Below are 56,156 nucleotides of genomic sequence, written 5' to 3' on the forward strand. Positions count from 1 at the left end.
GGCGGGACCGCCGTCCGGCCCGAGCCACTCGGCCGTGCGGCCGTCGGCGGTCCGGCCCGTCGGGAAGTCCCACGCCGCCACCCGGCCGTTCACGCCCTGGCGGGCCTGGAAGCCGGTGCGGTAGCCGCCCGCGGACACCAGCCAGAGGATGCGCGCGGCGCCGTCACCGCCCACCGCGAGGCCGCCTGTGCCGGCGTCGCCCCAGCGCACGGGCAGGCCGGGCAGCAGGCGTCCGGTGGGATCGAGCCCGAGCAGGTGGCCGCCGGTGGAATTGAACCAGACGTCCGGCGCGCCCTCGCCCGTGCCGTCGGCGACCACCAGGGGTCCGGCGATGCGGGTCGAGTCGGCCAGGGGGTACAGATCGGCGAAGCGCACGGGGAAGCCCCGCAGCGGCACGCCGTCCTCCTTGAAGCCGTAGATGCGGGTGGCCGTCGCCACGAGCATGTCGTGGCGGCCGTCGCCGTCCACGTCGGCCACCGCCGGCGCGCACACCACCTCCCCGTCGAGGGCGAGGGAGGCCGGGCGGGTCGTGACCGCCATCTGCGGCGTGAGCAGCGCCCGGGCGAGTTCGCCCTCGGGTCCGAACACGGCCAGGTCGACGTCGCCGTCGTCGGTCGGCCGGGCCGCCGCCCAGGCGGGCGCCGCCGCCGGCACGACGCGGTACGGCTGCTCGTCGTGATCGGGCAGCAGGCCGGTGTCGTCGAGGCGGACGGTGAACCAGCTCGCGTCGCCCAGCAGCACGGCCTGGTCGGCCCGGCCCTCGCCGAAGGGAAGCACCACCAGGTGCCCGCGCCGGATCCCTGGGCCCGCACCCAAGCCCTGGGGCGCGCCGACGGGGCTGCCGTCGGTCACCGCCAGCAGGCGCAGGCTGTCCGGCGGCGTGGCCACGAGCAGGCGCGGGGCGCCGTCGGCGGCGCGCACCACGCGGGGAGCGCAGGTCAGGGAATCGGCCAGGTCGACCGACCACAGCAGGCTCGGCGCGGCGCCGGCGGGCAGGTGCGTCGCCCCCACCTGGCCGTCGCGCAGGCCCCAGAGGAGGATCTTGCCGTCCGTCGGGTGGTCGACCACCGCCGGCGGTCCGGCCAGCGGCGCGCTCAGGGACTGGAAGGCGCCCGGGGGCAGTCCGGCCGGCTCGGCCCAGCGCCGGGTGGCGTCGGGGCGCAGACCGAAGAGCATGGTCGCGTAGCGGTCGCCCTCCCACGAGTCGCGCGGACGGTCGGCCACGATGAGCACCTGCTCGCCGCCGAGGTCGAGGGGCGTGACCGAGGCGGGGTCAAGGGCCCGCGGGCCCTGGGTGCCCCCGCCGATCAGGGCGTACAGGGTGTCGACGGGCGCGGCCTCCCAGGGGAAGCCGTCGCGCACCGGCGCCAGCGAGGCGTTGAACTTCATGACCGAGGCCGTGCGCGGCACCCGCCGCGTCATGTTGCTCAGGCGCAGGCCCGAGAGGCTGCGGTCGAAGTTGCGGCTGCTGGGGAAGTTCTCCACGTACAGGTCGTGGTAGCCGGTCTCGTTGCCGAAGATGTCCAGGCCGCCGAACGGGTCGCGATCCGAGCCGAACCAGCCGAGCACGTAGGCGTCGAGCACGCCGATGTCCTGGATGCCGTCGGCTTCCACCAGGCGCAGGCCGTCGCCGTAGATGTTGATGGTGTTGGTCTCGAGCTCGGCCGCGATGCGCTCGGCGTTGACGTGCCACACGAGCAGGCCGCCCGCGGGCATGAAGTAGTCGTACCAGCCGGTGTTCTGCCAGCCGTTCGACGTCAGTCCCCCCAGCCACTGGATCACGCCGGTGGGGATGTCCCGCTCGAACCGGATCTCGGAGAAGGGCGACGGCTCGTCGCCCCAGTGGACCCAGCGGTTCTCGATCAGGAAGTATTCGCGCGGCGACAGCCCCGCGCGGTAGGCCTGCGGATAGGCCGTGTCGAAATCGCCCGAGCCCGCGTCGTAGAGCGGATACTGCGCCCGCGGCACGCCCACCGCCGGCAGCAGGTAGTCGCCCGTCGAGGACACGGGGGTGCCGATCTCGTCGATCTCCAGCCAGCCCAGGTACTCCTTGCACCACGCCGAGAGCGACGGCGGCAGCACGCCGGTGGCCACCACCGTCTCGATGGAGGTGACGGTGTCGCCGGGGGCGACGACCTCCTCCACCTCGACACCGATGGTTACGGGCAGGTTGGTGCCCGAGTCCATCAGGTCCCAGATGCCCACGGTCGGCGTGCCGATCTCGGTGTTGTACACGTCGGGCAGGCCGAGGGCGTGCCCGAACTCGTGGTAGAAGGCGGCCGCGATGCTGCCCGGATAGCCGTCCTGGTTGGTGGTCTCCGGAATGATCGAGCACTCGCTCAGCCGGCCCTGGTTGCCCGCGGGGTTCATGCCGCCGAGGTCGACCGGCTCGCCGAGCTGCACGAAGAAGGTCGGGATGTCGTTGGGCGAATCGCCGTTGATGTCCGACTGCCAGTCGCTGCCCGCGTGCACGAAGATCACGTAGGTGAAGGGCGACTCGTCGTCGTAGTCGGCCAGGCCGTTGCCGAAGCCGTCGGCGATGAGTCCGTCGTCGGCGGTGGTGATGCAGTCCTGCACCAGGCGCTCGAGATTGGCCAGGGTCCAGAATCCGCCGGAGCCCGGCCCGTAGTCGGCCACGTCGCTGAGTCTGTAGGCGTCCCGGTCGCCCGCGGGCAGCACGGTGCCCTCGATGTGCAGCCGCCCGCCGGACATGTAGCGGTAGTACTCGGAGAGCCCGGCCATGTGGGCCTCGAAGTAGGCCTTGTCGTGCGGCGGCGGATCGATCTCGAGCACGCCGGGATTCTCCAGCGGCGCGTACATGAAGTCGCCGTCCGGGCTGATGGTCGTCAGGCCCGGGTTGCGGTTCTCGTCGAAGGCGATCCGCACCAGGAGCACCCGCAGGGTGTCGGTGCCCGCGGCCTTGTCCGCGGCGAGGGCATCGGGGCCGAACAGGGCCGGCCCGAGGCCGCGCTTGGCCAGCCGTTCCCGGCTCAGGCCCGACACGTGTCCGGGCCCCACCAGTTCGTGGACGGCGTGCCAGCGTCGGCTGTACTCGCCCTGCCGATGCAGTTCGCGCGCGATGAGTTCCTCGCCGCCCGGCTGCCGCCGCACCGCGTCCCAGTCCGGGCGCACGACCTTCAGTTCGCCGGTGCCGGCCGCGCCGGACACCAGCGGCAGCAGCGCCGCGACCAGGCCCGCCGCCAGGGCGAGGGCGCCGGCGCGCACACTCCGTCCACCCGCCCGGACCCGCCCGAGACCGCGGTCTCGGGAGCGGGCCGGGTTCCTCACTTTAGCCGCAGGCTGCAAAGCCGTGCTCCTTAATCAGGGGATGTCCGCGAAACGACTAGAACCGGTAGGCCAGCGAGAGCCGGCTCACGCGGGGCAGGCCCTCGGCCTGGGGCACCTGCGCGAAGTCGAAGGTGATGGCCTGGCCGACCCAGCGCTCCATGTCGACGCCGAAACCGAAGGTCGTGTCGTTGATCTCGCCGTAGTCGGCGCTCTTGTAGCCGAAGCGCACGAAGAGCGAGCGCAGGTAGTTCCACTCGACGCCGAAGCCGTACTCGGCCTGGTCGGTCTCCAGACCGAAGCCGTAGTCGTTGCCCTTCCACTTGTACAGCGGCACCAGGTAGTCGCTCACGAAGAGCAGGCCCATGTACTCGCTGTGGTACATGCTGAAGGCCCAGCCCAGGGTGACCTTGCGCGGCATGGGGTCGGACTGGTCGCTGTCCACGTGGACGATGTCCGGACCGATGTTCGCCACCGCGAGGCCGATGTTGGAGCGGATCGAGGGCACCTTCCAGAGCAGGCCCAGGTCGACGCCGAAGCTGTCGCCCGAACCGGAGCCCTGCGAGTCCTGGAGCACGTTGGTCGGCGCCAGGTGGTCGCGGAAGTACTTGGCCCCGATGCCCACGCCGAGGTTGCGGCTCAGGCGCACGCCGTAGGTGGCGCTGAAGGCGAACATGTACGAGCGGAAGGTCTCGCCCACCTGCTCGTTCTCGTCGACGGCGACCTGCTCGCCCATGTCCAGGTAGTTCATGGAGAAGCCGAGCGCGCCGTGCTGGCCCATGGGCGTGGCGTAGCCGCCCCAGTACAGGCCGATGTCGTCGGCGAGGCCCTCGGCCAGGCTCGACTGCATGATGTGCACGTCGTGCTCCTTGGGACGCTGCGGCAGGAAGCCCAACCCGCCCGGATTCCACCAGACCGCGGTCACGTCCTGGGACAGGGCCGTGCCGGCCTCGCCGAGGGCGTTGTAGCGGGCCCCGATGGGGAAGCTCAGGTTGATGGCGCCGGCGCCCGAACCCGCGAAGGCCGCGCCGGCCATCCCCACCAGCATGATGCCCGTGACAGTCGCGATGATCATCCTCTTCATTCCATAACCTCCGGTCGGGTGAACACCCCGGGGCCGAGGCAGCCCCGTGGCGGCGGTGCTACCGCATGATGACGAGTTTCCCCGTCTTTCGAATTTCCCTGTCGTCGGCCGTGGCCCCGTTGCCCCGCAGGACGAAGAGGTACGTGCCGTTGGCGATCTCGTCGCCGGCATGGTCCCGCCCGTCCCACTCGAGGATCTGGGGCCCGGCGCCGAGAGCGGCCTTGATCGTGCGCAGGCGGCTGCCCGCCAGCGAATAGATGTCCCATTGCACCGCCATCGGATCGCTCAACTCGAACAGTAATCGGCAGTAACCCGGTGTCGGATTAGGAAAAAGGGTCACCGCGTGGATGTCCGTGACACCCTCCGGGACCACCTCGAAGCTCACCGTGTCGCTGCCGGCGTTGCCGAGGGCGTCGTTGGCGTACAGGGCCGCGGTGTGGCGCCCGGCGGCCACGTCGGCCGGCAGCGGGAAGACGAGGCGGCCGGTGGTGTAGCTCTCCGGATCGTAGCGGAACGTCGACGTCACGTCGGTCTGCAGGCCCGAGCCGTCCAGCTCGAGCAGCAGGGAGTTGGCCGGCGTCGTGCCCAGCATGGCGATGCCGCTGGTGTCGGCAAGGACGGCCACGAGCTCGTCGCCCGGCCGCACGCGGTAGCGGTTGTCGGCGAAGGCCAGCGTGATCTCGGGTCCGACCACGTCGTCGACGTCGCCGGTGGCCGACGGCACGGCGGGCACCCGGGCCACGGCCGCGTGGGCGCCGTCGGGCGTCTCGAGGATCATGCGCACGCGGCCCTCGGCCCCGTAGCGCAGCTGCACCGGCACCTTGAACGGCACGCGCAGGTCGCCCGAGCCCATGGTTCCCGTGCCCACGAAGACCGGCGCACCCATGTGGCGGAAGGTCGTGTTCGACGAGGCCGTCAGGGGGTACACCTTGTCCCAGACCGACTCCTCCACGCGCAGGTCGTAGGCGTCGCCCAGCCCGAGCAGCGTCTTGCCGTCGGCTGCGAGCACCGCCGTCAGCCGGCCGCCCGCCCGCAGGGTGTCCAGGCTCGCGGGCGCGAAGGCGAGGTCGTCGACCGGGTGGGGCATCACCATCGCCGGGTCGCCGAAGAAGTTGTAGCGCTGGCTGTTGTGACGGATGCGCTCGCTCAGGCGCCCCTCCTGCAGCAGCTCGTTCTTGCCGCGCCGCAGCGCCTCGGACACCGAGACGGTCGGGTCGACCCGCCGCGACGGGTAGAGGTTGGCGAAGAAGGCGTCGGTGATGAGGTTGTTCTGGTACGAGAAGCTCACCTGGCTGGCGCAGATGCTCGCGATGGCGCCGCCGGTGTCGTACTGCAGGAACTGCTCGGCCATGGAGCGCCGCGAGGGGCTGTCGTAGATGCCCACGTCGCAGCTGAAGGCCACGAAGACCGGCCGGCGCATGCCGTTGCCCAGGTTCGGGATGTCACGCGACTGGAAGATCTGCTCGTCGGCCAGGTTGTCCTCGGCCCCGTGCCCCACGTAGTAGTAGATGGTCGTGCCGCGCCCGATGTCGGCCGAGATGTCGGCCCGCAGGGCCGGCTTGACCCGCGAGCCCGGCGGGAACGCGTAGTCGACGCCGTAGCGCTTGGTCACGTCGACGCTCAGGGGCAGCAGGTCGCGCTCGAGATGGTCGGCCTGGATCGTGTGGACCGACTCGCCGAACTGGGGGTCGTCCGATCCCGGCCGGAAGTTGTCGTCCGACGCGAGCATCACGGCGTTGCGCCACAGCCCCGGCTCCGGCTCGCCGGTGAAGGCGATGGCCCGGTCGACCATGGCGTTGGCCTCGTCGACGGTAATGGCCGGCAGGCGGCCGATGGCCAGGTCCGGCAGGTCGACCGCCGGCAGGTCCGGATCGCCCCGGTCGATCGGGTCGTCGAAGGAGACCAGGCCGTCGTCGGTCGGGTACGGCAGCACGATCGTCTCGGCCTGGGGCCAGACCGGGAAGAACGTGCGCAGCTGGGTGGGCACGAGGTCGTATAGGTCGACCAGCGGCGTGCGGCCGCGGTAGTTGCGGTAGTCGCGGCTCGCGTTGCCCACCACGCACACGTACTGTAGGCGCAGCCCGCCCTGCTCGTACACCGACTGCAGGTAGTTGCGGATGGCCATGGGATCCTTCTGGCCGCCCGCGAAATTGTCGTAGATCTCGGTGGTGGTGACGACCATCGCGGCCGGCGACGCCACGCCCGGCAGGGCGCCGTCGCGGAAGGCGGCCAGCCGCTGGGCCGGCAGCAGGAACGGCGCCGGCGCCACGACGATGTAGTCGACGTCGGTGCTGCGCGCGCGCAGGTCGACGGGCGTCGTGCGCGTGCCCGTGAGGGGCGACAGCAGGTCGCCCGGGCGGCTGGCCACGAAGAGCCGGTCGGTGTCCGGATCGCGCAGCAGGCCGTAGGTGGTGACGTCGCCGGCGCCCGCCTGCCCGGTCAGCACGGCGGCGGCGGCCGGATCGCTCACGTCCCACAGCAGCGGGGTCTCGCCCGCGGCCCCCTGCAGGGCCAGGTTCACCTCGGTGCCGGGCGCCGGCACCTCGTCGCCCCAGTGGCCGAAAGCGAGCTGCCCCGCCGCGGCGGTCAGGTCCAGGGGCGCCCAGTAGAGCAGGTCGAGGCTGTCGAAGCCGAGGGGTCGTCCGCCCTCGGAGCTGTTGGTGAGGGTCATCTCGTTGCCGCTGGCCTGCAGCGCGGTGCTCTCGCCGAAGAGGCGCACCTGCACCGAGTCGTCCTGGGCGTACTTGCCCACGCTGAGCAGGGCCGCCGCGGCCGTGTCGTCGTTCAGGTGGGCCGTGGCGATGGTCAGCTGGCTGAACGAGCGGTTGTCGTAGTAGAAACCGCGGACCTCGACCTGGAAGCGCGCCGGCCGGCCGGCCACCGGGGGCCGGATGGCGAAGGGCGTGATGCGCGCCGTGAAGACCGCGTTGTCCCAGAGCCAGTTGTCGCGCACGACACCGCTGGCCACGAAGATCTCTTCCTCGAAGTGGGCCCGCACCCGGACCTCGTCCTGGGCGGCGCCGGCGCCCGGCGTCGCGGCGATGGGCGTCGCGCGGCGGGGCGTGCCCGGCAGGGGCGTCGGCGTGGCGTCGTCGGCCCAGGTCAGCCAGTAGACGGCCTGGGCTTCGTAGGGATGGTCGTAGTGGTCGAGCCGGGCGGCGCCGGCCTCGAAGCGATCGCGCCAGGCGCTGGTCGCCACGCCGTAGAAGCGCAGCTCGTCGTCCAGGTTCCACTCGCCGTCGCCCCCGTCGCGCACCTCGATCGCCACTTCGTTCAGGCCGATCCGGTCGAGCTCGAGGGAGTCGGGATACTCGGGCAGGAGCTCGAGGGCCAGGCCGCCGCCCCGGTACAGGCGCAGCTTGGTGGGGTCGACCTGGGCCACCGGCACGCCATAGCCCGACAGGTCCTGGCCGGTGATCCGGTACAGGCCGGTCTCGTCGAGGGCGAGCTTCACCCAGTTGCCCGTGCGGGCGAAGAGGTTCTCGAACTGGGCCTTGTCGGCCGCGGCGGCGCGGGCCGCCAGCGAGGCGCCCAGGAACAGCTCGCGGTGCAGATCCGGGTTGACGATTCCCGCGGGCGTGCCCGCGAGGGCGGCCGGCCGCTCGTCGCCGTCGCGGGCGGCGCGGGCCCGTTCCAGGTGGCGGCGCGGTGCTCCTGCGGCCGGATGCTCGATGGCGATGACCACCGAACGCAGGATGCCGCCGTCGACGGCCAGGGGCACTTCGGTGCCGGTGACCGGCACGCCGCGCGCGATGGCCGGCGCGTCGAAGCGCACGAGGTCGGCGGCCGCGGCCGCGGCATCGCCCTGCGGCGCCTTCCACCACTGCACGTCTTCGACCCGCCACGAAACCGCCTCGCGGGTCGGCACGGCCAGGACGAAGGTCGCCGCCGGCGGCAACGGCTCGGCCGCCACGGCGCCGGGCGCGGCGGTGGGGATCAGGTGATCGGTGGTGCGGCCGGGCCCCGCCCAGTGCACCTGGCGCGGGTCGACCGCGGACCAGTCGTCCGGCGCGACGAGGACGGGACTCGTGACCCGCACCACCGTGCGCTCGGCGCCGCTGGCGAGCACGGTGATCTCGGGCCGGCCCATGCGGGGTGCGTCGGCGGCCGGCGTGGCGGCCGCGGCGGTGCCCGGCGAGAAGAGCCCGAGGGCCACGAAGCAGCCCACGAAGATGGCCACCTGCCACACGAGGGAGCGCGGCCCGAGGGCGCGGCCGTGGGGCAGCAAACCGGTGTGGGTCGGGAAGACGAACCGGTGGCGACCGATGAGGCCCAGCTTCTGGAAGAGGTTCTCGAGATCGGGCAGCATGCCGCACAGCCCGCCGACCACGGCGGGCCAGCTGGCCCAGGGCAGGGTGAGCAGGACCAGCAGGCCGAGCACGCCGCCCCCCAGTTCGAGCCGCCAATCCGGGTGGTCGTAGTGCGGAATGACGTCCAGGACGGCATGGCTGGCGAGACCCGCCGCCGCCCCGAGATAGACGTTGCCCGTGACTCCGCCCGCCAGGGCGCCGGCCGCGAAATGGGTGAACAGGCACATGCAGGAATCCCCCTAGCGATCGTCCGCGGCAGGCGCCGCAGCGTCGGTCCCGCCGATCTTCTCGGCCTCGTCCGGCAACATGATCGGGATGTTGCCCTCGACGCGGTAACGCACCCCGCAGGCCCCGCAGGTCAGCCAGGCGTGGCCGGCGTCGGGTGTGACGGGCCCGCGGCAGGTGGGGCAGGCCAGGATGTCGAGCAGTTTCTGATCCAGCATCGGCAATCTCCATTGGTGGCGGTCGGTGAGCCCGCCCGGGGGCATGAGGGAAGGCGGCCCACGGTGGCCGGCCGCCCGGTCAGACTAGCGCAAAACCGGCCCGTTGCCACTTCCCAATCGCCTGTTTTTTCACGGGGATGCCACCCAGCATGACGGCCCCGAGCAGCGGACGCACGTCGGCGACGGCGGCCGGTCGGGCCGGAGAGGAAAGGCCGGGTTGTCGAAAAGGTTGGCATCAGGAGAATACAACAATTCGCCCCTGGGGTCAACCCCCGGTGGCGAGCGCGGACGAAGCTAGGCTCCGGATTCCTCGAAGACGCCCATGTCGAGGAACTTCTGCAGCCGCTTGTCCAGCAGTTCCTGGCGCGAGAGCTTGTCCAGGGCCGCGAGGGAATCGAGGATGACCCCCTTGACCGCCAGGCTGATGGCCTTGTGGTCGCGGTGGGCCCCGCCGAGGGGTTCGGCCACGATGGAGTCGATGACGCCGAGCTGGTGCGCGTCGGCGGCGGTCAGCTTCATGGCCTTGGCCGCCTCCTTGCTCTTGGCGCCGTCGCGCCAGAGGATCGCGGCGCAGCCCTCCGGACTGATGACCGAGTAGATGGAATTCTCGAGCATGTGCACCTGGTCGCCCACGCCCAGGGCCAGCGCGCCGCCGCTGCCGCCCTCGCCGGTGACGATGCACACGATGGGCACCGGCAGGTCGGCCATCTCGCGCAGGTTGCGGGCGATGGCCTCGGCCTGGCCGCGCTCCTCCGCCCCCACGCCCGGGTAGGCGCCCGGCGTGTCGATGAAAGTCACGACGGGACGTTCGAAGCGGGCCGCCATCTCCATCAGGCGCAGCGCCTTGCGGTATCCCTCGGGGTGGGCCATGCCGAAGTTGCGCCGGATGTTGCTCTTGGTGTCGCGGCCCTTCTGGTGGCCGATGAGCATGACCTGGCGCTCGCCGATGGTGGCCATGCCGCCGACGATGGCCTCGTCGTCCCGGAACATGCGGTCGCCGTGGAGTTCGACGAAGTCCGGGCAGATGTAGTGGATGTAGTCGTTGGTGGTCGGCCGACGCGGATGGCGGGCCAACTGCACGCGCTGCCACGGCTCGAGCTTGGCGAAGATCTCCTTGCCCAGCTTGCGGCTCTTGGCGCGCAGGCGCTCGACCTCGTCCTTGACGTCCATGCCGCGGACGGCGGCGGAGTCCTGGAGCGTCTGGATGCGCTCCTCGAGTTCGACGATGGGCAGCTCGAAATCGAGCCACAGGGCCTTGTTCTTCCAGTCCATGCTTCCACCGATCGACGCCGGCGCCTCGGGCGGCCGGCAGCAAAAAAGAGGCCGGCGGTCCGGCCCGTCTGGTTCGCGTCAGGAGCCTAGATTTAGGCACCTGCCGGGACGGGTGTCAAGCCCAACACGCGCCCCGGCCAGCGCCTCGTCCCTAGTGGAACAGGGCCTTGACGCCGCCCCATGTCTGGCCCTCCACGGCGACCACCGGGGTGCACGTGTTCCAGGCCACCCGGAAGGACGTGTCGCGCTGGGAGCTGGTAAAGGCCGAGGTCTCGTCCCCGAGGGTCAGTTGGCCGGCGACGACGTCTCCGCTCGTGCCCACCCAGAGGTACCCGTCCGCCTCGGCTCCCACCCGCACCGACAGCGGGCCGGCCGCGAGTCCGAGGGTCAGGGGAGCGAAGTCGAAGGTGACCCACTGGAGGGCGAATCCCGCCGCGAGCGGGGCGGTCACCGAGGCGATGGGGAAATCGTTCCCGTCCAGCAGGGTGCAGCGCAGCAGGTCTCCGGTCCCCAGCGGCGCAACGCCGGCCAACGGGAAGAGGTCGGCTTTGACCAGGAAGGCCGCCGACTCGAAATGCCCGTCGCTCGTGGTGGTGAAGGTCTGACCGACCCAGGCCCGGCGGCCGTCGGGGCGCAGCCCCACGTACTCGATGTCCGGTGCGGATTCGTTCTGCAGGGTCTGCTCGCACTGGCCCCTGGCGACCTCCGCCCCCGTCAGACCCCATCCCGCCAACAGCAGCAGCCCGATGATCTTCGCGCGCATCGTCATGCCCGTCCCCCTTGGTTTCGTGTTGTCCGGTCCGGGTTCAAGTTACGGCACGGCCGGCGCCCGGACAATCGCCCGCGGCCTCACCCCCCGTGCCGGTACACGTTCAACCCCTTGACGTTGACGAATTCCAGGAGGCCCCAGCGCCCCAGCTCGCGGCCCAGCCCGCTGTTCTTCACGCCCCCGAAGGGCATGCGCGGATCGGACTTGGTGATGCTGTTGACGAAGACGGTGCCCGACTCCACCTGGCGGGCCACCCGCTCGCCGCGGTCGACATCGGCGGTCCAGACGCTGCCGCCGAGGCCGAACTCGCTGGCGTTGGCCAGGGCGATGGCCGCCGCCTCGTCCGGCACGGCGATGACCGGGGCGATGGGACCGAAGACCTCCTCGTCCACGATGCGCATGCCCGGTCGGCAACCGGACACGACCGTCGGCGGGAAGAAGCAGCCCGGGCCCGGCAGGGCCTCGCCCCCGCACAGCACCCGCGCCCCGGCGGCCACCGACTGCGCGAGCTGGTCCGCCAGCTCGGCGACCGCGCGCCGGTCGACGACGGCGCCCACGTCGGTGGCCGGGTCGGTGGGGTCGCCCACCTTCAGCGCCCCCATGCGGGCGGCGAAGCGGGCGGCGAACGCCTCGGCCACGCTCTCGACCACGATGAAGCGCTTGCTCGCGATGCAGCTCTGCCCCGCGGTGAGCATGCGCCCGGTCACGGCGCCCGCCACGGTGAAGTCCAGGTCGGCGTCCTCGAGCACGATGAACGGATCGCTGCCGCCCAGCTCGAGCACGACCTTCTTCAGGTGCCCGCCGGCCTCGCGGCCCACGTGCCGCCCCACGTCGGTGCTCCCGGTCAGGGACACGCCCTGGATGCGGTCGTCGGCGATGAGGGCCGCGACCGTCGCGTAGTCGGGCACGACCGTGCGGAACACGTTGGGCGGGAAGCCGGCCAGGGCGAAGGCCTTCTCGATGGCGAAGGCGCAGCCGGTGACGTTGCTGGCGTGCTTCAGCAGGCTCGTGTTGCCGGCGAGCAGGCCCGGCACGCCGAAGCGGAGCGCCTGCCAGAAGGGGTAGTTCCAGGGCATGATCGAGAACACGACGCCCAGGGGCTGGTGGGTGACGGTGTGGCGCAGGCCGTCGGCCGCCACCGTCTCGTCGGCCAGCCACTCGGGCGCGTTGGCGGCGTACACCTCGGCCATCCAGGCGCACTTCTCGACCTCGGCGCGGGCCTCCTTCAGGGTCTTGCCCATCTCGGCGGTGATCAGGGCGCCCCACTCGCCGGCGTGGTCGCGCAGCACCTCGGCCAGGGCCACGAAGTGGGGCGCGCGTTCGGCCACGGTCAACCGGCGCCAGGCGAGGAACGCCTCGTGGACGTCGGCCGCGACGGCGAAGACCTCGTCGCGGGACATGCGGTCCCAGGTGGCGACGACCTCGCCCGTGGCCGGATTCACCGATTGCAGCGCCATGGTTCTTCCCCTCCCGTCAGCAGGTCGTCCCCGCGCGCGGAACGGCCCTAGCCCTGTCCGAAGAAGCGCCGCTGGGGCGCCCGTATGGCCGCGGGCAGCACGGCCCGCACCCTCAATTCGCTCGTGCCCGGCAGGGCGCGCAGGCGGCGCAGGCTCTCCAGCGTGAGCGCGATGCGCCGACTCTCGGACTGCAGCAGCCAGCGGCGCCCGTCCCGCTCGACTTCCGCCACCAACGGCACCGGCTGGGCCAGGGTGGGCTCGGGCGCGAGATCCGGATCGTCGCCGCCCGGACCGTCGGCCAGGAAGGCCGGATGCCCCGGGTCGGGCTCCCCGACCTCGTCGCCGTCATCGTCGTCGGCCGCCGCCGTCGCGGCCGCCGCCTCGGCGTCCGCCTCGCGCCGGGCCGCCGCCGCCAGGGCCGCATCCGGCAGCATGGCTGCCTGGGCCACCGTCAGGCCGGCCGGCGCCGACGCGGCGGCATGCTCGGCTTCCGGCTCGGGCAGACGCAGGGGGCGCATGGGCGACGGCACGCCGAATTCCGCGAAGAGGGCCCCCAGCTGTTCGAGCCCGGCGCGGCCGGCCTGGTCGAGGTCGACGCGCAGGTAGAGGTCGCGCGTCCACAGGCCGAGCACCTCGTCGATGCGCGTGATGCGGTCGACCACGACCTCGCGCGAGTCGTCGCTGCGCACCTGCACGCGCCCGCCCACGACCACGACCGAGTCCGACTCGATGAGCTCGCGCGTCTGCTCGTACTGCTTGGCGTAGATCGTCAGGGGTACGACGCCGGTGCGGTCCTCGAAGTTGGCCCGGGCGTAGACGCGCTTGTGGCGGTCGCGGTGCTTGGTGTGGCTCGTGATGACCCCGACCAGGTCGACCCACGTGCCCTCGCCGCGGCGATGGCAGGCCGCGCACTCCTCGACGGGCAGGCTGTCGACCACCTCGCGGTACTCCTCGAACGGATGGCCCGAGAGGAAGAAGCCCACCGCCGCCCGCTCCTTGCTCAGTTCGACCAGGGGGTCGAACGGTTCGCAGGGATCGAGGGTCGGCTTGAGCAGGCCGCCGCCACCCCCGCCGCCGCCGAATAGGCTGGCCTGCCCCCCGGCCCGGTCGCGGGCGGCCTTCTGGCCGAAGGCGATGGCCTTGTCGAGGTTCTGCAGGAGCTGGTTGCGGTGCCCCGGCAGGCGATCCATGGCCCCGGCGTTGACCAGGCCCTCGAGCACCTTGCGGTTCACCTTGTGCAGGTCGACGTGCTCGGCCAGGTCGAACAGGTCGGTGAAGTCGCGGCCGAGGTCCTCGCGGCAGGCCGCGATGATGTCGATGGCCCCGGAGCCGACGCCCTTGACCGCCCCCATGCCGAAGACGATCTCGCCGTCGCGCACGCCGAACTCGGCGCGCGGGTGGTTGATGTCCGGCGGGCAGATGCGGATGCCGAGGGCCTTCACCTCGTCGATGAGCTGCGTGATGCGCTCGCTCTTGCGCATCTCGGTGCTCATGGTCGCGGCCATGAACTCGGCCGGATGGTGGGCCTTGAGCCACGCGGTCTGGATCGAGAGCAGGGCGTACGCCGCCGAGTGGCTCTTGTTGAAGCCGTACTGGGCGAAGAACTCCATCTCCTCGTACACCTCGCGCGCGACGGACTCGTCGTAGCCGCGTTCGCGCGCGCCCTCGAGGAACTGGACCTTCAGCTCCGCCATGATGTCGATCTTCTTCTTGCCCATGGCCTTGCGGAGCGTGTCGGCCTGGCCCATGGTGAAGCCGCCCATGGTCGATGCGATCTGCATCACCTGCTCCTGGTACAGGATCACCCCGTAGGTGTCCTTCAGGATGGGCTCGAGCGACGGGTGCTTGTACTCGACCTTCTTGCGGCCGTGCTTGCACTCCACGTACACCTTGTCCATGTCGGCGCCCAGGGGCCCCGGCCGGTACAGGGCGCAGATGGCCGTGATGTCGTCGTAGCAGGTGGGCGCCATCTTGCGCACCAGTTCCTGCATGCCGCTGCTTTCGAGCTGGAAGATGCCGACGGTGCGGCCCTGCTGCAGCAGGCGATAGGTCTCGGCGTCGTCGGTGGGGATCTCCTCCGCCTTCAGCACCTCGCCCGTGGTCTCGGCGATGAGCTTGAGCGCCTTGTCGATGACGGTCAGGGTGCGCAGGCCGAGGAAGTCCATCTTCAGCAGGCCGAGCTTCTCGCTCATGACCATGTCGAACTGGACGGTGATGTCGCCCTTGGTGCTCTTGTACAGGGGCGCGTGCTCGATGAGCGGGCTGGGCGTGATCAGCACGCCGGCGGCGTGGATGCCGGTGTTGCGGTTGAAGCCCTCGAGCACCCGCGCGTTGCGCATGAGCATGGCGTGCTCGGGGCTCTCCTTCTCCACGTCCTTCAGGCCCGGCGCCTCGGCGATGGCCTTCTCCAGGGTGATGCCCACCTCCTCGGGCACGAGTTTGGAGATGCGGTCGCTGTCGGCGAAGCTGAACTCGAGTACGCGGGCGACGTCCTTGATCACCGCACGGGCCGCCATGGTGCCGAAGGTGATGATCTGGCTGACGTTCTCGCGGCCGTACTTGCGCGCCACGTACTCGATGATCTCGCCGCGCTTCTCGTAGCAGAAGTCGACGTCGATGTCCGGCATCGAGATGCGTTCGGGATTGAGGAAGCGCTCGAACAGGAGCTGATGCCGGATCGGATCGATGTCGGTGATGCCCATGCAGTAGCACACGAGCGAACCCGCCGCCGAGCCGCGTCCCGGGCCCACCGGGATGTTCATGCGCCGGGCGGCGTCGATGAAGTCCCACACGATCAGGAAGTAGCCGGCGTAGCCCGTCTGCTCGATGATGCCCAGCTCGTAGGTCAGGCGTTCCTCGAGCTCCGGGGTGATGGCGCCGTAGCGCCGCTCGAGCCCCGCGCGCGCCAGATGGGCCACGTAGGCGTCGGGCGTGGCGAAGCCCGCGGGCAGGGGGAACTCGGGCAGCAACAGCTTGTCGAGCTCCATCTCGAAGTCGATCATGTCGGCCACGCGCAGGGTGTTCTCCACCGCCTCGGGCCAGTCCTGGAAGAGCTTCAGCATCTCCTCGGTCGACTTGAAGTACACCTCGGGCGTGTTGCTGCGCCAGCGGTTCGGGTCGTTGAAGGTCTTGCCCGTCTGCAGGGCCATCAGGATGTCGTGGGCCTCGTGGTGCGACCGCTCGAGGAAGTGGCAGTCGTTGGTGGCGATGATGCGGCAGCCGGTGGCCTCGGCCACCTGCGGCATGAGCTGCCGGATGCGCGCCTCCTCCTCGATGCCGTGGTTCTGGATCTCGAGGAAGTAGTTGTCGCGGCCGAGGATGTCCCGGTAGGCGCTGGCGGCCTCGATGGCCGCCTTCACGTTGCCCGAGCGCAGATGGAAGTTGGGCTCGCCGCTCATGCAGGCGGTCAGGCCGACGATGCCCTCGCTGTGCTGCGCGAGCAGCTCGCGGTCGATGCGCGGCCGGTAGTAGAAGCCCTCGAGGAAGCCGAGCGAGCTGAGCCGGACCAGGTTGGCGTAGCCCGTGGCGTTGCGCGCGAGCAGCACCATGTGGTAGCTGCGGTTGCTCTTGTCGGCGGTGCGGCAGTGCCGGTCGGCGGTGACGTAGGCCTCCATGCCGATGATCGGCTTGATGCCCTCCTTGCGGCAGTTCAGGTAGAACTCGACCGCCCCGAACATGTTGCCGTGGTCGGTGAGGGCCAGGGCCGGCTGCCCGTACTCGGCCGCGCGCCGGGCCATGTCCCTGGTCTTCATGGCGCCGTCGAGCAGCGAGAAGTCCGAGTGGTTGTGCAGGTGCACGAAGTTGGTGGGGGCGGCAGCGGGCATGGTCGTCGTTCGGTGTCCGTGGTTGCAGGTCCGGGGTCGGGCCGCCGGGCGGCGGCCGGAGTCGGTACAATAGCAGGTTCGCCGCGCCCTCTCAACCGGGGGCCGGGCAGCGGCCCGGCGCCGGCGCCGTCATTCGGTCAGAATCACCCGGATCTCGGCTTCGGCGCGGTGTCCGGCCCGGTCCGCGACGCCGATCTCCAGCCGGTGCGGGCCGGCCGGAAGGTCGTCCGGGAAGGCCACGAGCAGACGGTCCCGCGGCGGGTCCGGCTCGACGATCAGCGGCCGGCCGTCCAGCCGCACGTCGAGGGTCGCCAGGTCGAGTCCTTCGCCGCGGTCGAACACGGGCACGGGCAGCACCTGCCAGCGCGGCCCCGTCACGCCGGGCACGCCCGTCGGCGCGGCGGGCTCCACGGACACCAGGTCGGGTCCGGGCGCGAAACGCGGCGGCGCCACGTCGGCGAACGCCGCGTAGAGTCCCGGCGACCCGATGCGCACCCGGGCCTCGGGTTCGTCGGCGCGGGGCCAGGTCTCGACGAAGTCCCACTCGCGGCCGTCCCAGCGGTAGAGGCCGCGCGAGGCGGACCCGGCCACCGCCGGCGTCCCGTCCTCGCCGGTCACCGGATCACCGCCCGCCGGCAGCGCGGCCCGCGGCAGGGTCACCGGCAGCGACGCCTCGATGGGCCACGCCGCCGCCACGAACTCCCGGGCCGAACCGAGCGCCGCCAGGCCCTGGTCGGCCGCGGCCAGCCGCTGCAGGCTGTCCAGCTCCGCGGGCTGGGCGTAGACGACCAGCGGCGCCTGCACCGGGTCGCCGTCGCCCGGCCGGAACTCCAGCCGCCGCAGACCGGGCACCGCCGCGAAGACGGCCGGCTCCGGCGTGTCGAAGAAGGGGGTCACGCGGATGGCCGCGCTCGAGTCGGGCGTCGCGATGCGCAGCGCGTCGGGCACGGCCCGCCAGGCGGGCTCCGCCCCGCCGGTCCCGTCTCCGGCGCCGGCATCGGCGCCCACGACCAGGTCGAACTCCAGTTCCGTCGCGTTCCCCGCCGCATCGACCGCACGCAGCCGCACCCGGTGCGCCCCCGCGGCCAGCCCCTCGCCCTGGGGTCCCAGGAACCAGAGCTGTCCGCTGCGCCCCCGCAGGTCGTTGGCCGGATGCCGGTGCAGCCAGCGCTCGCGCACGCCGGGCACGTCGACCCACTCCAGGCGCTGCCGCGCGTTCTCCCCGAAATCGAAGCCTTCGTTGCGGCACGCGTACACCACCTGCTCGTCGACCCGCAGTTCGATCAGCGACGGCTCCAGCCGATGGGCCCGGACGTCGGCCTGCTCGACGATGCGCGCGCTCAGGGCCACCGGACCGGCGACCCGCAGGGCAGGCTGGACCCCGGTCAGGCCGTCGGCGCCTTCCAGGAGGCGGACCGCCGACGCGCCCTCCAGCCGGGCCGCGTCCGTCACCGGCCAGGCCCGCACGGCGACGATGCGCGGGGCGATCGTGTCCGGCACGGCGAAGCCCACCAGCTGGGGGTCGACCGGCCGGTTGTCGGCGTCGCGCACCTCGAAATGGAGGTGCGGCCCGCCGGTGCCGCTCTGGCCCGTCAGGCCCAGCACGTCGCCGCGGCGCACCCGGATCTCGTCGCGGCGGAACTCGAGCCGGACCCGGTACTGGCCGCTGCGGGCCCGCCGCGCCTCGACCCGGCCGCGCAGCTCGTCGTTGAAGCGCTCGAGATGGGCGTACACGTAGGTGCGGCCCGAATCGCCGCGCAGGTAGACCGCGCGGCCGTACGCCGTCGGGGTCGCCCGCACGCGGACGATCCACCCGTCCTCCACGGCCCGGGCCGGAAATCCCGTGACCGTCTGGGTCTTGAGGTCGAGACCCGCGTGGAAGCGACCGGGGCGGTACTCCATGAAGTTGCTGGTGAGGTAGCGCGTGGGCAGATCCAGGGGCCAGCGCGGGTCCGGCGACGGCGTCGGCTCGGCGGCGCGCGCGGCGGTCGGCAGGGCCAGAAGGAGAACGAGGGCCAGCAGGGGGCCGGGCTGCCCGGGGCGACGGATGCGGATCATGGGCTCAACTCCGTTTGCGGGGTGCGATTCCGTGCCGCCAAACTACAGGCACAATCGGACGGCGACAAGCGGCGGGTTTGGGTGTACGCTGTGGGGGAGGATGGAACCTCGCAGCTCCCACAAGGAATGTCCCGCCTGGGCCGGAGCCCTCCCCCCCGACCTCGCGGGCGAACCACCGGAGGGCGTCCATGGCTGAAAACACGGCCCACTGGATCGACGACATCGACGGACTGAATCTCCCCCCCAGGCGCACCTTCCTTCTCGACACGAACGTGCTCATCCACGACGCCGACTGCCTGAAGGCCTTCGAGGACAACAACCTCGTCCTGACCGTCGACGTCCTGGAAGAGCTCGACCGCTTCAAGCGCGGCAACGACGAGAAGGGCCGCAACGCCCGCCGCGTGATCCGGACCATCGACTCGCTGCGCGACGGGCAGCCCCTGAGCCAGGGCGTGCCCTTGCCCGGGGGCGGCCAGCTCTTCATCCTCGTCAAGAACTTCAACGAGTTCCTGCCCAAGGGCATGGACCGCACCATCACCGACAACCGCATCCTCGGCGCGGCCTGCGCCATGGTCAAGGCGGGCGTCGAGACGGTCTTCGTCACCAAGGACATCAACGCCCGCGTCAAGGCCGACGCCCTCGGCATCAAGGCCGAGGACTACCTGAACCGCGTGGTCAACTTCGACGAGCTCTACACCGGCTGGAGCGAACACGACGTCGACGACGGCCAGATCAACGACTTCTACAACGGCCTGCCCCTGGCCCTCGAGGCCGCCCTCTGCCCCAACGAGGGCGTGCTGCTCAAGGCCCGCGGCAACCCCAAGCACACGGCCCGCGGCATCTTCCGCGCCGAGAGCAATCTGGTCGAGCCGCTCAAGTTCGGCGACAGCCACCCCTGGGGCCTGACCGCCCGCAACCTGCAGCAGCATTTCGCCCTCGAACTGCTCATGCGGCCGGACGTGCGGCTTGTAACCATGCTCGGCCAGGCGGGCACGGGCAAGACCCTGCTGGCCCTGGCCGTCGGCCTGCAGATGGTGGCCGAGGAGAAGCGCTACCGGCGCATCATGGTCTCGCGGCCGATCATGCCCCTGGGCAACGACATCGGCTACCTGCCGGGCACGAAGGACGAGAAGCTGACCAGTTGGATGCAGCCCGTCACCGACAACCTGCAGTTCCTGGTCGACCCCAAGCTCGAGCACAGCGGCGACAAGGTGCAGTACCTGTACGACACGGGCGTGGTCGAGGCCGAGGCCGTGACCTACATCCGCGGCCGCAGCCTGCCCAAGGTCTTCATCATCATCGACGAGGCCCAGAACCTCACGCCCCACGAGGTCAAGACGGTGGTCAGCCGGGCGGGCGAGGACGCCAAGGTGGTGCTCACCGGCGACGCCTACCAGATCGACAACCCGTACCTCGACTCGTCGTCCAACGGCCTGACGTACGTGGTCGAGCGGTTCAAGAACCACCCGATCCACGGCCACATCACCCTGGCCAAGAGCGAACGCTCGGAGCTGGCGAGCCTGGCCGCCGAGCTGCTCTAGCCGTCCAGCCCCGCAACGCGGGAGCCCGGCGCTGCGGCGCCGGGCTCCTTTTTTTTCCGGAGGCTTGCCGCCCCGCCGCCGCCGCGCGTCCGCGTCGGCGCTCAGCCCCCCGCCTTCTCCGTCTCCTCGGCCCGGCGCTGACCTTCCTCCAGGAGGAATTGGCGCAGCTGGCCGAGCAGGCAGGCGTTGGCCCGCTTCACGGCCCTGGTCAGGTGCTCGTTGACGAGTTGCTGGTCCTCCCGCGCCGTCGGCGTCAGGTACTTGTTCTCGTCGACTTCGCCGAGGCACGCCTTCTGCCAGACGATGTCGCCGTCGTTGTCGCGCAGGGTCAGCCGCACGTCGACCTCGGCGATGTTGCGCGTCGGCACCGGGATGGCCGCGATGGCCACCGCGCCGAGGACCGCGGCCAGCTTGGCGCGGTCACTGCCGTCCTCGCCGAGAGCGACGCCGGCGCCCGCCCCGATGGCCCCGGTGAGCAGGAACGCCGCCGGGGAGCGCTCGAGCCGACAGGCCATGGAGAACAGATCGGCCGAGAGCGTGTACTCGGCCTGGGCCCGCAGGGGCACGAGCTCGAGCATGTGGGTCTGGGCCAGGTCCTTGGCCAGGGCTTCGCCGTACACCTGGGTCGCCGGCACCTCCCACGCCTCGTCCTTGGGATAGACGATGGTGAAGAAATGCCCCTGGCCCTGGCGCTGCTCGGGGGGCCGCATGTCCGTCACGGCGTCGATGTACACCGCCGGCATCTTCAGGTTGCGGAGCTGGAAGTCGAGGGCTTCGTCGGGATAGACGAACACGATCTTGTCGGCGCCGCCGCACGCGCCGAGGCCCAGCAGGACCGGCAGGAGCAGGACCGCCGGCAACAGGCGGCGCGAGACGGAGGAAGAGGCTCGGTGCATGGCTTCTCCGGGTCGGGGTTGGCCGGGGCCCCCGCGGGACCCGCATGGTCTCAATCTAGGGTCTGGCCCGGCGCGGGGCCAGCCCGCTCACGCCGGATCGTCGGCGCGCCGCCCCAGCCGCAGCACCAGGACCGTCACGACGAGGGCCCCGAGTCCGAGCGAGATCCAGGGCGACACGCCGTAGCCCACGGGCAGGTACCCCACCAGGGCGGCGACGGCCGCGATGCTCAGGGCGTACGGGAGCTGCGTGCGCACGTGGTCCACGTGGTCGGAGCCCGTGGCCAGGGACGACAGGATCGTCGTGTCGGAAATGGGCGAGCAGTGGTCCCCGAAGACGGCGCCGGCCAGGACGGCGCTCACCGAGGCCAGGTGGATGTGGGTCGCCGTGACCGGGTCGAGCCCGGCGTCCACCGGCAGCTGCAGGCCCAGCTGGTAGACGATCGGCATCAGGATGCCCATGGTGCCCCAGCTGGTGCCGGTGGCGAAGCTCACCGCCGCCGCCAGCACGAACACCAGGATCGGCAGCAGCCGCGCCGAGAGCCCGCCGCGCGCCGCCTCGATCAGGAAGTCGGCCGTCCCCAGGGCGTCGCACACCGCGCTCAGCGACCACGCCAGCAGCAGGATCGCGATGGCCACGACCATGGACTTCGCGCCCTCGACGAAGGCGTCCAGGGCGTCGGCCAGATCGTGCCGGCGGGTGGCGGTGGTCAGGGCGATGGCGAGGCCGGCCCCGGCCAGCGCGGCCCACATGAGCACCGCGAAGCTGTCGGCGTTGTCCAGGGCCTCGCGCACCCCCGGCGCCGCGATGCCCTTGGCCGACGCCGCGGCGCGCCCGTTCAGGTACAGCCCCAGCGCCGTGGTCACGATGACCGCCAGGATCGGCACCCCGGCCACCAGCGGATGCACCGGATCGTCGCCCGACGCCGCCGCGGCCACCGGCGCGTCGCTGGCCGGTTTGGCCCCCGGTCGCAGGACGTGCCCCTCGTGCAGGGCGCGGCGCTCGGCCCGCAGCATGGGCCCGAAGTCGCGGCCGCTCAGGGCGACCAGGTACACCATCAGCAGCGTCAGCAGCGGGTAGAAGCTGTAGGGGATCGTCTCGAGGAAGAAGGTGTAGGCGCGGCTGCCCTGGTCGAGCTTGGCCATGGCCTCCTGGATCAGGCCGACCTCGAAGCCGATCCAGGTCGAGATGATGGCCACGGTCGTGACCGGCGCCGCGGTGCTGTCGACCAGCCAGGCCAGCTTCTCGCGCGAGATGCGCAGGCGGTCGGTCAGCGGCCGCATCGTCGCGCCCACCAGCAGGGTGTTGGCGTAGTCGTCGAAGAAGATCACCGTGCCCATGGCCGCCGTGGCGGTCTGGCCGCCGCGCCGTCCGCCCACGCGGGCGCTGAGCCAGTGCACGATGCCCTCGGTGGCGCCACTGCGCGAGAGCACCCCGACCATGCCCCCGAGGATGGCCGTGAACATGAGGATCGCGGCATGGTCGTGGTCGGCCAGGGCGTCGACGAGGTGCGTATCGCCCACGCGGAGCAGCGCCGTCAGGGGATTGCCCTCGAGGATGACGACCCCGGTGAACAGGCCCAGGAAGAGGGCCGGCAGCACCTCGCGCTTCCACAGGGCCAGCCCGATCGCCAGCACCGGCGGCACCACCGACAGCCAGCCGTGGTGGGCGGCGGCCGCCGCCTCGGCTTCCGGCGCCCCGAAGGCCGCGCCGGCCAGCCCTGTCAGGGCGGCCGCGACGGCGCCGACGCCGAGCCAGGACAGGGTTCCGCGCAGACGGCTACGCATCGGGCGCCCCGCTCTCGTCGCGGGCCCAGGCCAGGTAGGCCGCGTCGACGTGGTCGGCCGACCACGCCACCACCTGCGGCACGTCGAAGGGGTGCTGCAGCTTCAGCTCCCCGACGAAGAGCTCGTAGCGGGCGGGCAGCACCTTGAAGACCACCGCCACCTCCTCGGCGCGCTCGAGCGTTCCCTGCCAGCGGTAGAAGGAGACCAGATCGGCGCCCACCTGGGCGCACACGGCCAGGCCGGCGTCGACCAGCAGGCGCGCCGCCGCCTCGGCCGGTTCGCGCCCGGGGAAGGTCGTCATCACCACGCGCAGATCGTCAGCCACGGCCCACCTCCCGTGCGGTCGCCGCGAGGATCGCCAGCATCTCCCCGTGCAGCCCCGGCGCCGCGGCCAGGATGTCGCTGAAGTGCAGGGGCCCGGCCACGCCGTCGTGCCCCGTCACCACGGCCCCCGCCTCGCGGGCGATCAGGGTGCCGGCGGCCGTGTCCCAGGGCCGCAGCCGCGTCTCCCAGTAGCCGTCGAGCTTGCCGGCCGCCACGTGCACCAGATCCACCGCCGCGCTGCCCGCGCGCCGGACCCCGTGGCAGCGCCGCTTCAGGAAGGCCGCCACGCGCCCGGTGGCCAGATCCACCTCGTCGTCGCGCACGTAGGGGAAGCCCGTGGCCAGCAGCGCCGCGTCGAGGGCCACCGGCGCGCGCCGGGCCAGGGAGGCGCGCGTACCGTGCCGCGGCCGCTCGCCCACCGCACCGCCCGCCCGGTGGGCCAGGTAGAGCTCGTCGAGATAGGGAGCGTAGACCAGGCCGAGAGCCAGGCCGTCGGCGTCGGCGCAGGCGATGCTCACGGCGAAGACCGGATGCCCGTGGGCGTAGTTCGTGGTGCCGTCGAGGGGGTCGATGTACCAGGTGCGGCCCGAGCCGCCCTCCCGATGCCCCCCTTCCTCGGCCTGCACCGTGTCGTCGGGGAAGTGGCGGGCGATCCCGGCCACCAGCATCTCCTCCACGCGGCCGTCCAGCTCGGTGACCAGTTCGGTGGCCTGCTTGGCGGCCACGGTCCCCACATGCCCCATGCTGTCCAACAGCAGGGCGCCGGCCGCCAGGGCCAGTTCGCGCACGGGAAGGAGCTGCTCGGACAGGTTGTCGGACATGGGGATCGGCTCTCCGGCTGGTGTCGGGACGGCGGGCGAACCGGGGCATCATACGGGAGCCCCCGCCCCACCTCAACCGCCAATCGCCGCGCCCCCGGCCGCCCCGGCAGGGGGTTGACTTCCCGCCCTTTGGCCTTAGCTTTTGGTCCGGAAGACCTGAACCCCGAACGCCACGGCGGCGACCCGCGCGACGGGCCCGCAGGAAGGTGCGTCATGAAAGAGAAGATCCAGGCCGTGCTCGACGAGATCCGGCCCGCGCTGCAGGCCGACGGCGGCGATGTCGAGTTCATCGACTACAACGACGGCATCGTCACCGTGCGCATGCAGGGCGCGTGCGGCAGCTGCCCCATGAGCATCATGACCCTCAAGCAGGGCATCGAGGCGCGCATGAAGGAGCGCATCCCCGAGGTCGTGGCGGTCGAGCAGATCTGACCCGCCCCGCCCCGAGAACAGGACGGCGACCCCGGCGGGTCGCCGTCTTCGTTTCGCGCGCCGCGCCGGCCGCCTCAGGATCCCGCCAGCACCTCGATCTTCACGTCGGTCAGCCCGGCCCGGACGAAGTCCAGTTCCTCGGCCGCCCGCCGGCTCAGGTCGATGATGCGGCCCTCCACGAAGGGCCCCCGGTCGTTGATGCGGACGACCACCGCCCGCCGGTTGACCAGGTTGGTGACCCGGACCCGGGTCCCGAACGGCAGGGTGCGGTGCGCGGCGGTGAGCAGGTCCTGGCGGAAGGTCTCGCCGCTGGCCGTGAGCCGCCCCTCGAAGCGGTCGGCGTAGAAGCTGGCCTGCCCCGTCTGCACGTCGCCGAAGCCGCCGATCTCGGCCGGATGCCGGCTCGAGGCCGCGCAGCCGCCGAGGGCGCCCGCCAACACGAGCACGGGCACGACCCCGGCCATCGTCAACCGCGACCTCCGCATGCCTCCTCCTAGTCCCGCGCCGGCCGCGTGAACAGCCAGGCGCCGTCGTTCGGCGGCTCGGACGCCGCCTCCCAGCCCGCCTCCCCGAAGCCGAGCAGGTCGGCGGGCCGGCGGACCTTCCGGGTGAAGATCCAGCGCACCATGGCGCCCCGCGCCATCTTGGCGTACACCGGCGCCGTCTTGAGGCGCCCGTCGGACAGGGTCTCCTTGAAGACCGGCGACACCACCGGACCGCGCAGCGCCCCGACGTCCAGGGCCTTCGTGTACTCCTGCGCGGCCAGGTCCAGCACGGGTTCGCCCTCGCCCAGGCGTTCGTTCAGGGCCGCCGTCAGGCGCGGCCGCCACCAGGCGGTCAACGACGCGGCGCGCGGCGGGCGGAACCGGCTGCCCATCTCGAGGCGGTACGCGGCCACGAGGTCGCACGGGCGCAGCAGGCCGTACAGCCCCGACAGGATCACCAGCCGCGCCTGGGCGTCGCGCCGGGCGGCGGCCGTCCATTCCCCGGGCGCCACGTGCTTGTAGACGAGGCCGGTGAAGGCGAAGAGGGCCGGGGCCCGCGGTTCGTCCGCTGCGCCCCAGCGGGCGAGCATCGCGCGGGTCTCGTCGACCAGCCGGGGCCCGAGACCCATCTGCCGGGCCAGGTCGCGGGGGCCGAGGCGGGCCAGCCGGGCCGCGAGGTCGGCGGCCTCGGCCGCGAACGCGGGTTCGGTGGGCGACAGGCGCGCCGGGACCGGCGCGTCCGGATCCATGGTCTTGGTGCTGTTGAGCAGGACGAGCACGGTGCGGGCTCCTCGCGGGTACGGCCGGCGGCGGCAGGACTGGGGACCGGCATCTTACCCGACGGGCGCCGGGGTGCAACCCCTATCGGGCCGCGCGGGTGGCCGGCACGGGCGCCGGGACCAGGTCCAGGGCGAGGGTGAAGGTGCTGCCCTGGCCGGGCGCGCTCGCGACGCGGATCCGCCCCTGCATCAGGTCGACGATGGCCCCGGCGATGGCCAGGCCCAGGCCCGCCCCGCCGTAGCTGCGGGAGAAGCCCTCCTCGGCCTGCATGAAGCGAGTGAAGAGACGGTCCACCACGTCGGGCTCCATGCCGATCCCGTCGTCGCGGACGGAGATCTCGAGACGCCGCGTGTCCGGGGCGGCACCGCCCGACGCGGTGCCCGACGCGGTGTCCGACGCCGTGTCCGCCGCCCTGGCCGCGAGCTCCACCGACCCGCCTGGCGCGAACTTCACGGCGTTGCCCCCCAGGTGCAGCAGGGCCTTCTGGAGCAGGGCCGCGTCGCCCAGGAGGCAGAGATCGTCCGCGTGGTCCACCGCGACGTGCAAGGTCACGCCCGCCGCGGCCGCCGCCGGACCGAGCTGCCGCGCGACCTCCTGCAGCACCACCCGCGGCAGGAACGGCCGCTGCACCGGCGCGACCCGCCCGGCCTCCATTTCGGAATAGTCGAGGATGTTCGTGATCAGCCGCAGCAGGTTGTCCGCCGAGGTGCCCACCATGCCCACGCAGCGATCCTGCCGCGGGTCCAGGGTGGTCCGTTCGAGCAGGCTGGCCGCGGCGATGATGCCGTTCAGGGGCGTGCGGAGTTCGTGGCTCATGGTCGCCAGGAAGCGGCTCTTGGCCCGATTCGCCTCCTCGGCTTCCCCCCGGGCCGCCTCGAGGTCGGTCTCGCGCGCGGCGATGCGCTCGCGCATGGCGGCGAACGAGGCCACCAGACCGCCGATCTCGTCGGGACCCGCCGCCGGCAACGCGCCGTCCCGCCGTCCGGCCGCCAGCTCCCGCGCCGCCGCCTGCAGTTCCCGCGCCGGCCGGATCACCGCCAGATCGACGAAGGCGGCCACCACCAGGAAGGCGAGCAGCGAACTGACCATCACCATGAGCACCACGTAGCGGTCCTGGCGCACCTGCGGCGCCGTGGCCCCGGCCAGATCCAGCCGCAGGGCCAGGGTTCCGAGCAGGGCCCCGTCGTTCGCGATGGGGCAGTCCACCGCCACCACGCCCGGGTCCGCCGTCGGCGCGGGCGCCCGCAGGGGGTACAGGCGCCGCCCCTGCGGATCGACCAGCTCGAGCCCGCGCCACAGGGGGTGCCGCGCCTCGAGCACCCGGAAGGTCTCGTGGATCGCCGCGTACTGGCGCTGCAGGATGTAGGTGCTGATGCTCTCGCCGAGGGTCTGCAGGTGCGAACGCGTCTGGGCCAGGGTCGTCTGCTCGGCGGCGGCGCGGGCGGCGGGTTGCCAGACCGCCTCCACGTAGACGAGCTGCACCACGAAGAGGGCCGCCAGCAGGCCCAGCACGCGCGGCCGCAACGACCGCATCCGCGAGCAGCGATGCGGGGAGCCGGCGGCCAGGTCGTTCGGCGTCGCGGACACGGGCCACCGTCCTATTCGACGTAGAATTCTTCGAGATGGAGTTCGCGCAGGGGCGCGTAGTCCTCGCCGCTCGCCGCCACAGCCTCGCCGATGGGCACGTCCTTCAGCAGCGCCCGCCCGGTTTCGGTCTCGTTCAGGGCGAGGAACGCCGCCCGCACGGCGGCCCGGACCTCGGCCGGCACCCGCGGGTGCGCCACGACCGGATGCGGCGGACAGCGCCGCGTCTCGTACAGGACCCGCAGGGCGTCGCGCACGTCGGGCTCCTGGCGTTTCAGGGTGCCCATGACCCCGCCGGCGGCGGCCGACACGCCCAGGACCACATTCATGTAGGACGAGGTGTGCGTCTGGGCGTAGGTCGCCCTGAAGTCGAGTCCGAACCGGCGCGTCAGCTCCGCCCGCATGAGCAGCGACGCCCCCAGCGCGTTGGGCGCCGGAAAGGCGATCTCCTGGCCGGCCAGGTCCGCCACCTCCCGGTAGGGGCTGTCCTCCCGCACGACGAGGACCCCGAAGAGTTCGCGTGAGCCGTCGCGCACGAGGGGCTCGTAGCCCTGGCTCTCCATGGCCACCAGCGCGTGGTAGGGGTTCATGTAGGCGAAATCGAACTCGCCGGCCTGGAAGCTCTTCTCGAAGACCGGAATGCGCGCCGACCCGGCCATCTCCAGGGTCACGCCGGACCGCGCCGACACCTCGGCCAGGATCGGTCCCCAGATCTCGGCCAGCCGCCGCGCCTCGAACTGGGGTACCACCCCGAACGAGTACGTCTCGCCGGCGCTGGCGCGGGGTCCCGGCAGGAGGATCATCAGGAGCAGGACCGCCGGCCAGGGCAGGCCACGTCGGCGGGAGGGGCAGTGCGGCAGCATGGGAACGTCTCCGATCGGTGCGGTGGTCCGGGGCGGGCCGCTGCCCGCCCCCCCCCGCAGATCGGCGTTCATGCAGGAATCTTTAGCCGCTACTCCTCCGAAATGCCGGCCCAGGTGCGCAGGAGGCGGTGGTCGTCCGTGGTCAGGCGCCCTTCCGGATGGACGAGGACGTAGAACGGCGGCGGCATTTCCGATTGCTTCACCGCCTGCCAGATCTTGCGCTGGGCCTCTTCCTGCTCGCGCAGGCCGAGCTGGTTCCAGGTCGAGAAGTTGAGCTCGGCCCGGGCCTCTTTGATGTCGTGGGCCACCAGCCAGGACACCGGCGCCACCTTCCCGTACCAGGGAATCCGCGATTCGTGGGAATGGCAGTCGAAGCAGGCCCGGCGCAGCACGTCCTCCACGGGCCGCGGCGCCGCCAGCGGTCCGCCGGCCGGCGGATTCACCAGATCGACGGGCACGAACTGGGCCGCCCCCAGCAGGACGATGGTGATGACGAAGAGCTGCCTGAGGGTGATCGTGACGCGCATGGTCGCCTCCCTGCTCGAGCGGCGCGGCGTCTTCCCGTCCCGGACGGGCCCGCGCCGCGCACCTGCCGTGCGGCCCGCGCCGCACTTCATGCTTTCGGCGAGGTTTCGGCCGCAACACGTTGTCCCTGTAGAAAAAACAGCCCCGACATGCATCGGGGCTGTCTTCAGGTTCCGCGTGCGGGCCGCCTGCTCCGCATCGCTCCGCGGCGATCCGCCGGCCAGGGCCTAGAAGCGGATCTGCCGGAAGATGATCAGCGCCATCCGGTGGAAGGCGTCCGGCACGACCCCCAGGACGATGATGATCAGGGCCAGCACGCTGGACATCATCACCGACACCATCTCCCGGCCGGCGTAGCTGTCCTCGGCCGGCTCCTTCATGTACATGACCACCAGCAGGCGCAGGTAGTAGTAGACCGAGATCAGCGAGTTGATGACGCCGATGATGGCCAGCGGGATCAGCCCCGCCTCCACCACCGCCGAGAAGAGATAGAACTTGGCCATGAACCCGACCATGGGCGGAATGCCCGCCAGCGAGAGCAGGGCCACCGCCAGGGTGGCGGCCGCCACGGGCTGGGTGCGGCTCAGGCCCGCGAAACGGCTGATGTCCGTCGCCTCGTCGCCCTGCCCCCGGCCCAGGATGTTGATGATGCCGAAGGCGGCCAGGTTCATCAGGCTGTACCCGATCAGGTAGAAGAGCATGGCCGAGCCGGCCGACTCGCCGATGGCCTGGCTCGACATCATGGCCTGCGAGCCGCCCTGGGTGGGCGAGAGCAGGGCCAGGATGCCCAGCATGAGGTAGCCGGCGTGGGCCACGCTCGACCAGGCCAGCATGCGCTTGATGTTGCTCTGGGCCAGGGCCACCAGGTTGCCCATGCTCATGGTGAGCACGGCCAGGGCGGCCAGGACCGGGTACCAGGCGAAGCCCAGCTGCGGCTGCATGAGGATGGCGAAGCGGATCAGGATGGCGAAGCCGGCCGCCTTGATGCCCGTGGCCATGAAGCCGGTGACGTAGCTGGGCGCGCCGTCGTACACGTCCGGCGTCCACATGTGGAACGGCACCAGGGCCACCTTGAAGCCGAAGCCCACCAGCATCAGGCCGGTGCCCAGGCCCACCAGCAGGTGGTCGGGCTGGCCGGCGGTCATGGCCCGCGCGATGTCGGCGAAGCCGGTGCCGCCGGCGAAGCCGTAGATCAGGGCCATGCCCATGAGCAGGAAGGCCGACGAGAAGCCGCCCAGGATGAGGTACTTGAAGCCGGCTTCGGAGCTGCGCACGTCGCCGCGCACGCCGCCGACCATGATGTACGTGGCCAGGCTCATGGTCTCCAGGCCGAGGAAGACGGCCATCAGGTCGTTGGCCGCGGCCAGCACCATCATGCCCAGGATCGTGAACAGCAGCAGCGGGTAGAATTCGGGCCGGTAGCGGCCGTCGCGGTCGAAGATGCCGGTGGCGAAGATCGTGGTCACGACGCCGATCGCCGCGAAGACGAAGTTGAAGAAGCGCGTGAAGTCGCTGGCCAGCAGCATGCCGCTCAGCAGGGGTCCGTCGCTCTTCTCGCCGATGAACTGCAGCAGCACCGCCACCGAGAGCACCAGGATGGTCAGGTAGCTGAGGTGGTCCTTCTTCAGGGTCCGCACGAAGGCGTCGAAGAGCATCACCAGCAGGCCGCCGCAGGCCACCACCAGATAGGGCAGCAGCGCCCCCGTCTCGGCCGCGAGATTCGTCACCTGGAATTCGTTCATCACTGACCTTCCGTGTCCCGGATCACGAAGCCCGGGTTCGAAGCCGACGTTTCACCGGTGTGCAGGGCGTGCTGGCCCGGCTGCGCGAAGGGCGCCATGACCTTGTCGATGCTGGGACCGAGGCGATCCAGCACCAGGCCCGGCTGCACCCCCAGCCAGAACATGAACACCACGAGAGGCACCAGCACGACCATCTCGCGCAGGCTCAGGTCGGGCAGGCCCTCGTTCTTCTCGTTGCTGCGCTTGCCGAGGAAGACCCGCTGGTACATCCACAGCATGTAGATGGCGCCGAGCACCACGCCCGTGGCCGCGAGCACGGCGAGCAGGCGTCCGTGCAGGGCCTGGGAGCTGAAGGTGCCGAAGAGGATCATGAACTCGCCCACGAAGCCGGCCAGGCCGGGCAGGCCGATGCTGGCCAGGGTCGCGATCATGAAGAAGACGGCGTACAGCGGCATGCCGTGGGCCAGGCCGCCGAACTCGGCGATCTCGCGGGTGTGGCGCCGCTCGTAGATGACGCCCACCAGGAGGAAGAGCGCGCCGGTGCTCAAGCCGTGGGCCAGCATCTGGAAGATGCCGCCGGCGACGCCGGTCTGCGAGAGCGAGAACAGGCCCAGCACCACGAAGCCGAGGTGGCTGACCGACGAGTAGGCCACGAGCTTCTTGACGTCCGGTTGCACCAGGGCCACCAGGGCGCCGTAGATGATGCCGATCACCGCCAGGGTGTTGATCAGCGGCGCGAAGTGGGCCACGCCTTCCGGGAACAGGGGCATGGCGAAGCGCAGCATGCCGTAGGTGCCCATCTTCAGCAGCACGCCGGCCAGGATGACCGAGCCCGCGGTGGGCGCCTCGACGTGGGCGTCCGGCAGCCAGGTGTGCAGCGGAAAGAGCGGCACCTTGATGGCGAAGGCCAGGAAGAACGCGGCGAAGAGCCACAGCTGGGCGCCGCGCGCGATCTCCAGGTTCAAGAAGTCGGTCAGGTTCATGCTGCCGGCCTGGAAGTACAGCCAGATGATGCCCACCAGCATGAAGACCGAGCCCACCATGGTGAAGATGAAGAACTTCACCGCCGCGTAGATGCGCCGCTGCCCGCCCCAGATGCCGATGATGAAGTACATCGGGATCAGCATGGCTTCCCAGAAGACGTAGAACAGCAGCATGTCCCGGGCGAAGAAGGTGCCCAGCATGGCCGCCTGCAGGAAGAGCACGAAGCCCAGGAAGTTGCTCACGCGGTCGGTCACGGCCTTCCAGGTGGACAGGATCACCAGGGGCCCGAGGAAGGTGGTCAGCATCACCAGCACGAGGCTGATGCCGTCCATCCCCAGGTGGTAGGAGATCCTGCCGTTGAAGAGCCAGGCCACCCGTTCGACGAACTGGTCGTCCCCGCGGCCCGCATCGAAGTGGAACCACAGGTGCAGCGACAGCACGAAGTCGGCGATCGCCACCGCGAGGGCGAAGAGTCGGGCCTGCGCCTCCCACCTGACCACGGTCCACAGCAGCAGCGCGCCGACCAGGGGCAGGAACGTGACCCAACTCAGGATGTGATCCGTAATGAACGACAAACCAGCGTCCTCCTAGCCCGAGAAACTGAGGTACAGGACGAAGACCGTGACCCCGATGGTGAACGACCACGCGTAGAAGCGGATCATCCCGTTCTGGAACAGCCGCAGCACCGAACCCAGCACGGCCACGGCCAGGGCCGAGCCGTTGACCAGCAGGCCGTCGATGAGCCCGGCGTCGACGCTCTTCCACAGCACCGTCCTGCTCAGCCAGTAGCCCGGCCGGATGAAGGCGCCCTCGTAGGCCTCGTCGACGTAGTACTTGTTGAGCAGCACCTTGTGGGGCCAGCCGCCCCCCATCTTCTGGAACGTCTCGGCCACGCCCACGCGCCTGGCGTAGACCAGGTAGCCGAGCAGCAGGCCCAGGATCCCCCAGGCCAGCGAGGCCCCGGCCAGGATCCACTCCATGGTGGTGTCGTGGGCGCCGTGGGCCGCCTCGCCGCCATGGGCGGGCGCCGCATGGCCGTCGTCGTGCCCGGCCGCGGTGGCCGCCATGGCGCCAGCGTCGTGACCGGTCGGCGCGTGGGCATCCGCGGCGTGGTCGCCGGCCGCCTGCTCGTCCGCGGCATGGGTCTCGGCGGCAGGATTCTCCGCGGAATGGGTCTCCGCGGCCGGGGTCTCCGCCCCGTGCGCGTCCACCAGGTGCGCGCCGGCCCCGTGGGCGTCGGGCGCCACCTCGTGGCGGGCGAAGACCGGCTCGAGCCACTGCTCGAAGTGGGCGCCGCCGCCCATGAAGTGCGGGATGCCGACCCAGCCGCCGACCACCGACAGCACCGCCAGGATCACCAGCGGCATCGTCATCGTCGCGGGCGACTCGTGGATGTGGTGCTTCACCTCGGCGCTGGCCCGGTTCTCGCCGAAGAAGGTCAGCACGACCAGCCGCATCATGTAGAAGGCCGTCAGGCCCGCGCCCAGGAAGCCCAGGGCCCACAGCAACGTGTTGCCGCTGCTCCAGGTCTTCCACAGGATCTCGTCCTTGGAGAAGAAGCCGGCCAGCGGGAAGATCCCGGCCAGGGCCAGGGTGCCGACCATGAAGGTCGCGAAGGTGACGGGCAGCTTCTTCCGCAGCCCGCCCATGACCCGCATGTCCTGCTCGTCGCTCATAGCGTGGATCACCGAGCCGGAACCGAGGAAGAGCAGGGCCTTGAAGAAGGCGTGGGTCATGACGTGGAAGATGCCCATGGCGAAGGCGCCGACACCGCAGGCGAGCATCATGTAGCCCAGCTGCGAGACGGTCGAGTAGGCCAGCACCTTCTTGATGTCGTTCTGGGTCAGGGCGATGGTCGCGGCGAAGATCGCCGTCACCGCGCCCACCACCGCGACGACGTTCATGGCCGTCGGCGCCAGCACGAAGAGGAAGTTCATGCGCGCGATCATGTAGACGCCCGCCGTGACCATGGTCGCCGCGTGGATCAGGGCCGACACGGGGGTCGGGCCCGCCATGGCGTCGGGCAGCCAGATGTAGAGCGGGATCTGGGCCGACTTGCCCGTGGCGCCCACGAAGAGCAGCAGGCAGATCAGGGTCGCGGCCGGAGCCAGCGTGCCGGCGTGGGCCTGCAGCACCCGGAAGCTCAGCAGCCCCTCGCCCACGCCCAGGTGCGGCAGCAGGGTGGCGCCGATGACGAACATGCCCAGCAGGAAGCCGAAGTCGCCGATGCGGTTCACCACGAAGGCCTTCTTGCCGGCCGCCGCGTTGGCCTCCTCGCCGAACCAGAAGCTGATCAGCAGGTACGAGCACAGCCCGACGCCCTCCCAGCCCACGAAGAGCATCAGGAGGTTCTCCCCCAGCACCAGCGTCATCATGGCGAAGATGAACAGGTTCAGGTAGGTGAAGAAGCGGGGAAAGCCCTTGTCGTGGGACATGTAGCCCAGCGAGTAGATGTGGATCAGGAAGCCGACGCCCGTGACCACCAGCGCCATGACGCCGCTGAGCGGGTCCATGGCGAAGCCGAGGTCGACCTGCAGGTTGCCGAAGCCGATCCAGGTCGTCACGATGTCGTTGACGAAGCGGGCCTCGGCGGGCATCCCCGCCAGCCGCAGGAAGACCGTCAGCGACAGGGCGAAACTGATCCCGACCGCGGCGCAGGCCAGCAGTCCGGCCACCTGGCGGGGCAGCCGGCGGTTCAGCAGACCGTTCACCGCCGCCCCCAGCAGGGGCACCAGCACGATCCATCTGAGCAACATTTCCGTCGTGTGGCTCTCCACGGCTACTCCATCAGGGTTTTGAGGTCATCGACGTTGACGGTGCGGCGGCGGCGGAAGATCTCCACCAGCAGGGCGAGCCCGATGGCCGCCTCGGCGGCCGCGACCGCGAAGTTCATGAGCACGAAGACGTGGCCGCCGGCGTCGCCGTTCTGGCGGGCGAAAGCGGCGAAGACGATGTTCACGCTGCTGAGCATGAGCTCGACGCACATGAGCATCACCAGGGTGTTCCGGCGCACGACGAAGCCCACCATGCCCGTCAGGAAGATCACCGCCGCCAGCAGCAGGTAGTGGGTCAGCGTTATTTCCACGGCAGCTTCCTTTCTTCCTTGCCCAGGGCCAGGGCGCCGATCAGGGCCACCAGCAGCACGATCGAGATCAGTTCGAAAGCCAACAGGTACCGGCCGAGCAGGAGGCTCGCCACGTGGGACGGACCGCCGAACCCCGCCGCCGGCGCCGGGCCGAAGGCCGTGCTCCCGTTGCCCTGCAGGTAGCCGCCGATCATCACGACCACGGCCAGGGGCGGGATCGCCACGGCCGGCCACAGCGGCAGCTTCAACAGCTTGCGCTCGCCTTCGAGCTCGGGGCCCTGCAGCATCATGATCACGAAGAGGAAGAGCACCATGATCGCGCCCGCGTAGACCAGCACCTGCAGCACGGCGAGGAAGGGCGCGTGCAGCAGCGCGAAGATGCCCGAGGCCGCGATGAACGAGAAGATCAGCCACACCGCCGACACCACGGCGCTGCGCTGGAAGACGGTCATCAGCCCGCCCAGCACCATCATCGCGCCGCAGAACCAGAACAGGAAAGCTTCCATGTCACATCCCTTTCGCGGCTACTTCAGCGTGCCGTCGGTCGTGTTGTTCAGGAGGAAGTCCTTGTCGACGACGAACTTCTCCCGCTTGTCGGCGGCGATCTCGTAGATGCCCGTGTCCAGCCGGATCGCGTCGCAGGGGCAGGCCTCCTCGCACAGCCCGCAGTACACGCAGCGCAGCAGGTCGATGTCGAACGAGAGCGGATACTTCTCGATGGTCGGGTCCGGATGTTCGGCCGCGACGATCTTGATGCAGTCGGCCGGGCAATAGGTCGAGCACATCTGGCAGGCCACGCAGCGGGGCGTGCCGTCCTCGCGCTGCATCAGCCGGTGCCGGCCGCGGAAGCGGTCGCCGTAGACGCGCTTCTCCTCCGGGTACTGCATGGTGGGCATCTCGTCGGTGGCGAAGACGTTCCGCACCAGGTGCTTCATCGTCACCGCGAGCCCCTTGACCACCTCGACGAGGTAGATCGACTCGAGGAAGTTCGTCTTCTTCGAGCCCGCTTCCTTGGGCAATCCTGCGAAGTTCATGTCACTCCTCGTCGAACGCGTTCTATCACACCAGCGCCATCACCACGGCGGTGACGACGAGATTGGCCAGTCCCAGGGGCAGCATGACCTTCCACCCCAGGTGCATCAGCTGATCGTAGCGGAACCGCGGCAGCGTCCAGCGCACCCAGATGAACAACCAGGCGAAGAACACGACCTTGCCGACGAAGGCCGCGATCTGGAAGATGGTCGCCACCAGTTCGGCGCCCTGCGGCCCGATGGCCCAGGGCTTGAGCAGCAGGCCGCCGGCGGCCGCCACGGCCACCACGAACCACAGGCCGGCGCCGAGCACGGGCTCGCGGTCGCGGGCATCGCCGAACTTGCCCTTCTCCTTCTGCACCCGCCGCATGAAGAGCATGGCGAAGACGACGCTGACGAGGGCGATGCCGACGAGCTTGAGGGTCAGCAGCAGGCCGGCGTGGGCCTCGAGGGCCGGCCGGGGCAGCCACGGGATCTGGTAGCCGCCGAAGTAGAAGGCCGTGATCAGCGCCGCGCCCACCACCATGTGGCAGTATTCGGCCATGAAGAACAGGGCGAACTTCAGCGAGCTGTACTCGAGGTGGAAGCCGGCCACGATCTCCGATTCGCCCTCGGGCAGGTCGAACGGGTTGCGGTTCGTCTCGGCGAAGACCGCCGTGATGAAGAGCACGAAGCCCAGCGGCTGCACCACCACGCCCCACTTGGGCAGCACGCCCCAGATCAGGTCGCCCTGGCCCGCGACGATGTCGGTGATGCGCAGGCTCGAGAAGATCAGGAAGATGCCCATCAGGGCCAGGCCCATGCTGATCTCGTAGCTGATCATCTGGGCCGAGGCCCGGATGCCGCCGAGGAAGGTGAACTTGTTGTTGGAGGCCCAGCCGCCCATGACCACGCCGTAGGTGCCGAGGCTCGCCACCGCCAGCACGTACAGCGCCCCCACCTGCAGGTCGGCCACCACCAGCGGAATCTTCTTCCCGGCGATGGTGATGTAGTCGCCGAACGGGATCACGGCGTACGAGCTGACGGCCACGGCCATGGCCAGCCAGGGCGCCAGGTTGTAGAAGGCCCGGTGGCGCGCGGCGGGCTGCACGTCCTCCTTGAACAGGAGCTTCAGCACGTCGGCGATGGGATGCACCAGTCCGGCCAGGCGCACGCCGGCGATGCCCGCGCGGTTCGGCCCGGTGCGGTCCTGGATGAAGGCCGCGCCCTTGCGCTCGGCCCAGATCAGCACCGGCACCATCCCCATGATCAGCGCGAACATGAAGACGATCTTGGCCAGCGATTCCAGCACGATCGGCATCAGCCTTCACCTCCGGTGGGCGTTCCGCTCGCCGCCGTGGCCGGGGCGAGGCCCAGCGCCGGGAGCTTGTTCAGGTTCACGTCGGCGAGGCCGAGGGCGGCGGCCAGGTCCTGGCGCAGGGCCTTGAGGCTGCCGGGGGCGTCGTCGCCCTTCAACTCGGCCAGGATCCGCCAGTCCTCCCGCGCGCTGCCGGGGCGGACGACCGCCTGCTGGAAGCGCTGCAGCCGGCCGTCCTTGTTGACGAAGATGCCGGTCTTCTCGGCCCAGGACGCGCCGGGCAGCACCAGCGCCGCCGCCTGCGCGGTCGCGTTGGCGTGGGTGCCCACGTAGATCACCTTGCCGTGGCCGGCGATGGCGCCCGCGACGGCCTCGTCCGCGGCCGGATCGCCGCCCAGCACCAGCACCGCACCGCTCGCGCCCCGGATCGCCGCCGCCAGCGCGGCGCCGTCCTGCTCGGCCAGGCCGAGCAGCTCGAGGCCCCTGCGGTTCGGCGTGCGGTCGGCCTGCAGCAGCATGCCGTCGGCCTCGCCCAGCCCGGCGCCCGCCAGGCCGCCGCTCACCGTGCCGGCCAGGCCGCGCAGCAGGAAGAGCTCCTCGAGGCTCTGGTGCGGGCTGCCCACGGCCAGGCCGATGCCGCCGGCGGTCAGATCGGCGAGGACCGCGCCGAGGTCCGCCCAGCGCAGGACGTCCCCGCCGCGGCGCGGGTCCTGCAGCCGGTTCTCGGCGTGGACGTCCTTGTAGATCATGCGGCCCTTGTCGCACATCCAGGGGCCGTTCACGTCCGGGTTGCGCCGCGGCTTCAGGCGGTAGACCCGGCCGGCCTCGTGGTCGACGCGCACGTTGCAGCCCATGCTGCAGCCCGGGCAGATCGACTCGGCCGCCTTGAGCATCCAGACCCGCTTCTGGAAGCGGAAGTCGCGGCTGGTCAGGGCGCCCACCGGGCAGATGTCCACGGTGTTCAGGCTGTAGTTGTTGTCGAGCTCGACCCCCGGCGGCGTGCCGATCTCGGCCCGGTCGCCCCGGTTGTAGATGCCCAGCTCGCCCGTGCCCGTGACCTCGTTGCAGAAGCGCACGCAGCGGCTGCACAGCACGCAGCGCTCCTGGTCGAGGATCACGTGGGGGCCGATGACCTCGGCCTTGGCCTTGTTGACCTTGTCGTCCTGCTCGACCTTCGAGTCGTACAGGCCGTAGGTCATGTACTGGTCCTGCAGGCCGCACTCCCCCGCCTGGTCGCAGATGGGGCAGTCGACCGGGTGGTTGACCAGGTGCATCTCGAGGATCTGCTGGGCCGCCCGGCGCACGCGGTCGTTCCGCGTGTGGACGACCATGCCGTCGCGCACGCCGGTGTTGCAGGCGATCGTGAGCTTCGGCATGCCCTCGACCTCGACCTGGCACAGCCGGCACACGCCCGCCACCGACAGGTCGGGGTGGTAGCAGAAGTGCGGCAGCGCCTCGCCACGGGCCTCGGCGCAGGCGTCGAAGAGGCTGGTTCCGTCGGGAACCTCGATCTCCTTGCCGTCTATCGTCAACTTGGCCATCGGTTACTCCTGCTCCCCGCGCGGCCAGCGGCTGCGCGGGCCGGCGGTCGCGGTTTCCTGGATGAGGGCCTCGAACTCGGGGCGGAACTTGTTCAGGAAGCTGCGCATGGGCATCACGGCGGCGTCGCTCAGCGGGCAGATGGTCAGGCCCGCCATGCCGTTGCAGACGTGCTCGAGCAGGTCGAGGTCCTCGGCGGTCCCCTCCCCCCGGCGCAGCTTCTTGACGATCTTGTGCAACCAGCCCGTGCCCTCGCGGCACGGCGTGCACTGGCCGCAGCTCTCGTCGAAGTAGAAGTGCATCAGCACCTGGATGAGCTCGACCATGTCGCAGCTCTGCGGAATGATGATCATGCCGCCGGACCCCAGCATGGTGCCGGCGTTCATCAGCGATTCGTAGTCCAGGTTGCAGTTCATGATCTCGTCGGCGGGCAGGACGGGCACCGAGCTGCCGCCCACGATCACGGCCTTCAGCTCCTCGCCGTCGACCATGCCGCCGAGCCAGTCGTGGAAGAACTCGCGGAACGGCAGACCCAGCGGGATCTCGTACACGCCCGGGTTCTTCACCGGGCCCGAGACCGAGAACAGCTTCGTGCCGCACGACTTCTCGGTGCCGAAGGCCTTGTAGGCCTCGGCACCGTTGTTGATGATCCAGGGCACCGAGGCCACCGACTCGACGTTGTTGACGATGGTCGGCTTGCCCAGGAAGCCCGCCACCGCGGGAAAGGGCGGCTTGATGTTCGGCTGGCCCTTGCGGCCCTCCACCGAGTTGATCAGGCCCGTCTCCTCGCCGCAGATGTAGGCGCCCGCGCCCTTGTGGACGATCATCTCCAGGTCGTAGCCGCTGCCCAGGATGTTCCTGCCCAGGTAGCCCGCCGCATAGGCCTCGTCCACGGCCGCCTGCACGCGGTCGACCAGCCAGCCGAACTCGCCGCGGATGTAGATGAAGGCCAGCTTCGCCCGCACGGCGAAGCAGCTGATGATGGTGCCCTCGATGGTCTGGTGCGGATCGTAGTCGAGGCACAGGCGGTCCTTGAAGGTGCCCGGCTCGGACTCGTCGGCGTTCACGAAGAAGTAGATCTCCTGGGCGGCCTCGGGCACGAAGCCCCACTTGACGCCGGTGGGGAAGCCGGCGCCGCCGCGGCCGCGCAGGCCCGCGTCCTTGACCACGTCCCGCACCTCGACCGGCTGCATCGACGACAGGACCATCTTCAGGGCCCGGTAGCCGCCGTCGGCCTCGTACACCGGGAGCTTGTGGCCGTCGTCGCGCCCGAACCGGGACGAGAGGATGTTGAAGCGACTGCGATCCATCCTACTGCCCCCCTTCGGCGACCAGGCGGTCGGTGTCGGCCCGCGGCACGACGCCCCGCTTCAGGCTGTCCAGGATCCCGTCCACCTTCTCCGGCGTCAGGTGCTCGTAGAGGTGCCTGCCGAGCTGCAGGCAGGGCCCCATGCCGCAGGCCCCGAGGCACTCGACGCCCTCGAGCTGGAACATCCCGTCGGGCGTGCGCTCGCCGAGCCGGATGCCGAGGCGCTTCTCCATGTGGGCGATCAGCGGCCGGGCGCCCATGATGTGGCAGGAGATGTTGTGGCACACCTGCAGGGTGTGCTTCGCCTGGGGCTCGGTGCGGAACATGGTGTAGAACGAGAGCACCTCGTGCACGCGGGCGCGGCTGACGCCGAGCTTCTCGTGCAACAGCGTCACGCCTTCCTCGGGCACGTAGCCGAGCTCGTCCATGATGACCCAGATGCAGGGCATGATGGCGCTGGCCTTCGTCGGGTAACGCCCGATCAGGGCGTCGATCCGCGACCGGCTCTCGCTCGAGAGGTTGAAGGGGGTTTCACTCATCGGCATTCTACCTTCCACGCCGTGGCCTAGCGGTCCAGCTCACCGGCAATGATGTTCAGGCTGCCCAGGGTGGCGATCGCGTCGGGGATCATCCGGCCCTGGACGATGGTCGTGTACGAGGAGAAGATCGGGAAGCACGGCGGCCGCACCTTCATGCGGTAGGCGTGGCCCGTGCCGTCCGAGACGCTGAAGAAGCCCAGCTCGCCGTTGGCGCCCTCGCCGAAGCCGTAGCCTTCGCCCCGCGGCACCTTGATGCCTTCGTAGACCAGCTTGAACTGGTTCATGACGCCTTCGATGCTGTGATAGACGTTCTGCTTCGGCGGGATGATGATGTCGTGGTTGTCGATGTCCACCGGCCCGTCGGGCAGCTTGTCGAGGGCCTGCAGCACGATCGAGCGGCTCTGGATGATCTCGGCCAGGCGCACCATGATGCGATCGTGGGTGTCGCCGGCGCTGCCCGTGGGGATGTCGAAGTCGTACTGCTCGTAGCCCGAGTAGGGCGCGTGACGGCGCAGGTCGTAGGCCAGTCCCGTGGCCCGCAGCGCCGGGCCCGTGTAGCCGAAGCTGAGGGCCGTCGCGCTGTCGATGGCCCCCACCCCCACGGTGCGGTCCAGGAAGATCCGGTTGCGCGCCACGAGCTTCATCACGTCGGTGTGGGCCGCGACCAGGTCGTCGAGCTTGCTGCGGATCTCCGCCTCGAAGCCGTCGTACAGGTCGTGGCTCATGCCGCCGATGCGCGCGTAGTTCGTGGTCAGCCGCGAGCCGCACAGCTTCTCCAGCGACTCGTAGATGCTCTCGCGCACGTTGTACAGGTACCAGTAGTTGGTCAGGGCGCCGATGTCGACCAGGTTCGTGCACACGCAGACCAGGTGGTCGATGATGCGCGACAGCTCGCTGACGATGACGCGGATCGCCTGCGCCCGGGGCGTGGCCTCGACGCCGCACATCTTCTCGATGGCCATGGCGTAGATCGAGTTGTTCAGCATGGCCGAGCAGTAGTTCAGGCGGTCGGTGTACGGCATCACCTGGGCCCAGGTGTGGTCCTCGGCCTCCTTCTCGAAGCAGCGGTGGATGTAGCCGATCTCCGACTTCGCCTCGAGGATCGTCTCGCCGTCGAGCAGGCACTCCACGCGCAGGGCGCCGTGCATGGCCGGATGGCTCGGGCCGAGGTTCACCGTCAGCAGGTCCGAGGGGTGCACCTCGTCGATGGCCCCGTGCACGTCGGCCGCCTGGCTCGTGGCCCGCCGCGCCGCCCGCGCGATGTCCTCGTCGTCGAAGAGCTTCTCCGGCCGCGTGCACTCCTGCCCCTGCTCGATGGGGTAGTCCTTGCGCAGGGGGTGCCCCTCGAACTGGTGGTGGCAGAGGATGCGGCGCAGGTCCGGGTGGTCGGCGAAGGTCACGCCGAACATGTCGTACACCTCGCGCTCGGCCCAGTTGGCGCTCCGGTACAGGCCGCTCAGGGTGGGCACCGGCTCGTCCTCGTCCGTGCGCACCCGCACCTGGATGCGGTGGTTCTTCTCCCACGACCGCAGCAGGTAGACGACCTCGAACTCCTCGTCCCGCTCCGGATAGTGCACGCCCACCACATCGGAGAGCTGCTCGCACGCCTCGCGGTCCCGCAGGTGGGCGACGACGGCGGTCAGCTTGTCCCGCGGCACGGTCACGGACTCGTCGCCGTGCTGGCTGTCCGTGGCCAGGATGTCCGCACCGAACTGCTGCCGGAGTCTCTCGACCAGCTTCTGGCTCATGCTTTTCCGTCCCTGGCGCGGCGCCCCGGGCGCGCGCCGGCTGGAGTGTGATCACGCGCGGGAGCTAGGCCTGTTCCCGGATCGCGTGGCGCACGTGGGAAGGCACCAGGCCCTCCTTCTCGACCTTGTCCTGGATCTGGGTCAGGGCGAACAGCAGGTTCTCCGGCGTGGGCGGACACCCGGCCACGTACACGTCGACCGGGATCACGTGGTCGGCGCCCTGCAGGGTGCTGTAGTTGTTGTAGAACCCGCCGCTGCTGGCGCACACGCCCATGGCGATGACCCACTTGGGCTCGGCCATCTGCGCGTAGATGGTCTTGAGGATCGGCGCCTGCTTGTAGCTGATGGTGCCGGCGATGATCATCATGTCGCTCTGCCGCGGCGAGAAGCGCACCAGCTCGGCGCCGAAGCGGCTGATGTCGTTGTACGACGACACGGTGCTCATGAACTCGATGGCGCAGCACGCGACGCCGAAGGGCAACGGCCACAGGGAGTACTTGCGCCCCCAGTTGACCGCCTGCCGCAGGCGCGTCGTGATGAAATTGCTGGGGCTTTCGAGGTCTACTGCCATTCGAGCCCCCCTTTCTTCCAGATGTAGATGAATCCCACCAGGAGCACCGCCACGAAGGCGCCCATCTCGCCCAGGGCGAACAGGCCGTGCCCCGCCTCCAGCAGCCCCTTGTACATGATCACCCAGGGGTAGAGGAAGACGGCTTCCAGATCGAACAGCAGGAAGAAGAGCGCGACCAGGAAGAACCGCACGAAGAACCGGATCTGGGTCGAGCCGCGCACCGGGATGCCGCACTCGTAGATCGAGTCCTTCAGGGGCGAGGGCCGCGAGGGCCCGAGCCAGAAGCTCAGTCCCAGGAAGAGTCCCGCGAAGGCCGCCCCGACGAGGAGCACGAGCAGCACGGGAATGAACTGTTCGAACATGGGCACTCCCAAGGGAGGGGTCGTTGACGATCGGACGGTCGGCCCGCCGCGCCGGCGTCAGCGCAGGTGCTTTGGGGAGACCGGTTTGTTGCAAAAATAACAGACTAGTTGAGGGTGTCAACCGAACCCTGACCGTTGGACGAAAGAATGTCCGGGTGGGTCGGAAACTGGCCATCCGCGTCGGCCGGGGCGAACGGCGTCCACGCCCGCCCCCGGCCACAGCTAAAGATAACCTCATACGGACGGCCACTTTCGCCCGCCGCCGGCCGCCGCTCCGGGACACGCCCGTCCGGCACGCCGGTTGCGTGGCCCGGCACCGAACAGCCCCCCTTTCCCGGAAACAGGAGAAGCGAACATGGCTCCGAACACGACCGCGACCGCCCCCGCCGCCGCCCCGGACCTGGCCGAGATGGTGACCGCCGGCACCGACGCCCTGAACGACGGCGACCTGCGCCTCGCCCTCGAGCGCTTCGAAGCCGTGGTCAACACCTTCCCCGACCGCCCCGAGGGCCACAACAACCTCGGCGCCCTCTACTCGTCCCTCGGCGAGTACGGGAAGGCCGAGACGTGCTTCGACCACGTGCTGGACCTGCTGCCGGAGAACCCGAACGTGCGCTACAACCGCGGCCTCGTGCGATCGCGACAGGAGAAGCACGACGCGGCCCGCGACGACTTCCAGGCCGTGCTGAAGCTCACGCCCAACGACCCGGACACCCTGAACAACCTCGGTGTCTCCGACTTCATGCAGGGACGCCTCGACGAGGCCCGCCGGCACTTCGAGACCGCCCTGAAGGTCCGGCCCGGCTACGCCAACGCGTTCCTGAACCTGGTCGACCTGGCCTGGCAGACCGACGGCGCCGACCGCGCCGCCCGCATGTGCGGCGAGTTCCTCGCCTCGCACCACGACACCGAGGTCCAGCGCCGCCACCTCGAGCTGCAGATCAGCGCCGCCCGCGAGCACCTGCAGGGCGCCCTGGTCGCCGCCGATGCGGTGATGGTCGTCGACGCCAACCCGGTCGTCGCCGCCGAGCGCGAACGCATCGTCCACGCCCTGGCCGCCTGGCACCGCGAGGCGTCGGCCCACGGCTGATCCGACTCCGGGCAGAAACCGGGATTTCCCCCCACCCGGGCATCTGCTAACCTGAAGGCCACCGCTGCGGCGGTGGCCTTCTGTCGTCGCCGCCCCGCCCCAGCCCCGGGAGATCCCGTGTTCGTGCACCTCAACGGCCGCCTCGTGCCCGCCGACCAGGCCCGGGTCAGCGTCTTCGACGGCGGCTACACCGCCGGCGACGGCGTCTACACCACCCTGCGGCTCTACGCCGGACGCCCCCTCGACCTGCCGGCCCACTGGGCGCGTCTGGCCCGCCAGACCGCCGCCCTTGAGATCCCGTTTCCCCTGGACGAGGCCGGCCTGCGCCGGGCGGTGGCCGAACTGGCCGAGCGCAACGGGCTGACGGACGGCGACGGGCGGCTGCGCATCACCGTCAGCCGCGGCGGCTCGCCCGACGACCCGCTGCCCCTGACGCGCCTGGCGGCGATCCCCTCGACCGTCGTCATGACCCTGGTCCCGGTGGCGCCGGCCCTGGCCGAATGGGCCGCCGACGGCATCCCCGTCGTCGTCCTCGACGACGCCTACGCCCGCGGCAGCTTCCCGCACCTGAAGACCCTCAACGGCCTCGCTGCGGTCTCGGCCCTGCGGCGGGCCGCCGCCGCCGGCTGCCCGGAGGCCCTGCTGACCGGACCGGACGGCCGCCTGCTCGAGGGGGCGGTCAGCAACATCTTCGTCGTGCGGGACGGGCGCCTGGCCACCCCCACGGTCGGTGACGGCTTCCTGGCCGGACGCACCCGCGAACGCATTCTCGGCCTGGCCGCCGGCCTCGGCCTGCCCGCCGGCGAGGCCGTCCTGCGCCGCGAAGACCTCGCCGCCGCCGCCGAGGTCTTCGTCGTCAGCAGCGTCCGCGAGGTGCTGCCGGTGGTGCGCATCGACACGGTGCCCGTGGGCGACGGCCGCCCCGGCCCGGTCACCCGCCGCATCCAGGCGGCCTACCGCGAGCTCATCGACCGCGCCCTGGTCGAAGATTCCGGCGCCTGAGCGCCGCGCCCCCGCACGCCCCGCAAGAAAACGACCGCCCCGCGGTGCGGGGCGGTCGCCGGAACGGGCCTCGGGCCGGCTCAGAAGTCGAAGCTCGTCTCCTGGGCCTTGAACGTGTTGAAATCGTCATGGTCGGCCGGGGGCAGGTCGTTGCGGATGTCGCGCGGCTGCTGCGGCGCCGGCGCGCCGGCCAGGGCGATCTCGCTCTTCATGCTCGCCAGGTCGATGTACTCGTCCGAGGCCGCGATCAGGTCGGTGCTCGTCATCTCGCGCAGCGCGCACACCTCCACGTGGATCCCGCGCCGGCCGAGGGCCGCCACCAGCGGCTGGAAGTCGCCGTCGCCGGTGCAGAGGATGATCGAGTCGAGCTGGGCCGAGAGTTCCAGGGCGTCGATGGCCATTTCCATGTCGAGGCAGCCGCGCACGTTGCGCGTGCTGGGGTCGTTCTCGTTGAAGTTCTTGATCTCCTTCGTGACGACCGTGAACCCGTTCAGCTTGAGGAAGTTGATGAAATCGATCTTCCCTTCGGACTGGTTGCTGATGGCGGTGTAGAAGTACGACCGCACCAGCCGTCGGCCGGCGGCGAGCTTCGCGCACAGCTTCAGGTAGTCCATCCGCATGTTCATATGCTTGGCGCTGTAATGGATGTTCTCGCCGTCGATGAAGATCGCGACGCGGTCCATGGGGTTCGTGCTGTACATTCCCGATACCTCTAGAAACTCGGAATCATGACGGGGGCCGGTAAGCCGGCCGGCTGGGCGAGACGGCAGAAGGGAGCATCGCTTTGGCGATCCTCCCCTCTGCCCCGGAATATAGCCCGGCCGACTTCGATTCGCAATCGCGTTTTGGCCGGTCAGACCCCGATCCCCGGTTCGGCCGCCGGGGCGGCGCCGTCGCCCCGCCGCCAGGCCCCGAGGGCCCGCCGCAGGTTCTCCGCCCACACCGTCGCCAGGCGGTAGTAGGTCGGCATCACCAGCAGCGTCAGCAGGGTGCTCGAGGCCAGGCCGCCGCTGATGGCACGGGCCATGGGGTAGTACTCGGCGTCGCCCACGTGGGCCCCGTGGAAGACCGCCAGGGGCAGCAGGCCGAGGATGGTCGTGCCCGCGGTCATCAGGATCGGCCGCAGGCGGTCGCCGCCGCCGGCCAGGATCGCGGCGTCCAGATCGAGGCCCGCCTTGCGCCGCCCGTTGATGTGGTCGACGAGCACGATCCCGTTGTTCACGACGATGCCGATCAGGATCACCATGCCGATCATCGCCATCATGTTGAACGGCGTGCCGGTGGCCATCATCAGCCAGAAGACGCCCAGCGAGGCGAAGGGCACCGTGCCCATGACCACCAGCGGATAGAGCAGCGACTCGAACAGGCTCGCCATGACGAAGAAGACGCAGGCCAGGGCCAGCAGCATGTTGGCCCCCATCTCCGACTCCTGCTCCTGGGCCCGCACGATGTTGCCCCCGAAGTTCCAGCCGTAGCCGAACGGCAGGTCCAGCCCGTCCATCAGCGGCCGGATCTGCTCGATGGCGTCGTCGAGCTTCTCCCCGTCCCAGGTGCCGGTGATGGTGACGCCGGTGCGCTGGTCGCGGCGGAAGATCCGCTCGGGGCTCTTGCCGAACTCGAAGTCGGCGATCTGCGCGAGCTGCACGGCGCGGCCGTCGACCGACCCCACCGTCAGCAGGGCCAGGTTCTCGATGGACTCGGCATCGTCCGGCCAGAGGCTCACGACGAGATCGATCTCCTTCTCGCCCGTGTTCAGGCGGGGCAGCAGCACGCCGCGGTAGGTCAGCCCCATGATCTGCGACACCGTGGCCGGCGAGATGTTGTACCGCCCGGCCTGGTCGCGATCGACCTTGATGCGGATCTCGGCCTTGCCGTTGTCGTCGTCGCTGCGCAGGTCGCCGATGCCCTCGATCAGGCCGAGGCGCCGCTTGGCCTCCTCCGCGTACTCCTCGAGAAACTCGGTCTCCTCGCCGGAGATCGTCACCGAGAAGGTCTTGGCGCCGGAATCCTGTCCGTCGTCGCCACCGAAGCGGTAGGTCAGGCCCGCCTGCACCGGCAGGTTCTCCCGCAGGTCGTCCCGCACCTCGCGGAAGAACTCGTCCGAGACGACGCCGTCCTCGAAGAAGAGCGTGATGCCGCCGCCGTCGGCCACGTAGTACGAGTAGATGTCGCGCAGGTCGAGGTCGTCGCGGCGCGTCTCGCAGTACTCGGTCGCCCGGGCCACCATGGCCTCGGAGGTCGTCTTGTCCACCGGGCCGGTGTAGTCGAAGCCGATGCGCAGGCTCTCGCGGCGGATGCCCTGGTCGCCCTCCGTGTCCGGCTTGAAGCCGGTCAGCTTCATGCCGCCCACGGTGATCGCCAGCACCGCGGGCACGATCACCAGGGCCGTCAGCACCGGGTGCCGGATGGCGGTCCAGGACAGCATGCGCACGTAGACGCGCTTGACCGCCAGCAGCCAGCGCGCCTCCTTGATCTCGCCGCCGGTGCGGGTCATGCGGATCGAGAGGGCCGGGATCACGGTCAGGCTCACCAGCAGCGAGAAGATCAGGGTCACGCTGATGGTGATGCCCACCTCGCCCAGCCACACCGACAGCTCGTCGGCCTTGCTCACGACCACCGGCGCGAAGACGATGACCGTGGTCAGGGTGGAGGCGACGATGGCCGTGCCTACCTCCTTGGTGCCCCGCGCGGCCGCCGCCACCGGGTTGTTCCCCGCGTGCTGGCGGCGGTGGATCGACTCGAGCACCACCACGGCGTTGTCCACGAGCATGCCCACGCCGAGCATCAGCCCCATCATGGTCAGGACGTTCAGGGTGCGTCCCGTCAGGAAGAGGAAGATGCACGTCCCCAGGATCGAGATGGGGATCGCGATGCTCACGACCAGCGTCATGCTCAGCCGCCGCAGGAACAGGTACAGGATCGCCACGGCCAGCACCGAGCCGAAGAGCCCGCCCTGCAGCAGCGACCGCAGCGAGTCGGTGATCTGGTCGGCCTGGTTGAAGAACGAGAAGCTGTTGATCCCCTGCAGGGCCGGATCCTCGTTGATGCGCCCGAGCTCGGCCTCGACGGCGCGGCACACCTCGACGGTGTTGTAGCCCGACGCCTTCTGGATCCAGAAGGCGATGGCCGGTTCGCCGTTGAGCACCCGGCCATAGGCCAGCGCCGGCGCCCCGTACAGCACGTAGGCCACGTCGCCGAGGCGCAGGCCGCGCTCGTCGATGGGCAGCTCGCGCAGCTCCTCGACGCCGTGCAGGCCCGACACGGTGCGCACGTCGTAGCGCAGCCCCTCGTCCGTCACGCGCCCGACCGTCAGCTCCACGTTCGCCGCCTGCAGTTCGCGGAAGAGCCGGTCGACATCGACGTTGTGCTCCATGATCTTGTCGAAACGCAGGTACACCGAGGCCTGGGTCGGATTCACGCCGTCGATGTTCACGCGCCCCACGCCGGGAATGCGCTGCAGCGGCTGGATGATCTTCTGGTCGATCAGGTCGTAGCTCTCGGAGAGGTCGCGTCCCTTGGCCGAGATGCGCCCCTCGATGATGGGGATGTCGTTGCTGTTGAAGGTGAGCAGGAAGATCTGCTGGATGTCCGCCGGCAGCTGGCTGCGGATCTGGTCGATCTTCTCCTTCACCTCCATGCGCAGCAGGTTCACGTCGCGGCCCCACTCGAAGGTCACGCCCACCTGCACCTCGCCGGCGTCGGCGTAGCTGAAGGTCTGCTTCACGCCGCCGAGGGTCGACAGCACCTCCTCGATGGGGCGCACGATCTCGCGCTCGTTCTCCGAGGGGATGCCGCCCTGGTAGGGCACCCACACCGCGATGAAGGGGAACTCGACCCGCGGCAGGAAGTCCAGGGGCACCTTGATGATCGAGACGGCGCCCAGGAGCACGATGGTGGCCAGGCCCATGGCCAGGGTCACCGGCCGGCGCAGGGAGAGGAACGTCAACCACATCTCAGGCGTCCTTCCCCGCCGAGCGCAGCGTCGCCCCCGCGAGGGGCGGCACCACGCCGGCGCGATCGGCCCCGCGCACCCGCAGCTTCTCGCCGCCGGTCAGCAGGGTGTAGATCACGGGCACGACGACCAGGGTCAGCAGCGTCGCCAGCAGCAGGCCGGCGATGACGGTCACCGCCAGCGGCGCGCGCAGTTCGGCCCCCTCGCCCAGGCCCAGCGCCATGGGCAGCAGGCCGAGCACCGTCGTGGCGGTGGTCATCAGGATCGGCCGCAGCCGTTCGTGCCCCGCCCGCACCACGGCCTCGCCCAGCTCCAGCCCCCGCGCCCGCAGCTGGTTGATCCGGTCGACCAGCACGATGCCGTTGTTCACGACGATGCCCGCCAGCATGATCGCGCCGATGATCGCGATCACCGAGACGCTCAGCCCGCGCAGGTACAGGCCGTAGACCGCGCCGCTCATGGCCAGCGGCACCGTAAACATGATGATCAGGGGGTACACGAAGCTCTCGAACTGGGCGGCCATGACCAGGTAGACCAGGAAGATCGCCAGCAGGATGGCCATGCGCAGCGAGCGGAACGACGAATCCATCTCCTCGTTCTGGCCGCCCATCTGGATGGCCACGCCCGCCGGCAGCGACAGCCCGCGCAGCCGGGCGCGGATGTCCGCCGTCACCGAGCCGAGGTCGCGGCCGGACAGGTTGGCCGAGACGATGGCCACCCGCTTGCTTCCCAGGCGATGGATCTCCGACGGCCCCGTCACCACCGACATGGCCGCGATGCTGCCCAGCCGGATGGGCACGCCGTCGATCTCGGTCACGATGAGGTCCGCGATGGCCGTCAGGGTGTTGCGCTGCTCGTCGGTGTTCAGCACGCGGATGTCGACGTGGCGCTCGCGGTCGCGGAAGCGGCTGGCCACCGTCCCGCGCACCTTGCCGCGCACCGTCTCGGAAACGGTCCCCAGGCTCAGCCCGTAGCGGTTCAGCTTGTCACGGTCAAACGTCACCTGCACTTCGGGCGAGCCCGGGACCATGGCCAGGCGCAGGTCCCGCAGGCCAGGCACCGCCTGCAGGCGCTCGAGCACCTGGTCGGCCGTCGCCTGGAGGTCTTCCAGGCTGTAGCCGTACACGTTCACCTCGACCGGCGCCCCGAAGGCCATCAGCGACTGCCGCCGCACCTTCATGCGCAGGTCCGGATGGTTCTTCAGCACGCCGCGGATGTCCTCGAGGATCCGCGCCTCGGCGAGGGCCGTGGCCTCGCTCAGCTTCACCTGCACCTCGGCGCGGTTCTCCTTGCGCCGCTGGGCCGTGGTGCCCGCCTCGCGCGAGAGCCCCACGCCGCCCACCACCAGGTCGATGCCCGGCAGGGCGGCGAGGTCGGCCTCGACCGCGCCGATAATCGCCTCGGTGCGGCTCAGGGGCGTGCCCTCGGGCAGTTCGAAGGCCAGGGTGAATTCGCCGCGCGACAGGGGCGGCACGAGCTCCGAGCCCAGCCGCGGCCACAGCAGCCCGGCGCCCCCCGCGATGGCGGTGACGATCACCAGCACCGCCACCCGGTGGCGCAGGGCCGCGCCCAGCACGCGCACGTAGCCTTCCTGCGCCAGGGGGAAGGTGCGTTCGAAGAGCCAGCAGGCCGGCCACAGCAGGGCCCGCACCACCAGCCGGCCCAGGGCCAGGACCAGCTTCGCCAGCCGGATCAGCGCCGCCACCAGGCCGATGGTCAGGAAGAGCCCGCCCAGACGCGGCCCGCGCGCGTACCAGCGGCCGTCACCGGCGTACCGCGCCCACGAGCCGTACCACGACAGCGCCGGATCGCCGCTGCGCCCGCCGCCGGCCCCGAAGGCGGCCGCCATGGGCGTGAAGGTCAGGGCCACCACCAGGGAGACGGCCAGGGAGAAGGTCACGGTCAGGGCCTGGTCGCGGAAGATCTGGCCCGCCACGCCCACCACCACGAAGACGATGGGCACGAACACGGCCAGGGTCGTCAGGGTCGACGCCGTCACGGCGCCGGCGACCTCGCCCGCGCCGCGGGCCGCGGCCTCGGCTGCGTCGCCGTCCGGTCCGGCCTCCTCGCGCCGCCGGTAGATCGACTCCAGCACGACGATCGAGTTATCCACGAGCATGCCCACGCCGAGGGCCAGGCCGCCGAGGGACATGATGTTCAGGCTCACGCCGCGGGTGAGCATCAGGATGAAGGTGGCCACGATCGAGATGGGGATGGCCACGCCGATGATCAGGGTGCTGCGGAAGTCGCGCAGGAAGACGAAGAGCACGATCACCGCGAGCAGGCCGCCCACCAGGGCGTTGTTGCGCACCTCGCGGATGGCCTGGTCGATGAAGGTCGACTGGTCGAAGAGGACCTCGGCCTGCATGCGGTCCGGCAGCTGCTTCTCCAGGCGCGCGAGGTGGGCCTTCACGCGCTGGGCCATCTCGACGATGTTGGCGTCGCCCTCCTTGAAGACCGAGATCTCCACCGACTCGCGGCCGCCGATGTGGGTGACGGTGGTGCGTTCCTTGTGCGTGCGGGTGACCGTCGCCACCTCGCCCAGGCGCACGGTCTTGCCGTCGATATTGGCGATGGTGACGTCCTCGATGTCGGCCAGGTCCTCGAAGCGGCTCAGGGTGCGCACGATGTACTCGGCGTTGCGGTCGCGCAGGCGCCCGCCCGACGCGTTGATGTTCTCCTCGGCGAGCACACGGCTCACCGTCCCGATGGGGATGCCCAGGGCCGACAGGCGCGTCTCGTCCACCGCGACCCGGATCTCCTCCTCCAGCCCGCCCGAGACCTGCGCCGCCGCGACGCCCTCGAGGGCCTCGATCTCCTTCTTGAGCACGTCGTCGGCCACGTGCCGCAGGTTCACCAGCGAAGCGTCGCCCGTCAGGCCGATGCGCACGACCGGGTCCTGGCTCGGATCGTACTTGAGCAGCAGGGGCACCGTGGCCTCGGCCGGCAGCCGCACCAGGTCGATCTTCTCGCGCACGTCCAGCGCCGCGTAGTCCATGGGGGTGCCCCAGTTGAACTCCAGCGTGATCTGGGACAGGCCGGCCTGGCTGATGGAGTGGATCCGCCGCAGGCCCGGCACCACGCCCACGGTCTCCTCGAGGGGGCGCGTGACCAGGTTCTCCACGTCGACCGGCGCCGTGCCCGGGAAGTCGGTCTGCACCGTCAGGCTCGGGTAGCGGATCTCCGGCAGCAGGCGCAGGTCCAGGCGCCCGAGGCTCGTCATGCCGAACACGACGGCGGCGAGGGTCACCATCCACACGGTCACGGGATGGGAAACGGCGTAGCGGATCACTTTCATGACGGCTCTCCGGGTTCCGGGAAGGCGGCCGGCGCGGGGCCGGCCGCCATGAAGATGCGCTGGGCTAGCGGTCGCGGTCGGCGAGGGCGGTGACGGTCTCGGGCTTGGCGGCGGGATCGCGCGCCACGTCCTCCTCGGCGCCCACGTACCCGACGGCTTCGCCGTTGAGGGCCTTGATGGGCGTCCCCGTGCGCAGGCCGCCCTGCCCCATGGTGACCACGAAGTCGCCCTCGAAGAGCCCTTCGAGCACCTCGACATGCGATTCGTCGTACAGGCCTGTCTCGATCTCGACCTTGCGGACGGTGTCGGCCTCGGCCACGAAGACGTTGCGCAGGGCGCCCTCCTCGACCAGGGCGGTCTTGGGAATGGCCAGGGCGTCGTGGTGCTGGTCGGTGGTGATGCGCACCTTGACGAAACCGCCCACGCGGGCCGCCTCGCCGGCGGCATCGCCCTCGAGCAGGAGGGTCAGGCGCACGGTGCTGGTGGCCGGATCGACCACGGGCGAGACCCGCTCGACCGACGCCTCGAGCTCCACGTCGGCGGCCTCGGGAGCCACGAGCACGCGCTGCCCGGGCGCGACCTTGCGGGCGACGGCCTCGGGCAGGTGCACCCGCACCCGCAGCGGGCTGAAATCGCCCACGGTGAAGGCGGGCGCGGCCAGGGCCAGCTGCTGGCCCGGCACGATGTGCCGTTCGGTCACGCGGCCGGCGAACGAGGCCCGCACGCGGGTGTCCTCCAGGGCGATCTCGGCCAGGTCGCGCTCGGCCTTGGCCATGCGCCAGGCCGACTCCTGGTCGTCGAATTCCTGCTGGGAGATGAGCTGCTCCTCGAGCATGCGGGCGCTGCGGTCGCGCTGGCGTTTCTTGTCGGCGACGGTCAGGTCGGCCTTCTCGAGCTGGATCCGCTCGCGGTCGTTCTCCAGCTCGGCCAGGATCTGGCCCTCGCTCACCCAGTCGCCCTCTTCCACGTTCACCGCGCGCACGCGCCCGGCGGTGCGGCCCACGAGCGCGACCAGACGGTCGGCCTCGATGACCGACGCGGCCCGGTAGTACGCCGCGATGCTGCGCCCCTCGACCAGCGCCAGTTCCACGGGCACGGGCTTGACCTCGGGCTTGCCGTCCTCGTTGCCGTCGGTGGGGTCGCCGGCGACGTCGGCGCCGGTGGTGTCGGCCAGGGCGGCGGCCGGGCCCGGGGCCCCGGGCAGCATGCCCTTGAAATAGAGGGCGCCGCCGACGCCCCCCAGCACCAGCAGCACACCCAGGCTCACGATCAGGAACTTCCCTCTGCTCATTGCGGCCCTCCCGGGGCTATTTCGATTCACGGTGGCGCGTGTCGGAGTCGGTCGGGTGGCGGGGGCGCCCTCGGCGAGACCGCCGCCGCCAGGGAAGACGCACGAAGGGACGGCAGGGTTGCATGGGATCGCGGACCGGTTGCCTCCGGCATCGCGATCCCGTAGACTTCTGCAGGGCAACCGTGCCCGCTCCGACACGCATCAGGGGGGATTCCATGCGTCTGTTCGCCCGTTCCGTTTCGCTTCTCGCCATGCTGCTGGTCCCCGTCCTGGCCGGCGCCGCCAAGTCGCCCGCGGCCGCCAGCGCCCCCCGCGCGCCGGAGTTCGCGGCCGCGCAGGCGGCGATCGCGTCCACCGCCGCCGACACCCTGCTGCTCTACGGCGGCCCCGCCAGCGGCGACGGCAAGTTCCAGGACGATCTCGACCCGTCCCTGCCCGACGACGAGGGCTGGATGACCCTCGCCGACTTCGAGGGCCCCCTGTTCCACGTCGACACTTTCAACGCCGAGCTCCTGGACCCCGGCTTCAGCCCCAACCACGCCATGTGGTGCGGCGCCTACTTCCGGCCCTGCACCGGCGAGCCCGACGCGCCCCAGCCCGGCTACGGCCTCGGGCAGGCGGAGTACCTCACCTGGAGCGGGCCGGTCGCCTCCCCCGGCGACTCGGTCCTGGTCAACGTCACGGCGATCATGAACTACGAGATGGAGCCGGGTTACGACTACATCTACTTCGAGGCCCTCGAGGACGGCGTCTGGGTCCGCATCGCCGACTGGACCGATTCGAACCGGACCTTCTACGGCGGCGGCGTCTTCGTGCCCGAGGGGGTCGACCTGAGCTTCATGCTCGGACCGGATTCGTACGTCGACGGCGACCACGTGCACCTGCGCTGGTATTTCCGCTCGGACCTGGCTTTCAGCGACGAGGACTGCGCCTACCCCACCGACGGCGCGGTGCAGATCGACAATATCGCGGTCCGCTTCGACCAGGGCGCCGGCCCGGTGCTCCAGACCAGCGATGACTTCGAACCGGGCAGTCCCGTGTCGTGGGAGCCCCACAAGGCCCAGGAGTGCTCCGACGCCGCCATCGAACCGCTGCTCGAGGGCCCCGGCCACGTGCCGGCCAGCAACACCACCCCGCAACTCGCCTTCCTGGCCGACGGCACCGGCTGCAGTCCCGTGCCGCTCGCCGACGGCGGGGACAGCTACGGGCCCGGCGGGCTGATCGTCGACTGCGAGGACCTGCAGGATCTGCTGTACTACCATTCCGAACGCGACTGGGTGTCGCCGGTCATTCCCCTGCCGGACATGACCGACTACGACGCCGTCCTCATCGAACTGGACGCCTATCTGCGCGCGGGCAACGACGAGGGCCCCTACCTCCGCGTCGCCTACCGGCTGACCAGCGACGGGCTCACCTGGAACGTCCCGCGCAACACCGCGTACGCGAGCTTTCCCTCGACCGACCGGCGCCGGATCCGGTTCCTCATCGACCACGTCTACACGAACCACGTCAGCGACGCGGTGGGCATCCAGGTGATGCTCGGCGCAGCACGCTACCGCGGCTACAACGAAGGCTGCTGGGACGGCGTGGCCGCCCCCTGGGTCGACAACGTCGCCGTCAAGGCCATGCGGCACACCGCTCCGGTCATCGCCGCGGCGCCCGGCTTCGAGGACGCCGTGGCTTCGTCCGGCGCGGGACTGCCGTCGGTCGTGACCACGCACTTCCACGTCGCCGCCCCCCGACGCGGCGCCTCGCTGGCCGGGGCAGCGGAGATCCACTGGATCCTCGAACCCAACCCCGCCAACGACGCCCTTCGCACCAGCGCGCCGCCCAACCCCCTCGTCGGGGTCGACGTGGGTGGCACCCCCGGCAGCACCGCAAGCTACATCGCGCGGAATTTCCGCTTCGCCCTGCCGACCGCCGGCTTCCTCTTCCCCGGCGACCGGCTGCGCTACTTCGTCCGGGCCGTCGACGACGTCGCCGGCGACCTGGGCACCGCCCTGATGCCCGCCGACACCACCGGCTTCAGCGACTTCACGACCGACACCTACCCCGAGGACTTCCGTTGGCGCGTGCTGCCCTCGACGCTGCCGGCCGCCCCGGATTCCCAGCCGACGATCCTGGTCTGGGACGGATCGGAAGACCCGGACGAGCGCGCGGCGTTTCTCGCCGCCCTGGCTGAGCTCGGCCTCGAGCCCGACCGGGACTTCGACTACATGGCGACCAGGCCGGAGAGCAACCCGTTCGTCCAGGTCAACCCCGCGAGTCTTGCCGGATACGCCACCATCCTCATGGACGTCGGCGACCGCGCCCTGACCTGGGGCTGGGAGACCGGCAATCCCCAGGGGTGGCTCGGACTCGGGAGCCGCAACCTGATGGTCTTCGGCAACAATCTCCTCGAGGGCGCCTACTACGGGACTCGCACGCCGCTGATCGAGGACCTCGTCGGCGCGGCGCTGACGGCCTCCCGCGTCGGCCCCTTCATCGACGGTCAGGCCGTCGCCGGCCTCGTGCCCACGGGCGCGCTGGCGGGCATCACCACCGCCCTGGTCGCCGACGGCGGCAACAACGGCGAATTCGACGCCATGGCGCCGGCCGCCGGCCAGGAGCTCTACGCCTTCGCGGCTCCCGGCGGCGGCGCGGGCGGATACCCGGTCGCCGGCGCCGTCCTGCACGAACCGGCCGGCACCGGCTCACGCGTCGTCGCGTTCCCCATCGCCTTCGGCCGGCTCGCCACGCCGGACGGCCATACCGGTCCCCGCTCGGCGCCGGCCGACT

The 56,156-nt window shown here is 70.5% G+C and carries 40 protein-coding genes; 5 read left to right on the forward strand and 35 right to left on the reverse strand.

The window, feature by feature from the left end:
- The 9 genes from KDM41_03220 to KDM41_03260 all read right to left on the reverse strand — a co-directional run.
- The coding region (locus tag KDM41_03220) for an immune inhibitor A (protein ID MCB1182418.1) at positions 1 to 3,225 on the reverse strand (3,225 nt) is incomplete at its 3' end.
- 118 nt (positions 3,226 to 3,343) lie between these two features.
- Positions 3,344 to 4,369 carry a PorV/PorQ family protein gene (locus tag KDM41_03225; protein MCB1182419.1) on the reverse strand — a complete coding sequence of 342 codons (1,026 nt, stop codon included), beginning with the start codon at positions 4,367 to 4,369 and terminating at the stop codon, positions 3,344 to 3,346.
- 58 nt (positions 4,370 to 4,427) lie between these two features.
- On the reverse strand, positions 4,428 to 8,906 hold the full coding sequence (locus tag KDM41_03230; GenBank protein MCB1182420.1) for a hypothetical protein: 4,479 nt from the start codon (positions 8,904 to 8,906) through the stop codon (positions 4,428 to 4,430).
- Between the two features lie 12 nt (positions 8,907 to 8,918).
- The gene (locus tag KDM41_03235; protein MCB1182421.1) at positions 8,919 to 9,122 is read right to left on the reverse strand and encodes a Trm112 family protein; all 204 of its coding nucleotides are present in this window, start codon (positions 9,120 to 9,122) and stop codon (positions 8,919 to 8,921) included.
- A gap of 294 nt (positions 9,123 to 9,416) precedes the next feature.
- A complete protein-coding gene (locus KDM41_03240) occupies positions 9,417 to 10,394 on the reverse strand; it encodes an acetyl-CoA carboxylase carboxyltransferase subunit alpha (protein MCB1182422.1) in 978 nt (325 codons plus the stop codon).
- A 151-nt stretch (positions 10,395 to 10,545) separates the two neighbouring features.
- Positions 10,546 to 11,163 carry a hypothetical protein gene (locus KDM41_03245; protein ID MCB1182423.1) on the reverse strand — a complete coding sequence of 206 codons (618 nt, stop codon included), beginning with the start codon at positions 11,161 to 11,163 and terminating at the stop codon, positions 10,546 to 10,548.
- 80 nt (positions 11,164 to 11,243) lie between these two features.
- Complete coding sequence (locus KDM41_03250) at positions 11,244 to 12,620, reverse strand: NAD-dependent succinate-semialdehyde dehydrogenase (GenBank protein ID MCB1182424.1); 1,377 nt, start codon at positions 12,618 to 12,620, stop codon at positions 11,244 to 11,246.
- 47 nt (positions 12,621 to 12,667) lie between these two features.
- On the reverse strand, positions 12,668 to 16,444 hold the full coding sequence (dnaE, locus tag KDM41_03255; GenBank protein ID MCB1182425.1) for a DNA polymerase III subunit alpha: 3,777 nt from the start codon (positions 16,442 to 16,444) through the stop codon (positions 12,668 to 12,670).
- 129 nt (positions 16,445 to 16,573) lie between these two features.
- Positions 16,574 to 18,502: a hypothetical protein gene (locus tag KDM41_03260; protein ID MCB1182426.1), complete on the reverse strand. Its 1,929-nt coding sequence runs from the start codon at positions 18,500 to 18,502 to the stop codon at positions 16,574 to 16,576.
- 188 nt (positions 18,503 to 18,690) lie between these two features.
- On the opposite strand from KDM41_03260, the gene KDM41_03265 reads away from it, so the two are divergent.
- Positions 18,691 to 20,043: a PhoH family protein gene (locus KDM41_03265; protein ID MCB1182427.1), complete on the forward strand. Its 1,353-nt coding sequence runs from the start codon at positions 18,691 to 18,693 to the stop codon at positions 20,041 to 20,043.
- 101 nt (positions 20,044 to 20,144) lie between these two features.
- Here KDM41_03265 and KDM41_03270 read toward each other — a convergent pair whose 3' ends face one another.
- The 4 genes from KDM41_03270 to KDM41_03285 form a co-directional block, all read right to left on the reverse strand.
- The gene (locus KDM41_03270) at positions 20,145 to 20,939 is read right to left on the reverse strand and encodes a hypothetical protein (protein MCB1182428.1); all 795 of its coding nucleotides are present in this window, start codon (positions 20,937 to 20,939) and stop codon (positions 20,145 to 20,147) included.
- 87 nt (positions 20,940 to 21,026) lie between these two features.
- Positions 21,027 to 22,724, reverse strand: a complete 1,698-nt coding sequence (locus KDM41_03275; protein MCB1182429.1) for a Na+/H+ antiporter NhaC family protein — start codon at positions 22,722 to 22,724, stop codon at positions 21,027 to 21,029.
- Positions 22,717 to 23,049, reverse strand: a complete 333-nt coding sequence (locus KDM41_03280; protein MCB1182430.1) for a divalent-cation tolerance protein CutA — start codon at positions 23,047 to 23,049, stop codon at positions 22,717 to 22,719. Before KDM41_03280 ends, KDM41_03275 begins: the two co-directional genes overlap by 8 nt.
- Positions 23,042 to 23,869, reverse strand: a complete 828-nt coding sequence (locus KDM41_03285) for an inositol monophosphatase (GenBank protein MCB1182431.1) — start codon at positions 23,867 to 23,869, stop codon at positions 23,042 to 23,044. Before KDM41_03285 ends, KDM41_03280 begins: the two co-directional genes overlap by 8 nt.
- A 213-nt stretch (positions 23,870 to 24,082) precedes the next feature.
- On the opposite strand from KDM41_03285, the gene KDM41_03290 reads away from it, so the two are divergent.
- On the forward strand, positions 24,083 to 24,301 hold the full coding sequence (locus KDM41_03290) for a NifU family protein (GenBank protein MCB1182432.1): 219 nt from the start codon (positions 24,083 to 24,085) through the stop codon (positions 24,299 to 24,301).
- Positions 24,302 to 24,375: 74 nt separating this feature from the next.
- Here the strand turns inward: KDM41_03290 and KDM41_03295 are convergent, their stop codons facing one another.
- From KDM41_03295 to ndhC, 18 genes are all read right to left on the reverse strand, one after another.
- Positions 24,376 to 24,765 (reverse strand): septal ring lytic transglycosylase RlpA family protein, encoded by a 390-nt coding sequence (locus KDM41_03295; GenBank protein MCB1182433.1) that lies wholly within the window; start codon positions 24,763 to 24,765, stop codon positions 24,376 to 24,378.
- A gap of 29 nt (positions 24,766 to 24,794) precedes the next feature.
- On the reverse strand, positions 24,795 to 25,565 hold the full coding sequence (locus KDM41_03300; GenBank protein ID MCB1182434.1) for a YaaA family protein: 771 nt from the start codon (positions 25,563 to 25,565) through the stop codon (positions 24,795 to 24,797).
- An 82-nt stretch (positions 25,566 to 25,647) separates the two neighbouring features.
- Positions 25,648 to 27,153 carry a HAMP domain-containing histidine kinase gene (locus KDM41_03305; GenBank protein ID MCB1182435.1) on the reverse strand — a complete coding sequence of 502 codons (1,506 nt, stop codon included), beginning with the start codon at positions 27,151 to 27,153 and terminating at the stop codon, positions 25,648 to 25,650.
- 11 nt (positions 27,154 to 27,164) lie between these two features.
- Entirely contained in the window at positions 27,165 to 28,013 is an 849-nt protein-coding gene (locus KDM41_03310) for a phosphate/phosphite/phosphonate ABC transporter substrate-binding protein (protein MCB1182436.1), read from the reverse strand.
- A gap of 89 nt (positions 28,014 to 28,102) precedes the next feature.
- Positions 28,103 to 28,540: a heme-binding domain-containing protein gene (locus tag KDM41_03315; GenBank protein ID MCB1182437.1), complete on the reverse strand. Its 438-nt coding sequence runs from the start codon at positions 28,538 to 28,540 to the stop codon at positions 28,103 to 28,105.
- Between the two features lie 225 nt (positions 28,541 to 28,765).
- Complete coding sequence (locus KDM41_03320) at positions 28,766 to 30,280, reverse strand: NADH-quinone oxidoreductase subunit N (GenBank protein MCB1182438.1); 1,515 nt, start codon at positions 30,278 to 30,280, stop codon at positions 28,766 to 28,768.
- Positions 30,280 to 31,830: an NADH-quinone oxidoreductase subunit M gene (locus KDM41_03325; GenBank protein ID MCB1182439.1), complete on the reverse strand. Its 1,551-nt coding sequence runs from the start codon at positions 31,828 to 31,830 to the stop codon at positions 30,280 to 30,282. The genes KDM41_03320 and KDM41_03325 overlap by 1 nt, the downstream gene beginning before the upstream one ends.
- A 21-nt stretch (positions 31,831 to 31,851) precedes the next feature.
- Positions 31,852 to 34,020 carry an NADH-quinone oxidoreductase subunit L gene (gene nuoL, locus KDM41_03330; protein MCB1182440.1) on the reverse strand — a complete coding sequence of 723 codons (2,169 nt, stop codon included), beginning with the start codon at positions 34,018 to 34,020 and terminating at the stop codon, positions 31,852 to 31,854.
- Between the two features lie 23 nt (positions 34,021 to 34,043).
- Complete coding sequence (gene nuoK / locus KDM41_03335; GenBank protein MCB1182441.1) at positions 34,044 to 34,349, reverse strand: NADH-quinone oxidoreductase subunit NuoK; 306 nt, start codon at positions 34,347 to 34,349, stop codon at positions 34,044 to 34,046.
- Positions 34,340 to 34,855, reverse strand: a complete 516-nt coding sequence (locus tag KDM41_03340) for an NADH-quinone oxidoreductase subunit J (protein ID MCB1182442.1) — start codon at positions 34,853 to 34,855, stop codon at positions 34,340 to 34,342. The genes nuoK and KDM41_03340 overlap by 10 nt, the downstream gene beginning before the upstream one ends.
- An 18-nt stretch (positions 34,856 to 34,873) precedes the next feature.
- Positions 34,874 to 35,383 (reverse strand): NADH-quinone oxidoreductase subunit I, encoded by a 510-nt coding sequence (locus tag KDM41_03345; protein ID MCB1182443.1) that lies wholly within the window; start codon positions 35,381 to 35,383, stop codon positions 34,874 to 34,876.
- A 25-nt stretch (positions 35,384 to 35,408) separates the two neighbouring features.
- On the reverse strand, positions 35,409 to 36,680 hold the full coding sequence (locus KDM41_03350; protein ID MCB1182444.1) for an NADH-quinone oxidoreductase subunit H: 1,272 nt from the start codon (positions 36,678 to 36,680) through the stop codon (positions 35,409 to 35,411).
- Positions 36,680 to 38,218, reverse strand: coding sequence for a (2Fe-2S)-binding protein (locus tag KDM41_03355; GenBank protein MCB1182445.1), 1,539 nt, complete (start codon positions 38,216 to 38,218; stop codon positions 36,680 to 36,682). Before KDM41_03355 ends, KDM41_03350 begins: the two co-directional genes overlap by 1 nt.
- Before the next feature lie 3 nt (positions 38,219 to 38,221).
- On the reverse strand, positions 38,222 to 39,526 hold the full coding sequence (gene nuoF / locus KDM41_03360) for an NADH-quinone oxidoreductase subunit NuoF (GenBank protein ID MCB1182446.1): 1,305 nt from the start codon (positions 39,524 to 39,526) through the stop codon (positions 38,222 to 38,224).
- Between the two features lies 1 nt (position 39,527).
- Positions 39,528 to 40,064 (reverse strand): NAD(P)H-dependent oxidoreductase subunit E, encoded by a 537-nt coding sequence (locus KDM41_03365; protein ID MCB1182447.1) that lies wholly within the window; start codon positions 40,062 to 40,064, stop codon positions 39,528 to 39,530.
- A gap of 26 nt (positions 40,065 to 40,090) precedes the next feature.
- Entirely contained in the window at positions 40,091 to 41,473 is a 1,383-nt protein-coding gene (locus tag KDM41_03370; protein MCB1182448.1) for an NADH-quinone oxidoreductase subunit D, read from the reverse strand.
- Between the two features lie 403 nt (positions 41,474 to 41,876).
- A complete protein-coding gene (gene nuoB, locus KDM41_03375) occupies positions 41,877 to 42,383 on the reverse strand; it encodes an NADH-quinone oxidoreductase subunit NuoB (GenBank protein ID MCB1182449.1) in 507 nt (168 codons plus the stop codon).
- Positions 42,374 to 42,745, reverse strand: a complete 372-nt coding sequence (ndhC, locus tag KDM41_03380; GenBank protein ID MCB1182450.1) for an NADH-quinone oxidoreductase subunit A — start codon at positions 42,743 to 42,745, stop codon at positions 42,374 to 42,376. The genes nuoB and ndhC overlap by 10 nt, the downstream gene beginning before the upstream one ends.
- Before the next feature lie 355 nt (positions 42,746 to 43,100).
- Here ndhC and KDM41_03385 point away from each other — a divergent pair, with 355 nt between their 5' ends.
- Positions 43,101 to 43,835, forward strand: a complete 735-nt coding sequence (locus KDM41_03385) for a tetratricopeptide repeat protein (protein ID MCB1182451.1) — start codon at positions 43,101 to 43,103, stop codon at positions 43,833 to 43,835.
- Between the two features lie 117 nt (positions 43,836 to 43,952).
- Positions 43,953 to 44,837 (forward strand): aminotransferase class IV, encoded by an 885-nt coding sequence (locus KDM41_03390; protein ID MCB1182452.1) that lies wholly within the window; start codon positions 43,953 to 43,955, stop codon positions 44,835 to 44,837.
- 80 nt (positions 44,838 to 44,917) lie between these two features.
- On the opposite strand, the gene KDM41_03395 is transcribed toward KDM41_03390, so the two are convergent.
- From KDM41_03395 to KDM41_03410, 4 genes are all read right to left on the reverse strand, one after another.
- The gene (locus KDM41_03395; protein MCB1182453.1) at positions 44,918 to 45,538 is read right to left on the reverse strand and encodes an NYN domain-containing protein; all 621 of its coding nucleotides are present in this window, start codon (positions 45,536 to 45,538) and stop codon (positions 44,918 to 44,920) included.
- A gap of 152 nt (positions 45,539 to 45,690) precedes the next feature.
- Positions 45,691 to 48,789, reverse strand: a complete 3,099-nt coding sequence (locus KDM41_03400) for an efflux RND transporter permease subunit (protein ID MCB1182454.1) — start codon at positions 48,787 to 48,789, stop codon at positions 45,691 to 45,693.
- 1 nt (position 48,790) lies between these two features.
- Entirely contained in the window at positions 48,791 to 52,087 is a 3,297-nt protein-coding gene (locus KDM41_03405) for an efflux RND transporter permease subunit (GenBank protein MCB1182455.1), read from the reverse strand.
- Positions 52,088 to 52,151: 64 nt separating this feature from the next.
- Positions 52,152 to 53,378 (reverse strand): efflux RND transporter periplasmic adaptor subunit, encoded by a 1,227-nt coding sequence (locus KDM41_03410; protein ID MCB1182456.1) that lies wholly within the window; start codon positions 53,376 to 53,378, stop codon positions 52,152 to 52,154.
- Between the two features lie 215 nt (positions 53,379 to 53,593).
- Here KDM41_03410 and KDM41_03415 point away from each other — a divergent pair.
- Positions 53,594 to 56,156: hypothetical protein (locus KDM41_03415; protein ID MCB1182457.1), on the forward strand; the 2,563-nt coding region annotated here is incomplete at its 3' end.

This window comes from bacterium (assembly GCA_020440705.1).
Lineage (GTDB): Bacteria > Krumholzibacteriota > Krumholzibacteriia > LZORAL124-64-63 > LZORAL124-64-63 > JAGRNP01.

Coding starts and splice junctions, on each gene's coding strand:
- ndhC (MCB1182450.1), bottom strand. CDS start 42,745: ATGTTCGAACAGTTCATTCCCGTGCTGCTCGTGCTCCTCGTCGGGGCG.
- KDM41_03230 (MCB1182420.1), bottom strand. CDS start 8,906: ATGTGCCTGTTCACCCATTTCGCGGCCGGCGCCCTGGCGGGCGGAGTC.
- KDM41_03290 (MCB1182432.1), top strand. CDS start 24,083: ATGAAAGAGAAGATCCAGGCCGTGCTCGACGAGATCCGGCCCGCGCTG.
- KDM41_03350 (MCB1182444.1), bottom strand. CDS start 36,680: ATGCCGATCGTGCTGGAATCGCTGGCCAAGATCGTCTTCATGTTCGCG.
- nuoB (MCB1182449.1), bottom strand. CDS start 42,383: ATGGCAGTAGACCTCGAAAGCCCCAGCAATTTCATCACGACGCGCCTG.
- KDM41_03240 (MCB1182422.1), bottom strand. CDS start 10,394: ATGGACTGGAAGAACAAGGCCCTGTGGCTCGATTTCGAGCTGCCCATC.
- nuoL (MCB1182440.1), bottom strand. CDS start 34,020: ATGTTGCTCAGATGGATCGTGCTGGTGCCCCTGCTGGGGGCGGCGGTG.
- KDM41_03245 (MCB1182423.1), bottom strand. CDS start 11,163: ATGACGATGCGCGCGAAGATCATCGGGCTGCTGCTGTTGGCGGGATGG.
- KDM41_03275 (MCB1182429.1), bottom strand. CDS start 22,724: ATGCGTAGCCGTCTGCGCGGAACCCTGTCCTGGCTCGGCGTCGGCGCC.
- dnaE (MCB1182425.1), bottom strand. CDS start 16,444: ATGCCCGCTGCCGCCCCCACCAACTTCGTGCACCTGCACAACCACTCG.
- KDM41_03235 (MCB1182421.1), bottom strand. CDS start 9,122: ATGCTGGATCAGAAACTGCTCGACATCCTGGCCTGCCCCACCTGCCGC.
- KDM41_03320 (MCB1182438.1), bottom strand. CDS start 30,280: ATGAACGAATTCCAGGTGACGAATCTCGCGGCCGAGACGGGGGCGCTG.
- KDM41_03410 (MCB1182456.1), bottom strand. CDS start 53,378: ATGAGCAGAGGGAAGTTCCTGATCGTGAGCCTGGGTGTGCTGCTGGTG.
- KDM41_03370 (MCB1182448.1), bottom strand. CDS start 41,473: ATGTTCGGCGTGACCTTCGCCGACCACCCGGACCTGCGCCGCATCCTC.
- KDM41_03385 (MCB1182451.1), top strand. CDS start 43,101: ATGGCTCCGAACACGACCGCGACCGCCCCCGCCGCCGCCCCGGACCTG.
- KDM41_03310 (MCB1182436.1), bottom strand. CDS start 28,013: ATGCTGCCGCACTGCCCCTCCCGCCGACGTGGCCTGCCCTGGCCGGCG.
- KDM41_03250 (MCB1182424.1), bottom strand. CDS start 12,620: ATGGCGCTGCAATCGGTGAATCCGGCCACGGGCGAGGTCGTCGCCACC.
- KDM41_03295 (MCB1182433.1), bottom strand. CDS start 24,765: ATGGCCGGGGTCGTGCCCGTGCTCGTGTTGGCGGGCGCCCTCGGCGGC.
- nuoF (MCB1182446.1), bottom strand. CDS start 39,526: ATGGATCGCAGTCGCTTCAACATCCTCTCGTCCCGGTTCGGGCGCGAC.
- KDM41_03400 (MCB1182454.1), bottom strand. CDS start 48,789: ATGTGGTTGACGTTCCTCTCCCTGCGCCGGCCGGTGACCCTGGCCATG.
- KDM41_03395 (MCB1182453.1), bottom strand. CDS start 45,538: ATGTACAGCACGAACCCCATGGACCGCGTCGCGATCTTCATCGACGGC.
- KDM41_03265 (MCB1182427.1), top strand. CDS start 18,691: ATGGCTGAAAACACGGCCCACTGGATCGACGACATCGACGGACTGAAT.
- KDM41_03270 (MCB1182428.1), bottom strand. CDS start 20,939: ATGCACCGAGCCTCTTCCTCCGTCTCGCGCCGCCTGTTGCCGGCGGTC.
- KDM41_03355 (MCB1182445.1), bottom strand. CDS start 38,218: ATGGCCAAGTTGACGATAGACGGCAAGGAGATCGAGGTTCCCGACGGA.
- KDM41_03340 (MCB1182442.1), bottom strand. CDS start 34,855: ATGGAAGCTTTCCTGTTCTGGTTCTGCGGCGCGATGATGGTGCTGGGC.
- KDM41_03225 (MCB1182419.1), bottom strand. CDS start 4,369: ATGAAGAGGATGATCATCGCGACTGTCACGGGCATCATGCTGGTGGGG.
- KDM41_03285 (MCB1182431.1), bottom strand. CDS start 23,869: ATGTCCGACAACCTGTCCGAGCAGCTCCTTCCCGTGCGCGAACTGGCC.
- KDM41_03315 (MCB1182437.1), bottom strand. CDS start 28,540: ATGCGCGTCACGATCACCCTCAGGCAGCTCTTCGTCATCACCATCGTC.
- KDM41_03365 (MCB1182447.1), bottom strand. CDS start 40,064: ATGAGTGAAACCCCCTTCAACCTCTCGAGCGAGAGCCGGTCGCGGATC.
- KDM41_03260 (MCB1182426.1), bottom strand. CDS start 18,502: ATGATCCGCATCCGTCGCCCCGGGCAGCCCGGCCCCCTGCTGGCCCTC.
- KDM41_03405 (MCB1182455.1), bottom strand. CDS start 52,087: ATGAAAGTGATCCGCTACGCCGTTTCCCATCCCGTGACCGTGTGGATG.
- KDM41_03345 (MCB1182443.1), bottom strand. CDS start 35,383: ATGAACTTCGCAGGATTGCCCAAGGAAGCGGGCTCGAAGAAGACGAAC.